At 69.9% G+C, this 41,671-nt stretch carries 45 protein-coding genes and 1 pseudogene; 24 read left to right on the top strand and 22 right to left on the bottom strand.

The window, feature by feature from the left end:
• The 5 genes and pseudogenes from J0695_RS02410 to J0695_RS02390 form a co-directional block, all read right to left on the bottom strand.
• Positions 1-210, bottom strand: a pseudogene (locus J0695_RS02410) (hypothetical protein); the annotation flags it as partial.
• Positions 210-884, bottom strand: a complete 675-nt coding sequence (locus tag J0695_RS02405) for an RNA polymerase sigma factor (protein ID WP_206959665.1) — start codon at positions 882-884, stop codon at positions 210-212. The gene J0695_RS02405 and the pseudogene J0695_RS02410, both read right to left, overlap by 1 nt.
• Positions 885-1,108: 224 nt before the next feature.
• Positions 1,109-1,960, bottom strand: a complete 852-nt coding sequence (locus J0695_RS02400; RefSeq protein ID WP_206959664.1) for a helix-turn-helix domain-containing protein — start codon at positions 1,958-1,960, stop codon at positions 1,109-1,111.
• Between the two features lie 23 nt (positions 1,961-1,983).
• Positions 1,984-2,511, bottom strand: coding sequence for a DUF6879 family protein (locus J0695_RS02395; protein WP_206959663.1), 528 nt, complete (start codon positions 2,509-2,511; stop codon positions 1,984-1,986).
• Positions 2,483-2,743, bottom strand: coding sequence for a hypothetical protein (locus J0695_RS02390; protein ID WP_206959662.1), 261 nt, complete (start codon positions 2,741-2,743; stop codon positions 2,483-2,485). The genes J0695_RS02395 and J0695_RS02390 overlap by 29 nt, the downstream gene beginning before the upstream one ends.
• Before the next feature lie 198 nt (positions 2,744-2,941).
• On the opposite strand from J0695_RS02390, the gene J0695_RS02385 reads away from it, so the two are divergent.
• Positions 2,942-3,445 (top strand): hypothetical protein, encoded by a 504-nt coding sequence (locus J0695_RS02385; RefSeq protein ID WP_206959661.1) that lies wholly within the window; start codon positions 2,942-2,944, stop codon positions 3,443-3,445.
• Positions 3,446-3,457: 12 nt separating this feature from the next.
• On the opposite strand, the gene J0695_RS02380 is transcribed toward J0695_RS02385, so the two are convergent.
• The gene (locus J0695_RS02380; RefSeq protein ID WP_206959660.1) at positions 3,458-4,783 is read right to left on the bottom strand and encodes a UDP-glucose dehydrogenase family protein; all 1,326 of its coding nucleotides are present in this window, start codon (positions 4,781-4,783) and stop codon (positions 3,458-3,460) included.
• Between the two features lie 201 nt (positions 4,784-4,984).
• Here J0695_RS02380 and J0695_RS02375 point away from each other — a divergent pair, with 201 nt between their 5' ends.
• A complete protein-coding gene (locus tag J0695_RS02375) occupies positions 4,985-6,382 on the top strand; it encodes an NsdA family TPR-like regulatory protein (RefSeq protein ID WP_206959658.1) in 1,398 nt (465 codons plus the stop codon).
• Here J0695_RS02375 and J0695_RS02370 read toward each other — a convergent pair whose 3' ends face one another.
• The 5 genes from J0695_RS02370 to J0695_RS02350 form a co-directional block, all read right to left on the bottom strand.
• Positions 6,383-7,888 carry an MFS transporter gene (locus J0695_RS02370; RefSeq protein ID WP_242552105.1) on the bottom strand — a complete coding sequence of 502 codons (1,506 nt, stop codon included), beginning with the start codon at positions 7,886-7,888 and terminating at the stop codon, positions 6,383-6,385.
• Between the two features lie 63 nt (positions 7,889-7,951).
• On the bottom strand, positions 7,952-8,467 hold the full coding sequence (locus tag J0695_RS02365) for a hypothetical protein (protein ID WP_206959655.1): 516 nt from the start codon (positions 8,465-8,467) through the stop codon (positions 7,952-7,954).
• Between the two features lie 47 nt (positions 8,468-8,514).
• Positions 8,515-9,216 carry a DUF4328 domain-containing protein gene (locus J0695_RS02360; protein ID WP_206959653.1) on the bottom strand — a complete coding sequence of 234 codons (702 nt, stop codon included), beginning with the start codon at positions 9,214-9,216 and terminating at the stop codon, positions 8,515-8,517.
• Between the two features lie 85 nt (positions 9,217-9,301).
• Complete coding sequence (locus J0695_RS02355) at positions 9,302-9,988, bottom strand: DUF4328 domain-containing protein (protein ID WP_206959651.1); 687 nt, start codon at positions 9,986-9,988, stop codon at positions 9,302-9,304.
• An 84-nt stretch (positions 9,989-10,072) separates the two neighbouring features.
• On the bottom strand, positions 10,073-11,698 hold the full coding sequence (locus tag J0695_RS02350; RefSeq protein WP_206959649.1) for a beta-N-acetylhexosaminidase: 1,626 nt from the start codon (positions 11,696-11,698) through the stop codon (positions 10,073-10,075).
• A gap of 224 nt (positions 11,699-11,922) precedes the next feature.
• Between J0695_RS02350 and J0695_RS02345 the strand changes: the two genes are divergently transcribed.
• The 6 genes from J0695_RS02345 to J0695_RS02320 all read left to right on the top strand — a co-directional run bounded on the left by J0695_RS02345 (position 11,923) and on the right by J0695_RS02320 (position 16,816).
• Positions 11,923-12,471, top strand: coding sequence for a 2-oxo-4-hydroxy-4-carboxy-5-ureidoimidazoline decarboxylase (locus J0695_RS02345; RefSeq protein WP_206959667.1), 549 nt, complete (start codon positions 11,923-11,925; stop codon positions 12,469-12,471).
• Positions 12,472-12,605: 134 nt separating this feature from the next.
• Positions 12,606-12,986 carry a succinate dehydrogenase, cytochrome b556 subunit gene (gene sdhC / locus J0695_RS02340; RefSeq protein ID WP_206959647.1) on the top strand — a complete coding sequence of 127 codons (381 nt, stop codon included), beginning with the start codon at positions 12,606-12,608 and terminating at the stop codon, positions 12,984-12,986.
• A gap of 7 nt (positions 12,987-12,993) precedes the next feature.
• Entirely contained in the window at positions 12,994-13,470 is a 477-nt protein-coding gene (locus tag J0695_RS02335; RefSeq protein WP_206959645.1) for a succinate dehydrogenase hydrophobic membrane anchor subunit, read from the top strand.
• 20 nt (positions 13,471-13,490) lie between these two features.
• Positions 13,491-15,245: a succinate dehydrogenase flavoprotein subunit gene (gene sdhA, locus J0695_RS02330; RefSeq protein ID WP_206959643.1), complete on the top strand. Its 1,755-nt coding sequence runs from the start codon at positions 13,491-13,493 to the stop codon at positions 15,243-15,245.
• The gene (locus J0695_RS02325) at positions 15,245-16,021 is read left to right on the top strand and encodes a succinate dehydrogenase iron-sulfur subunit (RefSeq protein ID WP_206959641.1); all 777 of its coding nucleotides are present in this window, start codon (positions 15,245-15,247) and stop codon (positions 16,019-16,021) included. The genes sdhA and J0695_RS02325 overlap by 1 nt, the downstream gene beginning before the upstream one ends.
• 138 nt (positions 16,022-16,159) lie before the next feature.
• Positions 16,160-16,816, top strand: coding sequence for a hypothetical protein (locus J0695_RS02320; RefSeq protein WP_206959640.1), 657 nt, complete (start codon positions 16,160-16,162; stop codon positions 16,814-16,816).
• A 245-nt stretch (positions 16,817-17,061) separates the two neighbouring features.
• Here the strand turns inward: J0695_RS02320 and J0695_RS02315 are convergent, their stop codons facing one another.
• The gene (locus J0695_RS02315; protein WP_206959638.1) at positions 17,062-17,505 is read right to left on the bottom strand and encodes an Lrp/AsnC family transcriptional regulator; all 444 of its coding nucleotides are present in this window, start codon (positions 17,503-17,505) and stop codon (positions 17,062-17,064) included.
• An 82-nt stretch (positions 17,506-17,587) separates the two neighbouring features.
• Here J0695_RS02315 and J0695_RS02310 point away from each other — a divergent pair, with 82 nt between their 5' ends.
• On the top strand, positions 17,588-18,511 hold the full coding sequence (locus J0695_RS02310; RefSeq protein ID WP_307798369.1) for an SMP-30/gluconolactonase/LRE family protein: 924 nt from the start codon (positions 17,588-17,590) through the stop codon (positions 18,509-18,511).
• 102 nt (positions 18,512-18,613) lie between these two features.
• On the opposite strand, the gene J0695_RS02305 is transcribed toward J0695_RS02310, so the two are convergent.
• Positions 18,614-19,129, bottom strand: a complete 516-nt coding sequence (locus J0695_RS02305) for a MarR family winged helix-turn-helix transcriptional regulator (protein ID WP_206959634.1) — start codon at positions 19,127-19,129, stop codon at positions 18,614-18,616.
• Positions 19,130-19,216: 87 nt separating this feature from the next.
• On the opposite strand from J0695_RS02305, the gene J0695_RS02300 reads away from it, so the two are divergent.
• The 4 genes from J0695_RS02300 to J0695_RS02285 are packed head-to-tail and all read left to right on the top strand — an operon-like array spanning position 19,217 to position 21,986.
• The gene (locus tag J0695_RS02300; protein WP_206959632.1) at positions 19,217-20,431 is read left to right on the top strand and encodes an MFS transporter; all 1,215 of its coding nucleotides are present in this window, start codon (positions 19,217-19,219) and stop codon (positions 20,429-20,431) included.
• A 38-nt stretch (positions 20,432-20,469) separates the two neighbouring features.
• Positions 20,470-20,877 carry a hypothetical protein gene (locus tag J0695_RS02295; RefSeq protein WP_206959631.1) on the top strand — a complete coding sequence of 136 codons (408 nt, stop codon included), beginning with the start codon at positions 20,470-20,472 and terminating at the stop codon, positions 20,875-20,877.
• A 6-nt stretch (positions 20,878-20,883) separates the two neighbouring features.
• Positions 20,884-21,273, top strand: coding sequence for a thiol-disulfide oxidoreductase DCC family protein (locus J0695_RS02290; protein ID WP_206959629.1), 390 nt, complete (start codon positions 20,884-20,886; stop codon positions 21,271-21,273).
• 11 nt (positions 21,274-21,284) lie between these two features.
• Positions 21,285-21,986: a TetR/AcrR family transcriptional regulator gene (locus J0695_RS02285; protein WP_206959627.1), complete on the top strand. Its 702-nt coding sequence runs from the start codon at positions 21,285-21,287 to the stop codon at positions 21,984-21,986.
• Positions 21,987-22,059: 73 nt separating this feature from the next.
• Here J0695_RS02285 and J0695_RS02280 read toward each other — a convergent pair whose 3' ends face one another.
• The gene (locus J0695_RS02280) at positions 22,060-24,423 is read right to left on the bottom strand and encodes an MMPL family transporter (RefSeq protein WP_206959666.1); all 2,364 of its coding nucleotides are present in this window, start codon (positions 24,421-24,423) and stop codon (positions 22,060-22,062) included.
• A 163-nt stretch (positions 24,424-24,586) separates the two neighbouring features.
• On the opposite strand from J0695_RS02280, the gene J0695_RS02275 reads away from it, so the two are divergent.
• Both J0695_RS02275 and J0695_RS02270 read left to right on the top strand, forming a co-directional pair.
• The gene (locus J0695_RS02275; protein ID WP_206959625.1) at positions 24,587-25,303 is read left to right on the top strand and encodes a response regulator transcription factor; all 717 of its coding nucleotides are present in this window, start codon (positions 24,587-24,589) and stop codon (positions 25,301-25,303) included.
• Positions 25,300-26,775, top strand: coding sequence for a sensor histidine kinase (locus J0695_RS02270; protein ID WP_206959623.1), 1,476 nt, complete (start codon positions 25,300-25,302; stop codon positions 26,773-26,775). The genes J0695_RS02275 and J0695_RS02270 overlap by 4 nt, the downstream gene beginning before the upstream one ends.
• Before the next feature lie 45 nt (positions 26,776-26,820).
• Here J0695_RS02270 and J0695_RS02265 read toward each other — a convergent pair whose 3' ends face one another.
• Both J0695_RS02265 and J0695_RS43625 read right to left on the bottom strand, forming a co-directional pair.
• Positions 26,821-28,377, bottom strand: coding sequence for an ABC transporter substrate-binding protein (locus J0695_RS02265; RefSeq protein WP_206959621.1), 1,557 nt, complete (start codon positions 28,375-28,377; stop codon positions 26,821-26,823).
• A 99-nt stretch (positions 28,378-28,476) separates the two neighbouring features.
• Positions 28,477-28,719 (bottom strand): SCO4848 family membrane protein, encoded by a 243-nt coding sequence (locus tag J0695_RS43625; RefSeq protein WP_242552104.1) that lies wholly within the window; start codon positions 28,717-28,719, stop codon positions 28,477-28,479.
• A gap of 121 nt (positions 28,720-28,840) precedes the next feature.
• On the opposite strand from J0695_RS43625, the gene J0695_RS02260 reads away from it, so the two are divergent.
• Positions 28,841-30,070: a D-alanyl-D-alanine carboxypeptidase family protein gene (locus J0695_RS02260; protein WP_344104676.1), complete on the top strand. Its 1,230-nt coding sequence runs from the start codon at positions 28,841-28,843 to the stop codon at positions 30,068-30,070.
• Here J0695_RS02260 and J0695_RS02255 read toward each other — a convergent pair.
• The 4 genes from J0695_RS02255 to J0695_RS02240 are packed head-to-tail and all read right to left on the bottom strand — an operon-like array spanning position 30,018 to position 32,833.
• Positions 30,018-30,944, bottom strand: coding sequence for a YihY/virulence factor BrkB family protein (locus J0695_RS02255; protein ID WP_206959618.1), 927 nt, complete (start codon positions 30,942-30,944; stop codon positions 30,018-30,020). The two genes, J0695_RS02260 and J0695_RS02255, sit on opposite strands and share 53 nt — an antisense overlap.
• Positions 30,932-31,363: a GtrA family protein gene (locus J0695_RS02250; RefSeq protein ID WP_206959616.1), complete on the bottom strand. Its 432-nt coding sequence runs from the start codon at positions 31,361-31,363 to the stop codon at positions 30,932-30,934. Before J0695_RS02250 ends, J0695_RS02255 begins: the two co-directional genes overlap by 13 nt.
• Positions 31,360-32,316 carry a decaprenyl-phosphate phosphoribosyltransferase gene (locus J0695_RS02245; protein ID WP_206959614.1) on the bottom strand — a complete coding sequence of 319 codons (957 nt, stop codon included), beginning with the start codon at positions 32,314-32,316 and terminating at the stop codon, positions 31,360-31,362. Before J0695_RS02245 ends, J0695_RS02250 begins: the two co-directional genes overlap by 4 nt.
• Positions 32,309-32,833, bottom strand: coding sequence for a phosphatase PAP2 family protein (locus J0695_RS02240; protein ID WP_206959612.1), 525 nt, complete (start codon positions 32,831-32,833; stop codon positions 32,309-32,311). The genes J0695_RS02245 and J0695_RS02240 overlap by 8 nt, the downstream gene beginning before the upstream one ends.
• 151 nt (positions 32,834-32,984) lie before the next feature.
• Here J0695_RS02240 and dprE1 point away from each other — a divergent pair, with 151 nt between their 5' ends.
• From dprE1 to J0695_RS02205, 7 genes are all read left to right on the top strand, one after another.
• Positions 32,985-34,346, top strand: coding sequence for a decaprenylphosphoryl-beta-D-ribose oxidase (gene dprE1 / locus J0695_RS02235; protein WP_206959611.1), 1,362 nt, complete (start codon positions 32,985-32,987; stop codon positions 34,344-34,346).
• A 27-nt stretch (positions 34,347-34,373) separates the two neighbouring features.
• Positions 34,374-35,129 carry a decaprenylphospho-beta-D-erythro-pentofuranosid-2-ulose 2-reductase gene (gene dprE2 / locus J0695_RS02230; protein WP_206959609.1) on the top strand — a complete coding sequence of 252 codons (756 nt, stop codon included), beginning with the start codon at positions 34,374-34,376 and terminating at the stop codon, positions 35,127-35,129.
• Positions 35,130-35,235: 106 nt separating this feature from the next.
• Positions 35,236-35,520, top strand: a complete 285-nt coding sequence (locus J0695_RS02225) for a PIN domain-containing protein (protein WP_206959607.1) — start codon at positions 35,236-35,238, stop codon at positions 35,518-35,520.
• Positions 35,521-35,867: 347 nt separating this feature from the next.
• Complete coding sequence (locus tag J0695_RS02220) at positions 35,868-36,839, top strand: ABC transporter substrate-binding protein (RefSeq protein WP_206959605.1); 972 nt, start codon at positions 35,868-35,870, stop codon at positions 36,837-36,839.
• The gene (locus tag J0695_RS02215) at positions 36,836-37,639 is read left to right on the top strand and encodes an ABC transporter permease (RefSeq protein WP_206959603.1); all 804 of its coding nucleotides are present in this window, start codon (positions 36,836-36,838) and stop codon (positions 37,637-37,639) included. The genes J0695_RS02220 and J0695_RS02215 overlap by 4 nt, the downstream gene beginning before the upstream one ends.
• Positions 37,636-38,415, top strand: coding sequence for an ABC transporter permease (locus J0695_RS02210; RefSeq protein ID WP_206959601.1), 780 nt, complete (start codon positions 37,636-37,638; stop codon positions 38,413-38,415). Before J0695_RS02215 ends, J0695_RS02210 begins: the two co-directional genes overlap by 4 nt.
• A 25-nt stretch (positions 38,416-38,440) precedes the next feature.
• Positions 38,441-39,238 carry an ABC transporter ATP-binding protein gene (locus tag J0695_RS02205; protein ID WP_206959599.1) on the top strand — a complete coding sequence of 266 codons (798 nt, stop codon included), beginning with the start codon at positions 38,441-38,443 and terminating at the stop codon, positions 39,236-39,238.
• Between the two features lie 18 nt (positions 39,239-39,256).
• Here the strand turns inward: J0695_RS02205 and J0695_RS02200 are convergent, their stop codons facing one another.
• Both J0695_RS02200 and trpS read right to left on the bottom strand, forming a co-directional pair.
• Positions 39,257-39,835: a 2'-5' RNA ligase family protein gene (locus J0695_RS02200; RefSeq protein ID WP_206959597.1), complete on the bottom strand. Its 579-nt coding sequence runs from the start codon at positions 39,833-39,835 to the stop codon at positions 39,257-39,259.
• A 129-nt stretch (positions 39,836-39,964) separates the two neighbouring features.
• Positions 39,965-40,999 (bottom strand): tryptophan--tRNA ligase, encoded by a 1,035-nt coding sequence (gene trpS, locus J0695_RS02195; protein ID WP_206959595.1) that lies wholly within the window; start codon positions 40,997-40,999, stop codon positions 39,965-39,967.
• A gap of 46 nt (positions 41,000-41,045) precedes the next feature.
• Between trpS and J0695_RS02190 the strand changes: the two genes are divergently transcribed.
• A partial coding sequence (locus J0695_RS02190) for an RNA polymerase sigma factor (protein ID WP_242552106.1) occupies positions 41,046-41,671 on the top strand: 626 nt, incomplete at its 3' end.

Raw genomic sequence — 41,671 nt, 5'->3', positions numbered from 1 at the left:
CTCCCTGAAAGCCGCCAACGCGGCTTGCTCGCCCGGCAGTTGGCGATCCGTACGTCCGCTCGCACCGTACTGCGCCGACACATCGCCCAGCGCGGCGCGCAGCCGCGCGGCCTGTGCGCGGGCGTGATCGTCGACGGGCCCGACCGGCTCGCCGCGGAACATCCGCTCCGCCGCGTCCTTGTCAAGCCACTCGTACCGCTCGTCGGCCATCACATGTCCTTCTGCGTCCAGGCACGCGAATGCGTCACACCACCGGACGCCACCGCATCCCGCTGCGGTGTCCGCTGAGGTGTCCGCTGTGCCGGTACGGCCTCCAGTTCGCGGGGGTCCGCGCCCTCGGCCCCGAGCAGCTCGGCCAGCCGCTTCAGGCCCCGGTGCGCCGCGGTCCGTACGGCCCCTGGCCGCTTCCCCAGCGCCTGCGCCGCGCTCTTCGCGTCGAGCCCGACCACCACCCTCAGCACCACGGCCTCGGCCTGGTCCTGCGGGAGCTGCGCTATCAGCCGCATGGTGCGCCCGGTGCCCAGTGCCTCCAGGGCCTCGCCCGCGGTGTCGGAGTCGCCCGCCTCGCCGGCGAGCTCGGACTCGTCGCCGCCTATCGCGGGGCGCCTGCCCCGCATCCGTATGTGATCGAGTGCGCGGTTACGGGCAATCCGCGCGGCCCATCCCCTGAACCGGTCCGCGTCCCCGCTGAACCGCTGGATGTCGCGCGCGATCTGGAGCCAGGCCTCGGAGGCCACGTCCTCCGCGTCCGCCTCACCGACCAGCGTCCGGACGTACCCGAGCAGCCGCGGGTGCACAGCGCGGTACACAGTCCGGAAAGCGTCCTCGCCCCCGCCCTGTGCCGCAAGCACCGCGGCGGTCAGCTCCGCGTCGTCCCCCAGCACTACCTCTACCTGTCCTGCTGCACTTGACGCTGCCCTGCGCGCGTTCGAACAGTCACGCTACGACGCCGACCCGCTCCCCGTCCACGACTTGTACAACACGCAACAATCTGCGACAACCCGCTGACAGAGCGGGGTGTGACAGAAAACGCACTCTTGACGCTGTACAGAATGAGACGACCGGGGCCTCTCCTGTGGGGGGTGGCGGCTCCGGTCGTCACATTGATCTACCCCAGCGCGTCGATCGCCCCGACGATCAGCGCCCGCGCCTCCCTGCCGTACACGGCCATGGAGCGCAGCTGCTCGAACGCCTTCAGATAGAGGGCCACCTCCGAGGGCTGGGTGATCCGCACCCGTGCCGACATCAGCTCCACCGACACGAGCATGTCGTCGTACACATGGAACAGCTCCTGCGGCCACAGCGTCCGCTCGGTCTCGGACCTCGGGATGATGCCGAGCGACACCGCGGGCAGCGCGCCCGCCGTCAGCAGACAGCCGAGCTGGGCGGCCATCGCGTCCGCCTTGCCGAGCCGGTAGTGGAGAACGCTCTCCTCCATCAGCAGGACAAATCTGTGCCCCGGCTGATGGATCACCTTCGACCGCTCGAGACGCGCCTCCGCCGCCTCCTCGGCGTCGTCGGGAATGCCGAGCAGGCGGGCGTTGGCGCTGAGTACGGCGCGCGCGTAACCCTCGGTCTGCAGCAGGCCTGGCACGAGCGTCGGGGAGTACACCCGGAAGAGGTTCGTCGACTGGAACATCTCCACATAGCTGTCCTGCAGCCGACGCAGCCCGGACCGCACCGTGCGCTGCCACTCGACGTACTGGGTCTCCGCATGGTGCGACTGGGCGATGACGTCCTGCGCCTGGCCCTCGGCCTCGCAGGCACGGCACCACCGGCGGATGTCCTCCGGCGAAGGCGGGGTGCGGGCGTTCTCGATCCGGGAGGTCTTCGAGTGGGTCCAGCCGCAGCGCACCGCCAGCTCACCACCGGTGAGTCCGGCGTCGGAGCGCAGTTCGGACAGCCGCTGCGCCACGAGTGCGCGCGCGGCCTGGGCCGAGGACGACGGGGATACGGGCATGAGCCAGCCGACTGCCTTTCGCGTCAGATGATCTTGTATTCCTCGTGGGGTACGGCCCGGGCCCACACCGCCTCGAAGGCCCGCGCGCAGAGACCGGCCGCGACCGGGTCGTCGCTCATCTCCCCGCCGCAGGACGCCCCTTCACCGGTGAAGTGGTTCCATCTGATCAGCGCCGAGTCGATCAGCCAGAAGTCGTTGCCGGGCAGCGGCACATCGGAGACCCGGCGTCTGGCGAGCCAGCGCACCTGCTCGCCCGCGGACACGTTGACGGTCGTGCCCGCGTGTTCGTACCGGATGTAGTCGCTCACCGGCTCCGAGACGATACGGGCCCTCCGCACGCTCACACCCCGCCCCACCGTGCGCCGGATCAGCGCCACCCAGGGCGTCCAGTACGCGGATCCGGGGTCCGCATCACGCTCCCCCGTCGCCTTCCAGAGCGCGAAGTCGTCGGCCTCGTCGCCCACTCCGTACGCATCGCGCATCTCCAGATGTACGGCCGTGTGCCGCGCGCCGTCGAGCAGTTCAGCGAAGTTCGGTGCGTTCCGCGGCATCGCACGCCTTCCTCAGCAGAGGCACCATGCGGGCCGGGACACGGACGACCGCCTCGTTCCCCGGGATCCCCCTCGCGTGCCCCGGGATCTCCGTCCCGGCGCACATGGCCTCAAGTTCGGGGCCGGCCTTCCATCCCTGGATGACCAGCTCGCGCGTCTCCTCGTCGACCCAGACGGTCGGGCTCTCGCCCGTGCCCGTACTGGGGTCGATCCCGATGAACCGTAGTGCCATCGCGGCCTCCGGGGCGCAGGGTGTGCACAGATGTACATCACGGTTGCGTTTCCTGGCCAGGGCGTCAAGAGCGCATGGTCGGCACACCTTCACCGGCACATTCCCGTGAACATCCGTGCACATGGATGGCAGACGCGGCCCCCACTTCCTTACCGTCGTGATCAGCAACAGGCGGGTCACTTCACCGGAGGTTCGCGGATGGCCACGAAACACGCCGGCTCGCTGACTGCGGTCGAGGACTGGCTCGTCCGCGCGCACCCCGACCCGTCACGCGCGCAGACCGAGTGGTGGCTCCAGGACATCGCGATGATCCCCACCGGCCGACGCTTCGACGCCCTGCGGATCCCGGCGCCGCTCGTCCACGCTGCGGCGCGCGGCAACGACCGGTTCCAGGTCACCGCTTTCCTGTCCGAGTTCTTCGACCGCGCGGGCATCATCCACGACGGATACATGACCGGGGTCTCGTACTACGCCCTCATCCCGCCCGGCACCGCGGCGGCGTGGCAGTCCACGGAAGCGGTGTGCCTGGAACCCGGCACCTGGCTCGGCATCCCCCGCACCAACTGCCTGGAGCCGCCGGGCCCTTACTGGGTCCTGCCCCCGCGGTTCGCGGGCGACCTCTGCGCACCGCACACCGTCTCCGCCCTGCTGGCGGCCGGCCGCGCCCTGCTCCCCCGGGAGCCTCTCCTGGAGGAGCCGTGAACCCCTGCCGGCTCAAAACCGACCGAGGGACCGGAACGTCCAGCCGGCCTCCCGCCAGCGAGCCGGATCGAGCGTGCCGCGTCCGTCGACGACATACGGCCGGCCGGCTCGCGCCCGCAGCCCGGACGGATCGATGCCGCCGAACTCCGGCCACTCCGTGAGGTGCAGCAGCAGATCCGCGCCCTCGGCAGCGGTGACGGGGTCGTCGACGTAGGTCAGTTCGGGGTGGAGTTTGCGGGCGTTGTCCAGGGACTTGGGGTCCGTGACGGTGACCGTGGCGCCGAGCTCGTGCAGCCTGCGGGCGACGGCCAGGGCGGGTGAGTCGCGGATGTCGTCGGTGTCCGGCTTGAACGCGGCGCCCCAGACGGTGATCTGCCGGCCGGCGAGCGTCCCCTCGCACTGTTCGCGGACGAGATCGACCATGCGCTCACGGCGGCTGTTGTTGATCGCGTCGGCCTCGCCGAGGAGGGCGACCGTCCGGTCCGCTCCGAGTTCACCGGCCCTGGCCATGAACCCGCGGAGGTCCTTGGGGAGGCAGCCGCCGCCGAACCCGAGGCCTGGCCCCAGTCCGGCCCGGCCGATACGGATGTCGTGGCCCAGCGCGTCGGCGAGTTGGTGGACGTCGGCCCCTGACGCCTCGCAGACCTCGGCCATCGCGTTGATGAACGAGATCTTCAGGGCGAGGAAGGCGTTCGCGGAGGCCTTGACCAGCTCGGCGGTCGCCCAGTCGGTGACGATCGCGGGCGTCCCGGCTTCGAAGATCTTCGCGTAGCACTGCCTCAGGAGAGTCTCGGCCCAGGAGCGTTCCGCGGGGAACCCGAGGACGATCCGGTCGGGGCGGAGCGTGTCGTCGACGGCGTTCCCCTCCCGCAGGAACTCGGGGTTCCAGGCGACCTCGGTCCTGCCGCCCGCCCCCGCGGGGGCGAAGTCCCGCAGGATCTCCGCGACGCGCGGCGCCGTGCCGACCGGGACGGTGGACTTGACCGCGACCACGCCCGGCCGCCGCAGAGACACTGCGAGTTGGCGTACGGCGGCGAAGAGGTGCGTCAGGTCGTACGCGTTCTCCCCGGCCCGCTGCGGAGTGCCCACGCCGACGAAGTGCAGGTCCGCGAAGTCGGCCGCCTCGGCGTAGGAGGCGGTGAACCTCAGCCGCCCCGACGCGGTGTGCCCGGCCAGCAGAGCGTCCACGCCGCGCTCGAAGAACGGCGCCCGGCCGGAGTTGAGCAACGCGACCTTGTCCTGGTCGGTGTCCAGTCCCAGGACGTCGTGGCCGAGTTCGGCCATACAGGCGGCGTGGGTGGCGCCGAGATAGCCGCAGCCGATGACGGTGAGCTTCACAGGCGATCGTTCCTTCCAGAGGGGACCGGCCGCCGACCGGCAGCGGCCCGGATCCTCATCCCAGCCGCCGTGGGGACCGCCCGGGAGGGCTCGCAGGGGGGCTCACAACTCGCGTACGCGGTCCGCGGGGCAGTGGGAGGCCCTACCCTCGGTGGCTTCGGCAACTGATCGACAACTGATCACCGATCGAGGGGTGACACCATGGCGTCGACCGCCCGCCGCACGCGTCCGCCCAACGCGGACCTGGCCAGGCTCGTCGAGGCCTGCGGTGCGAGCCGCAAGTCCCTTGCCCTGCGCATCAACCAGCTCGCCCGCCGCACAGGGACGGAGACGGGCTACTCGCACACCTCCGTCGCCAACTGGTGCCGACGCGGAATGGTGCCGAAGTGGCCGGTCCCCGAGCTGCTGGCGCAGGCCATCGGCGAGCGGCTCGGCCGGCCCGTCGGCCTCGCCGAGATCGGTATGGGCGAGGCCGGGACACCGGACGCGAACATGGGGTTGGCTTTCCCTCGCGACCCCGCCGACGCCGTACGCGTCGCCACCTCGTTCTGGAGCTCCGTGAACCGCCGCGACTTCCTCACCACAGGCGTCTCCGGTTTCGCCGTGTCCGCGTTCGCCACCCCCGTCACCCGCTGGCTGGTCACCCCCGCCGACGAGACCGCCGACCATGCCGGCGGGCGGCAGGTCGGCCGCACCGACCTCGACGAACTGCGCGAGGCCGCCGACGACGCCCGCCGCTGGGACTCCAAGTACGGCGGCGGGAGCTGGAAGGCCGACTCCGTCACCACCTGTCTGCAGGAGCGGGCGGCGCCGCTGCTGCAGGGCTCCTTCTCCGACGAGGTGGGCCGGGAGCTCTACTCCGTAACGGCCGAGCTGTCGCGGCTGGCCGGATGGACGGCGTTCGACACCGGCCGGCACGAGGCCGCACAGCGCCATTTCATCCAGGCGCTCCGGCTGGCGCGCGCGGGCGGCGACGTGCCACTGGGCTGCTACGTCCTGACCACCATGGCGATGCAGTCGCTCCTGCGCGGATTCGCGAGCGAGGCCGTGGACATGACGCAGGGCGCCTTCGAACGGGCCGAACGCCGGGCAGCACCAAGGGTGTTGGCCTTCACCAAGCTGATCGAGGCCCGCGCGCACGCCCGCGAAGGCGATCCCAGAGCGGTCACCCGCGCTCTCACCGCGTCCGAGAACCTGCTGGGCCTGGCAGCCGGGAACAGCGGCGACGAACCCGCGTGGATCGACTTCTACGACCACGCCCGCCTCTCAGCGGACGCCGCCGAGATCTTCCGCGACCTGAAGAACCCCAAGGCCGCCCTCGCCTGGAACCGGCGCGCCGCCGCCATGCCGACCGGGGCCTTCACCCGCTCCGTCGGCATGCGGCTCGCCATCGTCGGGACCGCGCACCTCCAGGCCCGCGACCTCGACCAGGGCCTGGAACTCGGCAACCGGTCCGTCGACATCCTCACCCGCGTCCGCTCCAGCCGCGCCAAGGACTACGTCAGCGAGTTCACCACCGCGCTCGCCCCCTGGAGGAACGAGCCGGCCGTCCGGGACTTCGTCCGCAGGACCCGCAAGGAACTCGCCGTGGCCGTCTGATCAACGGGCGGACTCCGTCGACTCCGCGGCATCCCGCGACGGCGGTACGGGCGGCGGACCTGGCGGAGCCCCCATCGCCCGTACCGCCGAAGCAGGCGCGTTGACCACGACCCCCGCCACCACCGCGCCGAGCAGCAGCGAGCCCACCGCCCAGTAGCCGGCGACGTTGAAGCCGTGCACCGAGGCCTCGTCGATGAGGGACTTCACCGGCGGACCCGGGTGGTGCAGCAGATAGCGCGCGGAGACGCTCGCCGCGATCGTGTTGAGGAGCGCCGTTCCGATCGAACCGCCCACCTGCTGAGCCGTGTTGAGCGAAGCCGACGCGGCGCCCGCGTCCTGCGGCGCCACCCCGGCGGTCGCCGTCGAGATGGACGTCATGAAGACCACGCCCATCCCCAGGCCGAGCAGGATGATCCCGGGCAGGACATGGCTGAGGTACTGCGGCCGGGTCTCCAGCTGCGCCATCCACAGCAGCCCGGCCGCCGCGACCACCATCCCCGGCACCAGCAGCGTCCGCGGGCTGAGCCGCCCGAGCAGCCGGGCGGCGATCTGTGTCGAGCCGGTGATCATGGCGACGGTCATCGGGAGGTACGAGAGCCCGGTGCGCACCGGCGAGTACCCCTGCACGCGCTGCAGGTAGTACGTCAGGAAGAGGAACATCCCGAACATCCCGATGGTGGCCAGCATCATCGTCAGCATCGCCCCGGCCCGCTGCCGGTCACGCACCACATGCAGCGGGAGCAGCGGCACCCTCGCCCTGGTCTGCCAGTACGCGAAGACCGCGAGCAGCACAACTCCCGCTGCCAGCAGGGAAATCACCCGGGCATCGCCCCAGCCCCTGGACTCCGCCTCGCTGAATCCGTACACGATGGCGAGCAGCCCGCCGGAGCCGAGGATCGCGCCGGGCACGTCGAGGCGCGCCTGGGGGTGGCGCGACTGGTCGTGCAGCAGGACGACGGCCCCGGCGACCGCGGCGGCGGCGATCGGGATGTTCACGTACAGGCACCAGCGCCAGTCCAGGTACGAGGTGAGCACGCCGCCGAGGATCAGTCCGATCGCCGCCCCGCCGCCCGCGATCGCCCCGAACACCCCGAAAGCCTTCCCGCGCTCCTTCGGATCGGTGAACGTCGTGGTCAGCAGCGACAGCGCCGACGGTGCCAGCAGTGCCGCGAAGACACCCTGCAGGGCGCGCGCGGCGAAGAGCAGCCCCGGGCCTCCGGCGGCGCCGCCGAGCCCGGAGGCGGCGGCGAAGCCGATGAGTCCGATGATGAAGGTGCGCTTGCGTCCGACGAGGTCGGCGATCCGGCCGCCGAGCAGCAGCAGTCCGCCGAAGGCGAGCGTGTACGCGGTGACCACCCACTGCCGGTTGCCGTCCGTCATCCCCAAGTCGGCCTGGGCGGACGGAAGCGCGATGTTCACGATGGTCATGTCGAGGACGACCATCAGCTGTGCGACGCCGATGACGACGAGACCCCACCAGCGGCGCGGGTCGGGCGGTGTGTCCATGGGACCCCCCTGGTCCTGCGCCATGATTCCCCCTCGCCCCGGAGATGGCGAGAGTCCGTACTGTCAAAGCCTGGCAAGCCCCAGCCGGTCCAGGAACGTGTCCAGCAACTCCGTTGCCGACAGCCCCACTTGTTCCTCCAGTACGGCCAGGAGCGCCGCCTCCTGCGCGACGGTCCCGGCCTCGCAGGCCCACTCCACGGCCCGTGCGGCGGCGTCGCGCGCACCCAGGAACAGGTCCTCGACGACCAGCCCGTCGGCGCCCAGGTACCTGGCCATCGCCTCGCGCCCCAGACACCCGAACCACGACCCGCCGACCGGTGCGGCAGCCTCGACGACCACGCACTCCCCGCCCATCACAAAGGCGAAGAGCGCCGGCAGCCCGGTCTCCTCGGTGACCCCGCGCGCGAGCGCCCCCATGTCCCCGGCCTCCGCATCCGGATCACTGGGCCGCCGCCACACCTGCCAGCCGTCCCTGCGCTCCTCGTGCAGGACGAGCCCGTCCCGTACGTCGGCCAGTGCGTCGAGCGCGTCGAGCGACCCGTCGCTCCGGCCCACGACGTAGTACCCCCAGAACCCCATGCCTCATTCTGCGCACGGCGCCCGCAAATGCCACACCTGTGCGACAACTAGGCGGCTGCGCGCGGGCCTTGGGTCGCCTTGATGTGCTGCAGGCGGGTCAGTTTCCGTACGAAGAGGATCGCGAGGACCGCCGCCACGATGTCGACGGCGTCCGTGACCATCGCGATCCCCATCGAGTCGCGGGACACACCGGTGACGTCCGACCTGTCGACCAGCATCGTGAGTCTGCCGAGGAGCAACGACGACACCCACGCCGTCCACCAGACCGTCACCGGCAACTGCGAGACCTTGCGCCAGGACCCGTCGGGGGCCGTCTGCGTGCTGGCGTCCCAGACCTCCCCGGCGACCTGGCGCGGGATCCAGAGGTTCCCGATGGGGACGAACCAGCCGCCGATCGCCCACCCCACGCCCTTGTGCACGCGGTCGGGGGCGAAGACCCCGGCGTTCACCCGCACCCGGCGGAACCAGATGATGAAGACGACGGCCGTGCAGACGAGGGCCTGCCCGCGAAACGTGTTGGCCAGCCCGATCCGGTCGTCCGCCCGCCTCCCCTCCTCCACGGTGTAGGTCCCGATGCGGCCCAGCAGCCTGTACCCATGGGCCTCCGCCACAATCGAGAGGACATCGGTCGCGGCGCACAGCACGAGCAGCACGGTGACAGCGACCGACAGTCCCTTGGGCGACTTGAGCACCGGCAGCCCCGCCGCCCGGAGCTCGCGCGGCGGTATGAAGGCAGGAGTGTTGGACATGACGTGCTGGACCCCCCACGGGTACACAAAGAACAAGGCGCGCAGCGTAAGCCGCACGCCCGGTCCCCGTCCACGCGCTTAACGATCAAGCCGCGGCGACCACGGGCCCTGTCCGCACCAACACATCCTGCCTGCGGGTCAGTTGACGTACGAAACAGGCCGCCGCCACCGCGGACGCGATATCGGCAACGGAGCTGAAGCCCACCCATCCGTCGGGCGCCCCGCCGTTGGAGGAGTAGAAGGCGACATTCGACAGCAGCCAGCAGATCCACCAGATGTTGATGAGCTGGTACGAAGCCGGGGGCGCCGACCCGTCCGGCAGGCGCCGCGCGCTCGCCACCCAGGTGTCGATGGCGATGCGCCGGGGGTACCAGAGGTTCACGACCGGGACGATCCAGCCCCAGTACGCCCAGGTACGGCTCTTCCTGTGCCCGTCGGGCGCGAAGACCTCGGCGTTCACCCTGACCCGGTGGAACCAGACCATGAAGGTGATGGCACAGGCGAAGAAGACCGGGCCCTGGACCTGAACAGCGAGGTCGTGGACGCGATCCGACCCCCAGCGGCCTGTGGCGATCATGGCGAGGTCACCCACGGTCCACACACCCAGAAGCGCCAGCACGGCGTACGAAAGACCGACCGGCGACCTCAGCGCGGCCGGCGGTCCGGGCGCGGGCCGGGGCTGTGGCCGGGGCTGGGATATCCGTATGACAGGTTCGGCATCGAGCGCGGCGCACTCATCGCAGAGCCCGTCCTTGGTGACCGCCGTATGCATCCCACAACGCGTACAGAGCATGACCGGAAACCCCCCACAGGTTCGCGGCCGCCGCTCGGCGTCCGCCAGCGGAAGATACCGGAATCAGCCGAGCCGCTTCGCCAGCGCCCCGAAGTCCTTCCAGCCCAGCACCGGTTTCCGCGGATCCCACAGCTTCTGGGCCGTCGCCCGCAGCGGCATCCGGATCCCGGCCGCCACCTGCGCCGGGGTCTGCGCGTTCGCGTAGTCGCACCAGACCGCGAACCGCCCGCCCAGGATCTGGCCCGAGTAGCGCGCGGGGACGGCGCTGGTCCCGCGCAGCACCCTCGGCGTCCACTCCTCGTAGATGCGGCGCCCGGTCGGATAGCGGAAGTCGTTCGGCTCGCCCAGCACGTAGTACAGGTACTCGTCGTTGAGGTTCACCAGCCGGCGGCCCTCCTTCAGGTACTCCACCGGCTCCCGCGCCCCGTACTCCTTGCCCGTCCAGTACTCGACCTCGCGGCTCGGGTCGGGCGCCACCGTCCCGCCCCGGAAGTACCCGTCGTTCCAGGCCTTCAGCTTCTTCCCGTACGGACGGAGCACCGCGCCCCGGGCGTTGAGCCAGGCCGTCGCCAGGTCCTGCACGGTGGCCCGGGAACCGAGGCTGCGGCGCGCGGCCGTGGCCAACTGCGGGTAGGAGGCCTCCGGGTCGTCGGCCATCAGCGCGCGGTACTCGTCGCCGCCCAGATGCCAGTACGTGCCGGGGCTGTGCTTGCTGCTGAACAGCCCCGCGTACTCCTTCAGCAGCTCGTCCACGATCTGCGCCGCCCGCGGCTTGGAGATGTCCACCGCGCCGCGCGCGGCCACGCCCTTCGCGTTCCGCAGCTCCAGCTCCGGATGGGTGCGCAGCACCGCGCCGAGGTGTCCGGGCGAGTCGATCTCCGGGACGACCTCGATGTGCAGCCGCCCCGCCAGCGCGACGATCGACCTGACCTGCGCCTTGGTCAGATGCTCGCGCGAGACGACCTCCGGATGCGAGTCGGAGGCGATCCGGAAGCCCTGGTCGTCGGAGAAGTGGAGCCCCAGCTGGTTGAGCTTGAGGTCGGCCATCTCGCGCAGCCGGTCCTCGATCCACCCGGCGGTGAAGTTCTTGCGCGCGATGTCCAGGTTGAGCCCGCGCTGCGGCCGGTCGGGCCGGTCGCGGACGACGCCCTCGGGCATGGTGCGGTCCGCGAGGAACGACTGCTTGAGCGTGCGGGTGCCGTAGAAGACCCCGGCCTCGTCGGGTCCTGTGATCCTCACCTGCCGGTCGCGGGTGTCGAGCGTGTACGACTCGGGGGCGGCCTTCCGCCCCTGCGCCAGGGCGAGTTCGACATCGCCGGGGCGCGCCGTGGCCCCGTACGCGTAGGGGATCTTCAGCTCGCTCGCGAGGAGCTGCCCCTCGTCCGCGAGTCCTTTGCTGCCGGCCGCGACCAGCACCCGGCTCCCCGCTTCCGGCTGCCAGCCGGGGCCGCGGGCCGCCTCGTGTTCCCGTACGGAAGGAATCGTGCGCGGCGCGCGGGAGAGCGGATAGTTCCGTGAGGGAGTGGGTGAGGGTGAGTAGGTCGCGGAGGCCGGTGCCCGGTCGTCGTCGCCCGGCGGGCCGTGCCCGCCCCAGGTGTCGTCCTCGGGCCAGACGACGACGGCTGCCGTCACCGCCGCGCCGGCCACGAGTACCGCCACTGCGGCCAGAGCGCCGTGAACTTGCCTCATCGGTGTGAAACCTCCCATTCACGGTGAAGGTTGGACGAACTATCCGTGAAAAAGTCCATCACGCGCGCCGAAACTCTCCCTTCCGGGTGAAATTCGCGCATCCGTCGGACGCTTCCCGCGCCACATCGATAGCGTTGCGGCACACCCGCCACGTCCTACTGTGCCGCCATCCTGTCGTGTCCGAGGAGCCCACGCTGTCCAGCGAGTCCCCCGCAGGCCCCACGATGCGACCGTCGACACTCCACCACACCCGTGCGGCCATACCGGCACAGCGCCACCCCTCACCAGGTCTCCAGCGTTTCAACACCGCGTCCGCCGACACCGCCGAAGCCGCCCTGCTCGCCTGCTGCGGCAGTCACCGCTGGGCCCGGCGCGTCGCCGCACACCGCCCCTACCCCGATCTGGACTCCCTGCTCGCCGCGGCCGACGAGGCCAGTTACGACCTCTCCCCCGCCGAGCTCTCCGAAGCCCTCGCCGACGAAACGCCGCCAGGTCTGCATCCGGGCGCGCCCGCCGCCGCGCACACCGCGCTGCGGGCCGCCCAGGGAGCGTACGAGAGCCGCTTCGGCCACGCCTTCGTGATCTGCCTCGACCGCGTCCGCCCCGCCGAGCACCTCGACCATGTCCTCGCCGGCATCCGCTCGCGCCTCGCGCACGACCCCGACGAGGAGCGCGCGGTCGCCGCCGACGAGCTGCGCAGCCTCGCGCGCGGACGAATCGCCCACCTCATGGCCGCCAGCGGCCCTTCGGATAGCCCATCCGTGCCTGTTTGATCACACCGGAGGACCCCGGGCGAAGGAACCGACAAGTCGTCGCTACGATGGCCGGGGCCGGTGGACCGTACCCGGCCGGGCCAGACCGACAACCCGCCGGCAGGCTCCAATCCCCGCTCCCGGAGGGTTCTTCCGTGTCGGCTGGAACGCTGTACCGCGGCCGGGAAGGAATGTGGTCATGGGTGGCTCATCGAGTCACCGGCGTCCTCATCTTCTTCTTCCTGTTCGTACACGTCCTGGACACCGCTCTCGTGCGTGTCTCCCCCGAGGACTACGACAAGGTCGTGGCCACGTACAAGACGCCCATCGTGGCGCTTCTTGAATACGGCCTCGTCGCCGCAATTCTTTTCCACGCCCTCAACGGCCTGCGCATCATCGCCGTGGACTTCTGGTCCAAGGGCCCGCGCTACCAGAAGCAGATGCTCTGGTCGGTCGTGGGTGTGTGGGTCGTGCTGATGGTCGGGGCGCTCTACCCCGTGCTCGGCCACGCCGTACGCGAACTGTTCGGGAGCTGAGGACTGCATGTCTACTGACACTTCCGCCGCGATCGGCCCCGTCGAGGGCGGGTCTCTGTTCGACGCCGACAACCCGGCGCCGTTCATCGAGGCCCCTCGTGCGCGCACCAAGAAGACCCCGAAGTCCACTCGGGGCAATTTCGAGATGTACGCCTGGCTCTTCATGCGCCTCTCCGGCGTCGTCCTGGTCGTCCTGGTCCTGGGCCACCTGCTGATCCAGCTGGTCCTCGACGGCGGCGTCTCCAAGATCGGCTTCGCCTTCGTGGCCGGCCGCTGGGCCTCGCCGTTCTGGCAGGTCTGGGACCTGCTGATGCTGTGGCTGGCGATGCTCCATGGTGCAAACGGTCTTCGTACGGTCATCAACGACTACGCGGAGCGCGCCAACACGCGCCTGTGGCTCAAGGGCCTGCTGTACACCGCCACGGTGTTCACCATCCTTCTCGGCACGCTGGTGATCTTCACCTTCGACCCGAACATCCGCTAGAGCCCGGGGCAAAGAGACTTATGAAGATCCACAAGTACGACACCGTCATCGTCGGCGCCGGCGGCGCCGGCATGCGCGCGGCCATCGAGTCGACGAAGCGCAGCCGCACCGCCGTGCTCACGAAGCTCTACCCGACCCGCTCCCACACCGGCGCGGCGCAGGGCGGCATGGCTGCCGCCCTCGCCAACGTCGAGGAGGACAACTGGGAGTGGCACACCTTCGACACGATCAAGGGCGGCGACTACCTGGTCGACCAGGACGCCGCCGAGATCCTGGCGAAGGAGGCCATCGACGCGGTCCTCGACCTCGAGAAGATGGGCCTGCCGTTCAACCGCACGCCCGCCGGCGAGATCGACCAGCGCCGCTTCGGCGGTCACAGCCGTAACCACGGCGAGGCCCCGGTCCGCCGTGCGTGCTACGCCGCCGACCGCACCGGTCACATGATCCTCCAGACCCTCTACCAGAACTGCGTCAAGGAGGGTGTGGAGTTCTTCAACGAGTTCTACGTCCTGGACCAGCTTCTGGTCGAGGAGGACGGCGTCAAGAAGTCCGCAGGCGTGGTCGCCTACGAACTCGCCACCGGCGAGATCCACGTCTTCCAGTCGAAGTCGGTCATCTACGCCTCCGGCGGCACCGGCAAGTTCTTCAAGGTGACGTCGAACGCGCACACCCTGACCGGTGACGGCCAGGCGGCCTGCTACCGCCGCGGGCTCCCGCTGGAGGACATGGAGTTCTTCCAGTTCCACCCGACGGGCATCTGGCGCATGGGCATCCTGCTGACGGAGGGCGCCCGCGGTGAGGGCGGCATCCTCCGCAACAAGGACGGCGAGCGCTTCATGGAGAAGTACGCGCCGGTCATGAAGGACCTCGCGTCCCGTGACGTCGTGTCCCGCTCCATCTACACGGAGATCCGTGAGGGCCGCGGCTGCGGTCCCGAGGGCGACCACGTCTACCTCGACCTCACGCACCTCCCGCCGGAGCAGCTGGACGCGAAGCTCCCGGACATCACGGAGTTCGCGCGTACGTACCTCGGCATCGAGCCCTACACGGACCCGATCCCGATCCAGCCGACCGCGCACTACGCCATGGGCGGCATCCCGACGAACGTCCAGGGCGAGGTCCTCTCGGACAACACCACGGTCGTCCCGGGTCTGTACGCCGCCGGTGAGGTCGCCTGCGTGTCGGTGCACGGCGCCAACCGCCTGGGCACCAACTCGCTCCTCGACATCAACGTGTTCGGCAAGCGCTCGGGCATCGCCGCCGCCGAGTACGCGCACAAGACCGAGTACATCGAGCTGCCGGAGAACCCGGCCGCAATGGTCGAGGCCCAGATCGAGCGCCTGCGCAACTCCACGGGCACCGAGCGGGTCGCCACGATCCGCCTGGAACTCCAGGAGTGCATGGACGCCAACGTGATGGTCTTCCGTACGGAACAGACCATCAAGACGGCCGTCGAGAAGATCGCCGAGCTGCGCGAGCGTTACCTCAACGTCTCGATCCAGGACAAGGGCAGGCGATTCAACACCGACCTCCTCGAGGCCGTCGAGCTGGGCAACCTGCTCGACCTCGCCGAGGTCATGGCGACGTCCGCCCTGGCGCGCAAGGAGTCCCGCGGCGGTCACTACCGCGAGGACTACCCGAACCGCGACGACGTCAACTTCATGCGCCACACCATGGCGTACCGCGAGGTCGCCGACGACGGCACGGAGTCGATCCGGCTCGACTACAAGCCGGTCGTCCAGACCCGCTACCAGCCGATGGAGCGTAAGTACTGATGGCTACCCCGACCATGGACAAGGCCGAAGCGGCCGGCACACCCGAGCCGGGCTTCGCCGACACCCCGTACATCACGGCCACCTTCCGGATCCGCCGGTTCAACCCGGAGGTCTCCGACCAGTCGGAGTGGGAGGACTTCGAGGTCCTCATCGACCCGAAGGAGCGTGTGCTCGACGCTCTCCACAAGATCAAGTGGGAGCTCGACGGCACGCTGACCTTCCGCCGCTCGTGCGCCCACGGCGTCTGCGGCTCGGACGCGATGCGGATCAACGGCAAGAACCGCCTCGCGTGCAAGACGCTGATCAAGGACCTCAACCCGGACAAGCCGATCACGATCGAGGCCATCAAGGGCCTCACGGTCCTCAAGGACCTCGTGGTCGACATGGACCCGTTCTTCCAGGCGTACCGCGACGTGATGCCCTTCCTCATCACCAAGGGCAACGAGCCGACGCGCGAGCGTCTGCAGTCGGCGGAGGACCGCGAGCGGTTCGACGACACGACGAAGTGCATCCTGTGCGCCGCGTGCACGTCCTCGTGCCCGGTGTTCTGGAACGACGGCCAGTACTTCGGCCCGGCCGCGATCGTCAACGCGCACCGCTTCATCTTCGACTCGCGTGACGAGGGCGGCGAGCAGCGGCTCGAGATCCTCAACGACAAGGACGGGGTGTGGCGCTGCCGCACGACGTTCAACTGCACGGACGCATGCCCGCGCGGTATCGAGGTCACGAAGGCGATCCAGGAAGTGAAGCGCGCACTGATCACACGCCGCTTCTGATTTCTTGACCGATTTCTTGACCGAGGGCCCCGCACGCCGCAAGCGTGCGGGGCCCTCGTCACATGCTCATTTAGCAGGACTTAGCCGGGCTTAGCCGTACGCAAGCGCCCCATTAGCGGTGGCTGCGAGGCTTCCCCCATGAGCGTGAGCAGCAACCCAACACCGGCGCAGGTACTGGCGGAGGTCGTGCCCAAGCTGCTGCTTGGCGGCCCGACCGGCCTGACGTACCACCAGGTGGGCGAGGTCGTGGTGGTGAGCGACGTGGTGGAGTGCACCGGCCCCGGCTGCCGCGAGTGGGTCTCCGCGGACCGCCTGCCGCCGGGCCGCTACCCGGTGTGGGCCGGTTACCGCGTGGACTGCGGCCCGCTCGACTACCCGTACGACTACGCGCAGGACGGCGGCGAGGACGAGCCCTGGCGTTCCCCGGTGGCCGCGATCGTCGTGCTCGCCCCGGGGACGGACCCCTCCACCCTGCCCGTGCTGACCTTCGACCGCTTCCCCGAGCTGACGTACTTCGGCCCCGAGATCGCCTTCGTCCGGGACGCATCGGCGACCGGACTGCTGGCCTGGGGACCGGGCCCCCACCCCGCACTCAACGCCCTCACGGAGCGCACCACCCTCGCCCTGCGCGACGCGGACCGCGCGGGCACCGTACCCAACGTGGTGGTCGCCGAGCTCAGCCCGGCGACGGGGGTCAATGTGATCGCGCTGCCGGTCGACGAGACGGTGGGCGAGATGTACGACTGCTACGGCGTGGACGAGGAGTTCATCTGCGCGATCTGGACGGTCGGTTGAGGCGGTCCGCTCCGCGGCGCCGGGGAGCGGACCGCCGGTTGCCCGGCCAGGGGAGCCTGATCGTACGGACGAGAGGCATCGCCTCGTACAGGTCAGGCAGCGCGGTCACCACCGGACAGTCGTCCGGCGTTCGAGGGGCTCATCGCCGCCTCGGAGCACGAGTTCAGCACCCGGAACCAACTGCCGCCGTCGTGGAACTTCGCCGGACGGCAGAACCCGCGCCCCTAGACCGCGCACGCCACTGGTCAGCCGCCCAGCGGTGACGCCGGGCGCTCGAAGAAGGTCTCCAGGGAGACCGTCGCCTGCGTGCCGCTTACGCCCTCGATCTCGTACAACCTCCGCAGTACGTACTGGAGTTGCTCCGTCGTGGACGTGCGCACCTTCACCAGCACCGACGCGGTCCCCGCGATCACGTGCGCCTCCTGGATCTCCGCGATCGCGGCGAAGGCGGCGGCCGAATCGCCCATCCAGACCGACGACTCCACCATCACGAAGGCCAGTACGCCACGGCCCAGCGCGGCCGGGTCCACCTCGATCGTGGTGCGCCGGATGACGCCGCGTTCGCGCAGTTTCCGTACGCGTTCGTGCGCGGCGCCCGCCGAGAGGCCGACCGCCTTGCCGAGGGCGGCGTACGCCTGGGTGGCGTCCTCCTGGAGGAGGGCTACGAGTTCGCGGTCAGTGGCATCCATGGTTGCCACCATACCGGATTCTGCGATATTCATGATTCAGCGAACGAGGTTCGGTTCGATCGTTGATCTGAAGGAGACCGTCGTGTCCACTTCCCCCCGCCCCGAGATATACGAAGTCCTGGACGACCGCTTCCGTACCGGGAAGTGCGCCAACGGCGACCAGCAGCTGGAGAAGCTGGCCGGGGGCTGCCGTTGGGCCGAGGGGCCGGTCTATCTCCCCGCGTGGCGGCAGCTGATCTGGAGCGACATCCCCAACGACCGGATGCTCAGGTGGGACGAGCAGACGGGCGCGGTCTCCCTCTTCCGTTCGCCGGCCGGGCACAGCAACGGCAACACCCTTGATCTGCAAGGCCGGTTGATCAGCTGCGAGCAGGGCGGTCGACGCGTCAGCCGCACCGAGCACGACGGGTCCGTCACCGTCGTCGCCGACCGTTTCGAGGGCAAGCGGTTCAACAGTCCGAACGACTCGACCGTGCGGTCGGACGGCTCGATCTGGTTCTCCGACCCGGACTTCGGCATCACCAGCGACTACGAGGGCCATCGCGCGGAGCCGGAGATCGGTGGCTGCAACGTCTACCGGGTGGACCCGGCCACGGGTGAGGTCCGTCTCGTCGCGGACGGTTTCGGCGGGCCGAACGGGCTCGTCTTCTCGCCCGACGAGAGCCAGTTGTACGTGTCCGACACCCGCGCAGGCCACATCCGCGTCTTCGACGTCCGCGAGAACGGCACGCTCTCCGACGGCAAGGTCTTCACCGAGGCCCGCCAGGGCGCCCGGTTCGACAACATCCGCTTCGACGACGGCGGCCGGCTGTGGGCGGCCGCCCTCGACGACGGGGTGCACTGCTACGACCCGGACGGGACGCTGCTCGGGCGGATCGTGATGCCCGAAACAGTCTCCAACATCGCCTTCGGCGGCCCGAAGAACAACCGCATGTTCATCACGGCGAACACCTCGCTGTACTCGCTGGTGATGGCCGTGACGGGCGTCCCGAGGATCCGCCGCTGAGCGGTCAGTGCTCGGCGACCGCCGTGTTCTGGCAGGCGGTCGGCAGCCACCGGCCGTTCTCCTCGGTCATGACGTGGAGCGGCCTCCTGGCCCTGGCCGGCCCTATCGCCAGGCCGCGCCGCCGTCCGCCTCCGCGGTCAGCATGATGCGGCGGAGCATGTCGTTGAGCTGGGTGCGTTCGGTCGAGGAGAGTACGTCCAGCAGGCGGTACTCCTCGTGGCCGACCGCCTCCATCGCGACCAGCCAGGTCGCACGGCCCGCGTCCGTGAGCTCCACGTCCACCCGGCGGCGGTCCGTCGGGGACGGCGTACGGAGGATGAAGCCGCGGCGCTCCAGGGCGTCCAGGCGGCCGGTGACCGATGCCGGGGCCAGGTCCAGGTCTCTGGCGAGGTCGGAGGGGGCCGACTTGCCACCGCGGCCCGCCAGCTTGTGGAGGGTGTCGAACTCCGGGCGGTCCAGCGCGAGTTCCACCAGGGACTGCTCGCGGACACGGCGCAGGTGGACCGAGAGTTTCGACATGCGCGTCACCGCGCCCTCGATCACGGGGTCGAGGTCGGGGAGCACGGGCCGCCAGCGCGCCACATGCTCGTCGGTCCAGTCCTGGTCCTGGGGCTCCATGGGTCGATGGTAGGCGGAACCCGGCGGTTCGTTCGGCAGGAGATATTTCGTTGACGAATAGTTCGGCAACGAAATACCTTGACGGCCATGGATCCGCATCCCCTGCGCAACCGCTCCTTCCGGCTGCTCTTCCTCGGCCGCACCCTGTCCATGACCGGGGACGCCGTCATCCCCGCCGCCCTGACTCTCGCCGTCCAGGAGGCAACCGACTCGGCCGGTGCCATCGCACTCGTCCTCGCCTGCGCGCTGATCCCGAAGCTCCTCCTGCTGCCGCTCGGCGGCGTCGTCGGCGACCGCTTCAACGCACGGACCGTCGCGCTCACCACGGATCTCGTACGGTGCGGGACCCAGCTGTTCGTCGCCGTCCAGCTCATCGGCGGTGAGCCGCATCTGGGCCTCCTCGCCGCCGCCGAGGCCGTGGGCGGCGCGGCCGGCGCCTTCGCCATGCCGACCGTCTCTCCGCTGGTGCGCGGCACCGTCGAGGACAGCGGCCTGCTCCGCGCCAACGCCCTCATGGGCGTCGTCTCCAGCTCGACCCGCCTCGGCGGGCCCGCGCTCGCCGCCCTGCTCATCGCCACCGCCGGTCCCGGCTGGGCGTTCGTGCTGGACGGGATCAGTTTCGCGGTGAGCGCCGCCCTGCTGGCCGTCATCACGGTCAAGCACGTACCGATGGAACGCAGTTCCGTACTCACCGACCTCAAGGAGGGCTGGCACGAGGTGCGGTCGCGCGACTGGTACTGGACCAGCCTCATCGGCCACTCCTGCTGGAACGGGGCCGCCGCCGTCCTGATGACCCTGGGCCCGGGCCTGGCCGTTCACGACCTCGGCGGCAAGTGGGTGTGGGTCTGGACCCTGCAGACCGGCGCCGTCGGACTGCTGCTCGGCTCGCTGCTCGCCGGCCGCGCCAGGCCCCGGCGCCCCGTACTGGTCGCCAACATGGGCCTCGCCCTGTACGCCGTCCCGCTCGGACTGCTGGCCGCGCACGCCCCCGTACCGCTGACCATCGGTGCGTACGGAGTCGCCCAGGCCGGGCTCGGTTTCCTCAGCCCCGTCTGGGAGACCGCCGTCATCTCCGCGATACCGCCCCACACGCTGGCCCGCGTCACCTCCTACGACTGGCTGCTCTCACTCGCCGCGATGCCGCTCGGCTATGCGCTCGCCCCGCTCGCCGCCGACGCCTGGGGTCCCGAAGTGCCGCTCACGGTCGCGGCGTTCGCGGTCCTCGTGAGCTGTCTGGGGACGGTGGCCGTGCCCGGGGTCCGGCGGCTTGAACATGTTCAAAAGGAGGTCTACAGTCACTGACGACAGCATTTTTGAACGTGTTCAGGGGAGTGTGGGTCATGGACCTCACCGTTGTCTCGTACGTCGTCTATCTCGTCATCAGCGTTGCTCTCACCATCTGGGTCGCCCGCACCCTCAGCCAGAACGGCAGGGTCTTCCTCGGCGACGTACTGCACGGGAACGAAAAGCTCGCCGACGCCGTCAACCACCTGCTCGTGGTCGGCTTCTACCTGGTCAACCTGGGCTTCGTCGCCCTCTACCTGCAGGACGACACCACCATCTCCGACGCCCGGGGGGTCTTCGAGGCGCTCTCGAAGAAGCTCGGTGTGGTGCTGCTCGTGCTCGGCGTGATGCACCTCGGCAACGTCTACGCACTCAACAAGTTCCGCCGCCGCGGCATCATGGAGCGCGAGCAGACGCCGCCGGTCGGACCGCAGGGCTGGGTCGCACCCACCGCCGGGGCGTGACGGGCCATGGGCATGCCGGTCAAGGGCCTCACCGTGCTGTACGACGCCCAGTGCCCGCTCTGCGTACATCTGCGGCAGTGGCTGGTGGGGCAGCGACAGCTGGTGCCGCTGACCCTGGTCCCCGCCGGTTCGGAGTCGGCGCGCAAGCGCTTCCCCGGCCTCGATCACCGCGCCACTGTCGAGGAGATCACCGTCATCGGTGACCGGGGCCAGATCTACCGCGGCCCCGCCGCCTGGATCGTCTGCCTCTGGGCGCTGGCCGACCACCGGGCCAAGTCCCACTGGCTGGCCACCCCCGCCGGAGCGCCTTTCGTACGCGTCGCGATGCTCTCGGCGGCCAAGTACCGCGACCTCACCGCACAGCCCTGCGCCGAGCGGTGCGAGATCCCCGGTTAGGCTCGGTTCCCGTGACAGACGCAAAGGCCCCCAAGAGCGAGCAGACCCGCACGCTCATCCTCGAAACCGCGCTCCGGCTCTTCCAGGAGCGCGGTTACGACAAGACGACCATGCGGGCCATCGCCCAGGAGGCCGGGGTGTCCACCGGCAACGCGTACTACTACTTCTCCTCCAAGGAACACCTGGTCCAGGGGTTCTACGACCGGATCGCCGCCGAACACCAGGCGGCGGTCCGTCCCGTACTGGACAAGGAGACCGACCTCCAGGCCCGGCTGGCCGGTGTACTGAAGGCCTGGCTGGACATCGCGGCCCCGTACCACGAGTTCGCCGCGCAGTTCTTCAAGAACGCCGCCGACCCCGAGAGCCCGCTCAGCCCCTTCTCCCCCGAGTCCGAGCACGCCCGCGAGGCGGCCATCGACGTCCACCGGGAGGTCCTGGCCGGCTCGAAGTCGAAGGTCGCCCCCGAACTGGTCGACATACTCCCCGAGTTGATGTGGCTCTCACAGATGGGCCTCGTCCTCTACTGGGTCTTCGACCGCTCCGACGGCCGCGAGCGCAGCCACCGCCTCGCGGAGCGCGGTGCACATCTGACCACCCGCGGGGTGTCGCTCGCACGCTTCCGGGTACTGCGTCCGCTGGTCCTGGAAGTGCACGAGCTCTTCACGGACTTCCTCCCGGGAATGGCGCAGACCGCGACGGCGCGCAAGCGCTAGAGCGAGAGCGAGAGCGAGAGCGAGAGCGAGAGCGAGAGCGAGAGCGAGAGCTGACTGAGCGAGACCAGGGGATTCACTGCACGGCTGCTCCACTGAGCACCAGGTCATGGACCAACGGCTCCTCGCCGACCCGGACATGGCGGGCCTGCGGCTCGTACAGTCCCGTCGTCGCCGCCAGCAGGTAGGCGCCCGGTGACGGTACGGCCAGGATGTACGAGCCGTCCGCGAGCGACGTGACCCGGTCCAGCTGACGCCCGCCGGGTGAAAGCAGCGTGAGCACCGCTTCGGCGACCGGGGCGCCTTCCTCTGTGCGTACGAAACCGTGTATGACCTGCACGGGAGTCCCCTCCGTTGTCGGCTGTTCCTCGTGCGGCTCGACCGCCAGGTGCGGCAGTCGCTTCTCCAGGCCGGCCGGGAGCCACCAGTTGGACCGGCCGAGCAGGTGCATCGCCGCCGGCACCAGTGCCGTACGGAGAATGAAGGCGTCCAGCGCCACTGCCGCAGCGAGGCCGATGCCGGCCATCGCGCCCTCCACGTCGCCGCTCAGGACGAACGCGCTGAAGACGCAGATCATGATCAGGGCGGCACAGTTGATGACCCGGCTCGTCTCGGCGAGGCCGATGCGGACCGCGCGGGCGTTGTCGCGGGTGTGCACCCACTCCTCGTGCATACGGCTGACCAGGAAGACCTGATAGTCCATCGAGAGGCCGAAGAGGAGCGAGAGCATGATGACGGGGAGGAAGGCCGTGATGGGGCCCGCCTTCGCGTCCAGGAGATTCGCCCCCCAGCCCCACTGGAAGATCGCCACCAGGACCCCGAAGGACGCTGCCGCCGCCACCAGGTTCATGACCGCCGCCATCAGCGGGACCACCAGCGAGCGGAAGGCCACCAGCAGGAGCAGGAAGCCGAGGCCGATGATCGTGGCCACGAAGTACGGGAGGCGCGATCCCGTCACCGCGGCGAAGTCCTTGAAAGTCGCCGTCACCCCGCCGACATGGGCGGGGACGTGTGAGGCCGGGATGACGTCGTTGCGGAGGCGGTCGATGAGCTGGGCTGTCTCCTTCGATTGCGGTGACGTCTCGGGGACCACCTGGATCACGGAGACGCCGTGCGACGGCGGGGTCGCCGCCACCTTGTGCACGCCCTCGGTCGCGTTGATCCGCTGGACCAGATCGCCCGTGTCCGCCTGCGGGGAGACCACCAGGAGCGGGCCGTTGAATCCGGGGCCGAAGCCCTCGGCGAGCATGTCGTACGCCTGGCGGGTGGTCGTCGACTTGGGCTGGTTGCCCTGGTCGGACGCACCGAGGCGGAGCGAGAAGACGGGGATCGCCAGGATGCCCATCACCACCAGCGCCATCAGCGCCACCGAGCGCGGGCGCTTCTGTACGTAACCGGACCAGCGCGCCGCCGCGCCCTGCGCGTCCCCCTTCAGCGGGCCGTCGGCCGCCAGCTTCCTGCGCTGCCTGCGACTCAGTACACGCGGGCCCAGCAGGCCGAAGAGGGCGGGCAGCAGGGTCGTCGCGGCGAGCACCGAGAGGATCACCGTGACGGACGTCGCGATGACGACCCCATTGAGGAAGGACAGGCGCATCACCAGCATCCCGGCCAGCGCGATGACCACCGTGCCACCCGCGAACAGCACCGCCCGGCCCGAGGTGTTGAGGGCGGTGACCGCCGACTCCTCCGGTTCGAGGCCGCGCAGGATGCCCTTGCGGTGGCGGGTGACGATGAAGAGCGCGTAGTCGATGCCGACGCCCAGTCCGATCAACGAGCCGAGCAGCGGGGCGAATTCAGGGATGTCGGTGGCGTGGCTGAGGAGCGTCGTCGACATCGCACCCATGCCCACACCGAAGATCGCGATGGTGATCGGCAGCAGCATCGAGAAGAACGCACCGAAGGCGAGGAAGAGAACGACCGCGGCCGCGAGGATGCCGACGCCCTCGGACAGCCCCTGGGGCGACTGCTGGATCCGCTGGATCGCCTGTCCGCCGAGCTCCACCTTCAGCCCCTCGCGGGCCGCGTGGTGCGCGGTGTCGACGACGTTCTGGACGAGGTTCTTCGGTACGGAGTCTCCGCGCTCCGTGAAGGTGATCTGCGCGTACGCCGTACGCCCGTTGTCGCTGGCCGTCGGCGCGCTGACCTGGCCGACGCCCTTCATCGCCGCGATGGACTTCAGCGCGGGGTCGATCCTGCCCCGTACCGCCGCGTCGGACACCGAGCCCGCCGACGTACGCCAGACGACCGTGTCCGTGTCGCCCGACGCCTGCGGGAAGGCCTTGTTCATCAGGTCGTACGCCCGAGTGGAGTCAGTGTCCGGCAGGCTGAAGACGTTCGAGTAGTTGGTTCCCGCGACCGTGCCCCCCGCTCCCAGGCCGACCAGCGCGCCCACCCACAGCAACAGGACCACCAGCCGGTGCCGGTAGCACCACCTTGCCAATGCCGCCACGATTCATGCCCCTTCCCTTGTCTTCTGCGTACCCCCCGGGCCGTTCCCAGCATCGGGCCCGGACCCCTCGCACCAGGGAGTGCGGCCATGACTCTCAGGGAACTCCAAGACAGCGACCGCTGTTCAGTACAACGGCCGGACGGATACTGGGGACATGAGCCAATCTCCGGCGGCAGTCCCGGCAGGCCCGGCCGCCCCGGCGACCGTCCTCGTCGTCGAGGACGAGCCGAGCATCGCGGACGTCCTCACGATCGCCCTGCGCTACCACCGCTTCGAGGTGGTGACCGCGGGTTCCGTACGGCAGGCGGCCGCCCTGCTGCGCGAGCTGCGGCCCGATGTGGCGCTGCTCGACGTGATGCTCCCCGACGGCGACGGGCGGCTCCTGGGACGGGAGTTGAGAGATCTCCACCCGGAGACGGCGATCGTCTTCCTCACCGCGCGCGACGCCCCCGCCGAGATCGTCGGCGGTCTGGCGCTGGGCGACGACTACATCACCAAGCCCTTCAACATCGACGAGGTGATCGCCCGCGTGCGCGCCGTCCTGCGCCGCACCCGGCCCGCTGACTTCCTGCCCGCGCGCCCGCCGCTGCGCCACGGCGACCTGGAGCTGGACGAGTCGACGTACACCGTGCGCAGGGCGGGCGGTGCGGTGGAGCTCACCCCCACCGAGTACGCGCTGCTGCGCTTCCTCGTACGGAACGCGGGCACCGTCGTCACCAAGGAGCAGCTCCTGCGCCATGTCTGGCGCTTCGAGCACGCGGCGGAGTCCACCGTCGTCGAGACCTACATCAGCTATCTGCGCCGCAAACTCGACCCGCTCGGGCCGCCGCTGATCACCACCCGGCGCGGCATCGGATACGGGCTGGCATGACGCACATACGACCGCGCCGCCGCCATCTGCAGTCCCTGCGCGGCAAGTTGACCGTCGCAACCGTGCTGCTGCTCGCCATCGGCATCATCACCGCGACCGCCATCAGCCTCATGGGCATGCGCCACTATCTCCTCGACGCCTCCGACACGAATCTGCACAACTCCCGCAACAGCCTGCAGAACATGAATCTCACCCTGCAGCAGATCGAGTCGCTCACGGCGCTCGCCGTAGTACGCGACCAGTTCACCGGAGCCAACAGCAAGGCAGGCATCCTGCCCCGCCCGGAGTCCCTCTTCGTCCCCCTGGACAACGACGGCCGCGCCCTCTCCGTCGGCACCGTCACCCCCACCGCCCGCCAGCAGAGCCTCGCCGACGCGGTGCGCGACCCGGCGGCCGTCGCCGCCTCCAACTCGATCCACGACATCAGGCTGGACGGCGACCCGTACCGGATGACGGGGGTGCGCCTCAAGGACGGCACCATCGTGATCCTGGCGACCTCCACCAAGGCCGTCCACGACAGCATCAAGAAGGCGCTCAAGCTCGATCTCGCGGTGGGGACAGGGCTGTTGGTGCTGCTCGCCGTCTTCACGATGTGGGGTGCGCGCAGACGGCTGCGCCCACTGGAGGACATGGTCGAGACGGCGTCCGCCATCGCGGACGGCGATCTGACCCGGCGCGTACCGCCCCGCCCCGGCATGGTCACGGAGGTCGATCAGCTGAGGGTCGCGCTCAACACCATGCTCCAGCAGGTCGAGGCGGCGTACGGCACCCGCGAGCGCTCGGCGGCCCAGCTGCGCCGCTTCGTCGCGGACGCCTCGCACGAGCTGCGGACCCCGCTCTCGGCGATCCGCGGCTATCTCCAGCTGTACGACAAGGGGATGCTGCGCGAGCCCGCCGACCGCACCCGCGCCCTGCGCAGGATGAACGCCGAGGCCGACCGGATGGGACGCCTCGTCGAGGAACTCCTCACCCTGGCCCGCCTCGACCAGCGGCCCGAACTGCGGCTGCGGGAGGTCGACCTGAGCCTGCTGGTCAGGGACGCGGCCGACGACCTGCGCGCCCAGCAGCCCGAGCGGCCGGTGGAGGTGGCGGCGGACGGGGCGATGTTCGTGCACGCGGACGAGTCGGGGCTGCGTCAGCTCGTCGGCAATCTGCTGGCCAACATCCGTGCGCACACGCCCCCGCAGGCGGCGGTTCGGGTGGCGCTGGAACGGGCGGACGGGGTGGTACGGCTGCGGATCGCCGACCAGGGGCCCGGGATGGATCCGCGGGACGCGGACCGGATCTTCGACCGGTTCTTCCGGGCGGGCGGCGGCGCGGGCAGCGGGCTCGGCATGGCGATCGTGCTGGCGGTGACGGACGCGCACGGGGGCGGCGTCGCGGTGGAGACGGCGCCCGGGGCGGGGCTCGCGGTGACCGTGAGCCTGCCGGCCGGGGCACCGGCCGAGGCACCGGCCGGCGTCTCCGCGTAACCCCCGCGTCCGGTGGCCGGCAGACCGCCGGCCACCGGACTGCTCCTAGATCCAGCCCAGTTCCCACAGGCGCCAGACGCCCGTGCCGTCCGACAGGTACTGGCCGCCGGTGACGTCCTTGTTGGTCAGTACGTAGTCGGTGCGCTGCCAGAGCGGGATCAGCGGTACATCCTTGGCGACCAGGTCCTGGAGGGTCCGGAAGTCCTGGGCGGTGCGCGCCCGGTCGTTGAACTCCTGGGTATGCGTGATCAGCCGGTCGATCTCCGGGTCGGTGAAGCCGTTGGAGAGGCTGTTGTCGGTACCGACGAGCGGCTGGGCGTAGTTGTCCGCGTCCGGGTAGTCGGCGATCCAGCCGAGCGCGTACGCGTCGTACTTACCGGCCGCGTATCCGTCCTGGAACGCCTGCCACTTGGCCACGCCGGTCAGCTTGACCTTGAACAGGCCGCCGGTCTCCAGCTGCTTCTTCAGCAGCGCCGCCTCGGCGTCGGTGGTGCTGGTCGAGGAGTAGGCGAAGTTCATCTCCACCGGGGTCTGCACCCCGGCGCGCTCAAGCACCTTCCGCGCCGCGCTCACGTCGACGCTCGGGTAGCTGTCGAAGAACGAGGTGCTGTGTCCGACGAGGCCCTGCGGGATCACCGAGTAGAGCGGCTCGACCGTGCCGCTGTAGACCTGGTCGGCGAGCTGTGCGCGGTCCACGAGCCAGGCGGCGGCCCTGCGCAGGGCGACATTGGCGAACGGCGCGTTCTTGTGCACGTTGAAGACGAGGTTGCGGATCTCGCTGCCGCTGACCTCGTTCACGTGGATGTCGGCCGCGCCCGGGGAGAGCTTGGAGAGCACCGACGGCGGCAGCTCGCGGTGGGTCACGTCGACCAGCCCGGACTTCCAGGCCGCGTTGAGCTGCTCGGGCTGCTTGAAGTAGCTGATCGCGATGGCCGTGCCGGACTTCTTGATGGCGCCCTTGTACTGGGGGTTCGGCTCCAGCGTGGCGCTGACACCGTCCTTGTACTCCTTGAGCACATACGGACCCGAGCCGTCCACAGTGCCGCCCTCGCGCGCCTTCGTCGCCGGGTAGGCGGTGTGGTCGAGGATCGCGCCCGCGCCGGTGGCGATCTTCGACGCGAAGGTCGCGTCACGGGTCTTGAGGTGGAAGGTGATCTTGTCGCCCGCCGAGTCGACCGTGTCGAGGGTGGCGAGGAGCGGTCCGGGGCCGTTGTCGTTGTGGATCTTCAGGACACGGCGGAAGGAGAACACGACGTCCTCGGGTGTGACCTTGTGCCCGTTGGAGAAGTGCAGGTCGTCGCGGAGCCGGCAGCTGAAGGTGCGCAGCGAGGAGTCCTCGAACCGGCAGCTGGTGGCGGCATCGGGCACCGGGGTCGCCGAACCTCGGTCGAACGTCATCAGCGACTGGTACACCTCGCTGTAGAGCGCCCATGAACCGGCGTCGTAGGCGACCGCGGGGTCCAGCGAGGAGACGACGTCCGTGGTGCCGACCCTGATCGGCGTCTTCTTCACCCCGCTGTCGGGCAACAGCTGCCAGGCGCCCACGCCGACGATCGCCAATACGACACAGAACATCAGAATCCGAAGACGGATCGACCGCATTGCCGCGCTCTCCTCAAAAACCCCACCCGCATATTGGCGTTCACCCAATCACACCGGTTTCTTCACGGGAAGAGGCGGTCTTGACAGCATCCCAAATCGTTAGCTAACGCCCCTCAGGGCACGCAGTCCACGGAACCCGATCACGCCCACGGCCGTCCCCAGAAGAAAGGACGTAATGGCGAGCAGCAGATGGACCCAGAAGTACGTGGTCGGGTCACCCGCGTCGTCGAAGGCGAGTCCGCTGCCGTCCTTCACAAGATTCTTGACGAAAGTGATCCAGATGAACCAGGACCACACCCCGAAGGCGAGCAGGAACCAGGAGACGGGGCGACTGAGCTTCATCCCTCCAGTATTGCTTTCGTACCCCGCACGGCTGCGCCGGGGTGGGCCGGCGGTGGGCCCCGGGCGGCGGGTCACCCCCGTGGTGTGGGCCGAAGGGCCTGGGCCCTGTACGTTCTCGTCCGTGTCTGCCGTGAAAAAGACCGCCCTGACGGTCCTCGCCGCCGCGTTGCTGCCCGCCCTGTCCGCCGCGCCCGCCGCGGCGTCCGGTTCGGCCGACGACCCGAAGCCGCCCGCCCGTATGTCCCGAGTCGGCGGCGACGCGCTCGCCCTGGCGGGTACGCAGGTGAAGCTGGGCGCCGGTGCGCCCGTCCTGCCGAAGGATCTCTCCGGGCGGTCGTGGATCGTCGCGGACGCCGAGTCGGGTGATGTCCTCGCCGCGCACAACGCGCACTGGCGTCTCGCGCCCGCCTCCACGCTGAAGATGCTCTTCGCGGACACGGTCCTGCCGAAGTTCCCGAAGACCCAGACCCATAAGGTCGCCCCGTCCGACCTGGCCGGCATGGGGGACGGCTCCAGCCTCGTCGGCATCAAGGAGAACCTCACCTACTCGGTGCACGACCTGTGGCTCGGGGTCTTCCTGCGCTCGGGCAACGACGCGGTGCATGTGCTCTCCGCCATGAACGGCGGCGTCGCCAAGACGGTGGCGGACATGCAGCAGCACGCCGACGAACTGCAGGCGCTGGACACCCGGGTCGTCTCCCCGGACGGTTACGACGCCCCGCTGCAGCTGTCCAGCGCGTACGACCTCACCCTCTTCGCCCGCAACGGTCTGCAGAAGAAGGACTTCCGCGAGTACTGCGCCACGGCGGACGCCCAGTACCCCGGTGTCCAGAAGAAGGGCAAGAAGCGCGAGACCTTCGGCATCCAGAACACCAACCGTCTGCTGACCGGGGCCAACGGCGTCACCCAGTACCCGGGGATCGCCGGCGTCAAGAACGGCAACACCACGCACGCGGGCGCGACCTTCACCGGGGTCGCCGAGCGCAACGGCCGGGTCCTGCTCGTCACGGTCATGAACCCGAGTTCAAGCGAGAGCCAGGCGGTCTACAAGGAGGCGGCCAGGCTGCTCGACTGGGGCTTCGCCTCGGCCGGGAAGGTCACTCCGGTCGGCGACCTGGTCGCGCCGAAGTCGGCGACGACGGGCGGCGCGACACCCCCGGCGACGCAGGACGGCAAGGGCAAGAAGGGGCCCGCGACGGCCGCGGCCGTCGCGGGCAAGGAGGGCTCCAGCGGCATCGGCATCGCGCTCGCCGTCACCGGCGGGCTGCTGATCGTGCTGGCGGCCGGAGTGTTCCTGGTCAACCGGAAGTGGCCGCTTCCGGAGCTGGTTCGGCGTCTTCCCCGTCGCTGACGGGTTCCTCGCCGACAGCTTCCTCGCCGGAGTGCCCTGTCGCCGTCCAGGCGGCGCAGAACAGCATCAGTTTCACACTGAAGTTGATCCACAGCAGCAGGGCGATGGGCACTCCGAAGGCGCCGTACATGCTCTTGGAGGCGACGCCCTTCATATAGCTGCTGAGCAGGAGTTTCAGCAGCTCGAAGCCGACCGCGCCGATCAGTGCGGCGGTCAGCAGCCGGCGGCGCGGCGGGGTGACCCCGGGCAGCAGGGTCAGTACGTACAGCAGGACCAGGAAATCGGCGGCGGCCGCCACGGCAAGGGCGGCGATCTGGAGCACGACGCTGCCCACGCCGTTCTCGTCGATCCCGGTCCTGTCGGCGGTCCAGCCGATGGCGGTGGAGCCGATCGCGGAGGCGGCGAAGGAGGCGAGGACCGCGCCGCCGAGGCCGAGCAGCACCCCGCCGTCCTTGAGCTTGCGCAGGAACGGATTGCCTTCCTCGTCCTCCAGCTCCCATACGGCGCGCAGGCATTCCCTTATCGAACCGACCCAGCCGATACCGGTGAAGAGCAGCAGCGCTCCGGCGACCAGACCGATGGTGCCGGCATTGGAAACGAGCGCCTGCAGGTCCAATTGGTCGGAGATTCCCGGCACTTGCTCGGCGAGCTTGTTCTCCATGGAATGCAGCTTCTCGTCCGGGAGCAGGGCCGCGCCGATAGCCGCGGCGACCGTGATCAGGGGGAAGAGGGCCAGAAAGGAGATGAATGTGATCGCCGCGGCCAGCCGTGACCAGTGGACCCGGTCGAGGGTCTCGTAACTGCGCCAGGCGTGCGTGCCCATCAGCCGGGTCAGCGGCGGCCCGACGACGGGTAGGTTTTTCAGCCAGTCCATGAGGTGCGGGTACCCTCCGCCGGTCGGCTGAACACCAGGGTGCGCGTGCCCCAGAAGCGCAGGCAGGTGGCGAGGGCCATGCCGATGACCGCGCCGGAGAAGGTGTCGGCGCGGGGCGAGGTGAGGCCGAGGCCGTAGTGCGAAACCGCGAGGCAGAGGAGCTGGACGAGCGCACCGGCGATGTTCACGCCGAAGAAGACGGCGTACTCGCGCAGCCCGACCTTGCGGCCCCGGTACGTACCGAAGGCGTTGCCGAGGTACGCGACCGTGCAACCGGCCAGGAACGAGACGGATTTGGCGGTGATCGGGTCCCAGGAGAGCGAGGAGCGCAGCCAGACGAAGAGTCCGAGATCGGCGGCGTACGCGAAGATCCCGGCCAGCGCGAAACCCGCCACCTCTTTGCGGCTGATGCCCGTCACAGGTCGGCCACGGCGAGGGCGTACAGGGCGATCCAGACGAGTCCGATGACGGCGAGCGCCCGGTCGTGCAGGACGACGTCCTCGGGGGCCCCGGCGGTGCCCCGGTCGGCGAAGACCGCGTAACGCAGGATCGCGAGGATGAAGGCGGCCATGGAGAGCTGGCGCCAGGGCAGCAGGGATCCGTTGGAGGTGCCGCCGCTCTCCATCGCCCAGAGGCAGTACGCGAGGACGGCCACGCCCGCCGCCAACTGCCAGACGAAGCGCAGGTATCCGGTCGTGTACTGGTCGAGCAGGGCCCGCGTCGCCCCGCCCTTGCCCTCCATCTGGACGGCTTCGGAGTAGCGCTTGGCGGAGACCATGAAGAGCGCGCCGAAGCCCGCGGTGATCAGGAACCAGCGGGAGAGCGGGATGCCGAGGGCGACTCCGCCGATCATCGCGCGCATCAGGAAGCCGGTGGTGACGACGGTGAGGTCGACGACCAGGACGTGCTTGAGCCAGACGCAGTAGGCGAGTTGCATCGCGATGTAGCCGGAGAGGAGGGCTGCCGTCAGCTCGTTGCACCAGGCGACGGCGGCCGCGGTCGTGAGGACCGCGAGGATGCCGCCCGCGGCGTAGGCGACGGGGACGGGGACCTGGCCCGCGGCGACCGGGCGGCGGCACTTGGTGGGGTGGGCGCGGTCGGCGTCGGCGTCGCGCGCGTCGTTGATCAGATAGACGGCCGAGGCGGCGGCGGTGAACAGGACGAAGACCAGGACGAGTTGGAGAAACGTTCCCTTGGTGAGCAGTTCGCCTGCTGCGGCGGGTGCGGCGACCACCAGGATGTTCTTGATCCACTGGCGGGGGCGTGCGGTCCTGAGGAGTCCGAGCGGCAGACCCATGGCCTTGCGCCCGACCGAGGGTTCCGGCGGCTGGAGCTGGGGTGTGTCGAGGACTACGGCGCCGGGCTCAGACATGCGCCACGCCCCTCTTCATCCACTGCGCGCCGAACCCTGCGGTCAGCCCTCCGAGCAGGGCGCCGGCGGCCACGTCCGAGGGGTAGTGGACGCCGACGACCAGCCGCGAGACGCACATCATGGCGGCGAGCGGCGGCACCACATGGCGCCCCGCGGGCCGCAGCGCGCCGAAGGCGACAGCGGCCGCGGCGGCGGACGTGGCGTGCGAGGACGGGAAGGAGTGGCGGCCCGCTGTCTTCACCAGGGGCTGCAGGAAAGGGAGTTGGGGCCGCGGGCGCCGTACCAGCCGCTTGACCCCCATGCTCGCGAGGTGCGCGGCGCCGATCAGCGCGGTGCCCCGCAGCCAGGCCCCCCGCCGTTCGCGGTCGAGCGCCGCACCGGCCGCACCCGCGGCCAGCCACAGCGCGCCGTGCTCGCCGCTCCAGGAGAGCGCGCGGGCGGCAGCCGCGATACGCGGGTCGGCACCGCAGTCACGCATCGCCGACAGGAGTCTGTGGTCGGCGTCAATGGCGTGCATGTCGTCACCCCTTCTCCGTACCAGGCGTCCGGCCAGTTGGCCGCACACCCACGTCACACTTCTAGGGCAAAGCCCAATAATCACGGCCATCTCGGGTGACACTCCCTTAATCACCCGTTTCGGTGCGTGTAGGAGCGATACGGTCACCTGCATGCCTGCCGAAACCACCACATCCGTGACGTCCGTGACCGGTTGGGGCCGCACCGCCCCGACGACCTCGCTGCTGGTCCGCCCGCGTACGTACGAAGAAGCGGCGACCGCGGTACGTGAATGCGGGGAGCGCGGCGGGATCGCCCGCGGCCTGGGGCGCGCCTACGGGGACGCCGCCCAGAACGCCGGCGGCGCGGTGCTCGACATGACCGGGCTCGACCGGATCCGCGGCATCGACGCGGTCGCCGGGGTGGTGGTGTGCGACGCCGGGGTGAGCCTGCACCGGCTGATGGAGGTGCTGCTGCCGCTGGGCTGGTTCGTACCGGTGACCCCCGGGACCCGTTACGTCACAGTGGGCGGCGCGATCGGGGCCGACATCCACGGCAAGAACCACCATGTGTCGGGCTCCTTCTCGCGCCATGTGCAGTCGATGGACGTACTGATCGCGGACGGCACGGTCCAGACCGCGCTCCCCGGCTCCGACCTCTTCGACGCGACGGCGGGCGGGATGGGTCTGACCGGCGTCATCCTCTCTGCGACGGTCGAACTCCACCCCGTGGAAACGTCGTTGATGTCGGTGGACACCGAACGGGCCACGGATCTCGACGACTTGATGTCCCGGCTGACGGCCACCGACGACCGGTACCGCTACTCGGTCGCCTGGATCGACCTCCTCGCCAGGGGGGCGGCGACGGGCCGCGCGGTGCTGACGCGCGGCGACCACGCACCGCTGGACGCGCTTCCGGTACGGGCCAGGCGCGAGCCTCTCGCCTTCCGCCCCGGCCGGCTGCCGGCGGCCCCCGCCTTCTTCCCCGAAGGCCTGCTCGGCCGTACCTCGGTCTCTCTCTTCAACGAGCTCTGGTACCGCAGGGCGCCCAAGTCCCGTACGGGCGAACTCCAGAAGATGTCCACCTTCTTCCACCCCCTGGACGGAGTCCCGCACTGGAACCGGGTGTACGGCCGCGGCGGGTTCGTCCAGTACCAGTTCGTGGTCGGTTACGGACAGGAGGAGACCCTGCGCCGCATCGTCAGCCGGATCTCGCGCCGCGGCTGCCCGTCCTTCCTCGCCGTACTGAAGCGCTTCGGCGAGGGCGACCCCGGCTGGCTGTCCTTCCCGATGCCCGGCTGGACCCTGGCCCTGGACATCCCCGCGAACCTCACCGGCCTCGGCGCCTTCCTCGACGAACTGGACGAGGAGGTGACGGGGGCGGGCGGCCGCGTCTACCTGGCGAAGGACTCGCGCCTGCGCCCGGAGTCGCTGGCCGGGATGTACCCGAAGCTGCCCGCGTTCCGCGCCCTGCGCGCCGAGCTGGACCCCACCTCCGTCTTCACCTCGGACCTCTCCCGCCGCCTCTCCCTTTAGCCCCTTAGCCCCTTTAGGAGCCCCGCCATGAAGGACGCCTTCGGCACCCCGCAGTCCCTGCTCGTCCTCGGCGGTACGTCCGAGATCGCGCTGGCCACCGCCCGCCGCCTGGTGGCCCGCCGCACCCGAACGGTCTGGCTGGCAGGACGCCCGTCCCCCGCCCTGGAGGAGGCCGCGGTACAGCTCCGCTCACTGGGTGCCGACGTGCACACCGTCGCCTTCGACGCGCTCGACTCGGCCTCGCACGAGGTCGCGCTCGGAAAGGTCTTCGCGGAAGGCGACATCGACATGGTGCTGCTCGCCTTCGGCATCCTGGGCGACCAGTCGCGCGACGAGAGCGAACCGCTGTCGGCGGTACGGGTCGCGCAGACCAACTACACGGGCGCGGTCTCGGCCGGCCTGATCTGCGCGAAGGCACTCCAGGGCCAGGGCCACGGCTCGCTGGTGGTGCTGTCGTCGGTGGCGGGCGAGCGGGCGCGGCGGGCGAACTTCATCTACGGGTCCAGCAAGGCGGGCCTGGACGCGTTCGCGCAGGGTCTCGGCGACGCGCTGCACGGGACGGGGGTGCACGTGATGGTGGTCAGGCCCGGCTTCGTACGATCGAAGATGACGGCGGGCCTTGAGGAGGCGCCGATGGCCACGACGCCGGAGGCGGTCGCGGCCGCCATCGAGACGGGGCTGCGGAGGCGCTCGGAGACGGTGTGGGTGCCGGGGGCGCTGCGGGTGGTGATGTCGGCGCTGCGGCACGTGCCGCGACCGCTGTTCCGCAGGCTGCCGGTCTGAGGCCGGGCCGTACGGGCACGTGCGTCGCCCCGCCTCCTCCGATCCAGGGGCGGGCCGACGTCGCAGACCAGCGTGGCCCCCGCCCTCTGCGACGTGGACGTCATCCTTGAGCGCAGCGACGCCGAGAACCTCGTACTTCATCGCCCAGCAGACCGAAGCCAGCCGGTTCGAGATCCCGGAAACGTCGTCACACCTCAGAAGCGGCATGGCCGTCATGCGCGGCTACAAAGGCGCTGCGGGAGGAAAGGGCGTCGGACTCGCGGACGCGATGAACGTGGTCCTCGCCGCCACCTTCCAGACAACAGACGTGTTCACCTCCGACGCGCACTTCCGCATGATGCGCCCGCTCACAGCCCACGACTCATTCCGGCTCCTGCCCGACGACCTCTGACGGGCATCGGAAGCTCACCGGGTTGCAGCGGGCCCGGCCCGGGCGACGGAGACACCGTTCGCAGTCACACCGCGCCGCCGTGGCGCACGGTCAACACCCCCTGCAGATCTCCACCAACCGCTCCTACCTCGCCGCCCTCGGGCTCGGGCTCGACCTCGCCCTGGATCGCGTGCCTGCCGGCTGACGGCGGAGCCTATTTCGGTAACTGTCAACAATGTTGTCGCCAGATGCATTGACCCCGCCCGATGGCGGGCTCTACCGTCCGCTGAACGCCATCGCACGCACGCCGTGACACATGAACTACGTGCACAACCTGTCGCAACACTGACGTCTGCACAGGAGGAGCCATGCGTCGCCTGTTCGCCGGTCTCACGGTCGGAGCCCTGCTGGTCGCCGCGTCGGCCTGTGGCTCGTCCGGCGGCTCCGGGAAGTCGGGCAAGAGCCCGTCGTCCGGCAGCCCCACCACGGTCAAGGTCGGGATCATCCCCATCCTCGATGTCGCCCCCCTCTATCTGGGCCAGGAGAAGGGCTTCTTCAGCAGGAACGGGCTGAAACTGTCCCTCACCCCCGCGCAGGGCGGCGCCGCGATCGTGCCGGGCGTGGTCAGCGGGCAGTTCCAGTTCGGGTTCAGCAACGTCACCTCGCTGATGATCGCCCAGACCAACGGCGTTCCCGTACAGGCCATCGCCAACGGGGTTGCCTCGACCGGCGAACCCGGCGCCGACTTCGGCGGGCTCGCGGTGAAGAAGGGCAGCCCGATCAAGTCCGCCAAGGATCTGGTGGGCAAGACCGTCGCCACCAACACGCTCAAGAACATCAACGACACGGCGGTACGCGAGTCGGTGCGCAAGGCGGGCGGCGACGCCTCCAAGGTGAAGTTCGTCGAACTCGCCTTCGACCAGATGCCCGCCGCGCTCGCCAAGGGCCAGATCGACGCCGCCATGGCCGTCGAGCCCGCGCTCACCACCATCAAGAGCCAGGGCGGCACCGAGATCGCCTGGCCGTACGTCGACGTCGCCGAGCACCTCACCATCGCGATGTACTTCAGCTCGACGCAGTACGCGCAAGCCAACCCGGCCGTGGTGAAGGCCTTCCAGGCGGCGACGGCCGAGTCCCTCGCCTACGCCAACACGCACCCGGACGAGGTCCGCAAGGCCCTCACCACGTACACGAAGATCCCCGCGAACCTGCTCTCCGAGCTGACGCTCCCGCAGTGGCCCGCCGAGGCCGACCGCCCCGCGATCGAGACCCTGGAGAAACTGGGCGAGCAGGACGGGCTCTTCAAGAAGACGCCCGACCTCGACAAGCTGCTGCCGTGAGCGGTAGCCGTGACCACAGCCGCAGCCGCAGCCGTACGAACGCGGCACTCGGCGCCGCCGGGCTCGCGGGATTCCTCGCCCTCGGCGAGGCGGTCCCGCGGCTCGGCCTCGTCTCCGAGGACTACTTTCCGCCAACGAGCCGTATCGCCACGGCACTTGGGACCGAGCTCGGCGACCACGCCTTCTGGACCGCACTCGGCGACACCCTCACCGGCTGGGCGATCGGCCTGGCCATCGCGGTCGGCGCGGGCATCGTCGCCGGGGTGGTCGTCTCCGTCGTCCCGTATCTCCGGCGGGCCACCGCGTCGACGATCGAGTTCCTCCGCCCGATACCCTCCGTCGCCCTGATCCCCCTCGTCGTGCTCCTCTACGGCGCCGAACTGCGCTCCGTCCTCCTCCTCGTCGTCTACGCCTCCTTCTGGCAGGTCCTCGTCCAGGTCCTGTACGGGATCCAGGACGTCGACCCGGTGGCTGAGGAGACAGCGCGCTCGTACGGGCTCGGGACGTGGGCGCGGGTCCGTCATGTGCTCTGGCCCACCGCCCTCCCGTACGTCATGACGGGTGTGCGGCTGGCCGCCGCGGTCGCCCTCGTCCTGGCCGTGACCGCTGAACTCGTTATCGGCGCACCGGGGTTGGGCGCACGGATCGCCGTCGCCCAGACCTCGCAGGCCGTACCGGACATGTACGCGCTGGTGGTGGCCACCGGGCTGCTCGGGCTGCTGATCAATGTGGGCGCCCGCACCGTGGAGCGGCGGGCGCTGGTCTGGCATCAGTCGGTGCGCGGGGAGGTCGCGCTGTGAAACGCGCACTCGCCCGGCTGCTGTTCGTACTCGGCCTGCCCGCACTGCTCTTCACGCTCTGGTGGGTGGCGTCGGAGGGCAGCACCAATGTGTACTGGCCGTCCCTGCGCACGATCCTGAGGACCTTCCCGGACGTCTGGACGGGTGAACGGCTGCGCGGTGACGTGCTTCCCAGCGTGCTGCGGCTGCTCGGCGGGTACACGGCGGCGGCCGTCGTGGGTGTGGCGCTGGGCGCGGTCATCGGTTCGTATCGGAGCGTGCGTGCCGTCTGCGAACCGGTCCTGGAATTCCTGCGCGCACTGCCCCCGCCGGTCCTGATCCCGGTCATCATGCTCTTCGCGGGCATCGGCGACACGATGAGGATCGTGGTGATCGCGAGCGGGTGCGTCTGGCCGATCCTGCTCAACACGGCCGAGGGCGTACGGGCGTTGGACTCCGTGATGTCCGAGACGGCGCGCTCGTACGGCATCACGGGCACCGCCCGGCTGCGGCGCGTGGTGCTGCGCTCGGCGAGTCCGCAGATCTTCGCGGGGCTGCGCCAGGCGCTGTCCATCGGCATCATCCTGATGGTCATCAGCGAGATGTTCGCGGCCGGCAACGGGCTGGGTTTCACCATCGTGCAGTTCCAGCGCGGGTTCGCGATCCCCGACATGTGGACGGGGATTCTCCTTCTGGGGCTGCTCGGCTTTCTGCTCTCGGTGCTCTTCCAGCTGGTCGAGCGCCGGGTACTCGGCTGGTACCACGGGCGGCGCGCGGTCACCCGGCGGTCTCCGTGAGCCTCGGCTCCTGAAAGGGCGGTCCATGCACGCGCTTCTTGAGATATCAGGTCTGCGGAAGGCCTACGAAGGGTCCGGGCGCCGCACCGAGGCGATACGGGACCTCACCTTCTCCGTGGACGCCGGCGAACTCGTCTGCCTGGTGGGCCCGTCGGGCTGCGGCAAGACGACGCTGCTGAAGTGCGTGGGCGGGCTGCTGGCGCCGACCGGGGGCGATGTCCTGCTGGACGGGCGGCGGGTCGGCGGGCCGCCGCCGGGGATGGCGTTCGTGTTCCAGGAGTACGGACGCAGCCTCTTCCCCTGGATGCGGGTGGGCGAGAACGTCGAACTCCCGCTCAGACAGAAGAAGTTGAGCAAGCCGCGACGGCGCGAGCTGGTATCCGACGCGCTGGAGTCGGTCGGTCTCGCCGATGCCGCGAAGGCCTATCCGTGGCAGCTGTCCGGCGGGATGCAGCAGCGGGTCGCCATCGCCCGCGCACTGGCGTACGAACCCGAAGTGCTGCTGATGGACGAGCCGTTCGCGGCGGTCGACGCGCAGACGCGCGCCGATCTGGAGGATCTGGTGCGCGGGCTGTGGCAGCAGCGCGGGATCACGATCCTCTTCGTGACGCACGACATCGACGAGGCCGTGTACCTCGGGGAGCGGGTGCTGATCCTCTCCGCCTCCCCCACCGTCGTACAGGAGCAGCTGAAGATCGATCTGCCGGGCGAGCGGGACCAGCTGCACACGCGGGCCGCTCCGCGCTTCACCGAGCTGCGGACCCACGTCTATGAGCAGATCCAGGCGGCGAAGCGCGAGGCGCGGCCAGGGGGTGCCGGCTGACCATCTCCTGACCGTCCGCTACGGGACGGCCGGGACGCCCTGCGTGGCGCTCTGCGGGGGCACCACTCCGCCGCCCCCGCCGAAGACGAACTCGCGGAGCTTGCGCCAGACGCCGTCCTGACCCTGTTCGTACAGGGCGAAGGAACCGCAGAGCCAGGCCGCCTCGAAGTCGGCCAGGGCCTCGTACGCCACGTCCATGGCCTCTTCGGCGATGCCGTGCGCGACCGTCACATGCGGGTGGTACGGGAACTGCAGCTCCCGGACGAGCGGGCCCGCGGGGTCCCTGACCTGCTGCTGGAGCCAGGAGCAGGCCGAGCCGCCCTCGACGACCTGGATGAAGACGACCGGGGACAGGGGGCGGAAGGTCCCTGTCCCGTACAGCCGCATCGGGAAGGAGCGGCCTGCCGCCGCGACCCCCGCGAGGTGCACCTCGATCGCGGGGAGGGCGGCGGCGTCCACCTCGGTGGGCGGCAGGAGCGTGACGTGCGTGGGGATGCCGTGCGCGGCGGGGTCGCCGAAGCCGGCGCGGCGCTCCTGGAGCAGGCTGCCGTACGGCTCCGGGACCGCGATCGAAACGCCGAGCGTTACGGTCCCCACGTCGTTCTCCTCCGCTGTCGGTGCGCCTGGCGGGGCGCTGTCGGGTTCTTGCCCTCTGCGTGCAGTGTGGCGGGCAGGCTGCCCCTGTGGCCAGAGTCCTTGGTCAGGGCATTGGTCCCGCTGATCGGGTCAGTGCTTGGCGGGCAGGAAACCCACGCGTTCGTACGCCTGGGAAAGCGTCTCCGCCGCCACCGCACGGGCCTTCTCGGCGCCCTTCGCCAGGATGGAGTCCAGCGTCTCGGGGTCGTCGAGATATTCCTGGGTGCGCGTGCGGAAGGGGGTGGCGAAGTCGGTGACGGCCTCGGCCACGTCGCCCTTCAATGCACCGTACATCTTTCCCTCGTAACCGGTCACCAGCTCCTCGACGGTGGCGCCCGTGAGGGTGGAGAGGATGGTGAGGAGGTTGGAGACGCCCGGCTTGTTCGCCGCGTCGAAGGTGATCACGGTGTCGGTGTCGGTGACCGCGCTCTTGATCTTCTTCGCCGAGACCTTGGGGTCGTCGAGGAGGTTGATCAGGCCCTTGGGGGTCGCCGCCGACTTGCTCATCTTGGCGGTCGGTTCCTGCAGGTCGTAGATCTTCGCCGTCTCCTTGAGGATGTACGGCGCCGGGAGCGTGAAGGTGTCGCCGAACCGGCCGTTGAAGCGGGTCGCGAGGTCGCGGGTCAGCTCGACGTGCTGGCGCTGGTCCTCGCCGACCGGGACCTGGTCGGCCTGGTAGAGCAGGATGTCGGCGACCTGGAGGATCGGGTACGTGAAGAGGCCGACGGTGGCGTTGCCCGTGCCCTGCTTGGCGGACTTGTCCTTGAACTGGGTCATGCGCGAGGCCTCGCCGAAGCCGGTGAGGCAGTTCATGACCCAGGCGAGCTGGGCGTGCTCGGGGACATGGCTCTGGACGAAGAGCGTGCAGCGCTCGGGGTCGAGCCCGGCGGCCAGCAGCTGGGCGGCGGCGAGGCGCGTATTGGCGCGCAGCTCGGCCGGGTCCTGCGGAACGGTGATCGCATGCAGGTCCACGACCATGTAGAAGGCGTCGTGGGACTCCTGCAGGGCCACCCACTGGCGGACCGCGCCGAGGTAGTTGCCGAGGTGGAACGAGCCTGCGGTGGGCTGGATTCCGGAGAGCACACGGGGACGCACGCTGCGCACGCTGGGACGTTCAGAGGCCATGCACATCATTCTCTCAGGTGTGGAACCGATCCCCGTCGCCCGGTGTATGAAAGGTGTGAGGACGCGGGAGGGGACCCGGGGGCTTGCTCGGGAGGGGGGCCTGATCGGCGCTGTCGACGAGGCCGCAGTGATCGCGCGCGTACGGGCCGGGGAGCCGGAGGCGTACGCGGAGCTGGTGCGCGCCCATACGGGGATCGCGATCCGGGCGGCGGTGGCCTTCGGGGCGGGCTCGGACGCCGAGGACGTGGTGCAGTCGGCCTTCTTCAAGGCGTACCGGTCACTGGCGACCTTCCGGGACGGCGCGGCCTTCCGGCCGTGGCTGCTGCGGATCGTCGTGAATGAGACGAGAAACACAGTGCGCTCGGCGGTCCGGCTGCGGTCAGCGACGGGGCGCGAGGCGGCGCTGCTCGAGGCGGAGCCGCTGATACCGGACTCGGCGGACCCTGCGGTGGCGGCGCTGGAGACGGAGCGCAGGGCGCTGCTGAGGGCTGCGCTGGGGCAGCTGGGCGAGGAGCAGCGGCTCGTCGTCACGTACCGCTATCTGCTGGACATGGACGAGGCGGAGACCGCCGAGGCGCTGGGCTGGCCCCGGGGGACCGTGAAATCGCGGCTGAACAGGGGGCTGAAGAAGCTGGGGCGGCTGCTGCCGCCCCCGGACGGCGGGGGCGGGGG

Origin of the sequence: Streptomyces beijiangensis (genome assembly GCF_017315755.1) — a bacterium.
GTDB classification, from domain to species: domain Bacteria; phylum Actinomycetota; class Actinomycetes; order Streptomycetales; family Streptomycetaceae; genus Streptomyces; species Streptomyces beijiangensis.
This window is presented reverse-complemented; position numbering and strand designations above follow the sequence as displayed.

What these genes read in the sequence shown, in the direction of transcription:
- J0695_RS02400 (WP_206959664.1), bottom strand. Translation starts at nt 1,960, where the DNA reads ATGCCCGTATCCCCGTCGTCCTCGGCCCAGGCCGCGCGCGCACTCGTG.
- J0695_RS02395 (WP_206959663.1), bottom strand. Translation starts at nt 2,511, where the DNA reads ATGCCGCGGAACGCACCGAACTTCGCTGAACTGCTCGACGGCGCGCGG.
- J0695_RS02390 (WP_206959662.1), bottom strand. Translation starts at nt 2,743, where the DNA reads ATGGCACTACGGTTCATCGGGATCGACCCCAGTACGGGCACGGGCGAG.
- J0695_RS02385 (WP_206959661.1), top strand. Translation starts at nt 2,942, where the DNA reads ATGGCCACGAAACACGCCGGCTCGCTGACTGCGGTCGAGGACTGGCTC.
- J0695_RS02375 (WP_206959658.1), top strand. Translation starts at nt 4,985, where the DNA reads ATGGCGTCGACCGCCCGCCGCACGCGTCCGCCCAACGCGGACCTGGCC.
- J0695_RS02370 (WP_242552105.1), bottom strand. Translation starts at nt 7,888, where the DNA reads ATGGACACACCGCCCGACCCGCGCCGCTGGTGGGGTCTCGTCGTCATC.
- J0695_RS02365 (WP_206959655.1), bottom strand. Translation starts at nt 8,467, where the DNA reads ATGGGGTTCTGGGGGTACTACGTCGTGGGCCGGAGCGACGGGTCGCTC.
- J0695_RS02360 (WP_206959653.1), bottom strand. Translation starts at nt 9,216, where the DNA reads ATGTCCAACACTCCTGCCTTCATACCGCCGCGCGAGCTCCGGGCGGCG.
- J0695_RS02355 (WP_206959651.1), bottom strand. Translation starts at nt 9,988, where the DNA reads ATGCATACGGCGGTCACCAAGGACGGGCTCTGCGATGAGTGCGCCGCG.
- J0695_RS02350 (WP_206959649.1), bottom strand. Translation starts at nt 11,698, where the DNA reads ATGAGGCAAGTTCACGGCGCTCTGGCCGCAGTGGCGGTACTCGTGGCC.
- J0695_RS02345 (WP_206959667.1), top strand. Translation starts at nt 11,923, where the DNA reads ATGCGACCGTCGACACTCCACCACACCCGTGCGGCCATACCGGCACAG.
- J0695_RS02335 (WP_206959645.1), top strand. Translation starts at nt 12,994, where the DNA reads ATGTCTACTGACACTTCCGCCGCGATCGGCCCCGTCGAGGGCGGGTCT.
- sdhA (WP_206959643.1), top strand. Translation starts at nt 13,491, where the DNA reads ATGAAGATCCACAAGTACGACACCGTCATCGTCGGCGCCGGCGGCGCC.
- J0695_RS02325 (WP_206959641.1), top strand. Translation starts at nt 15,245, where the DNA reads ATGGCTACCCCGACCATGGACAAGGCCGAAGCGGCCGGCACACCCGAG.
- J0695_RS02320 (WP_206959640.1), top strand. Translation starts at nt 16,160, where the DNA reads ATGAGCGTGAGCAGCAACCCAACACCGGCGCAGGTACTGGCGGAGGTC.
- J0695_RS02315 (WP_206959638.1), bottom strand. Translation starts at nt 17,505, where the DNA reads ATGGATGCCACTGACCGCGAACTCGTAGCCCTCCTCCAGGAGGACGCC.
- J0695_RS02305 (WP_206959634.1), bottom strand. Translation starts at nt 19,129, where the DNA reads ATGGAGCCCCAGGACCAGGACTGGACCGACGAGCATGTGGCGCGCTGG.
- J0695_RS02300 (WP_206959632.1), top strand. Translation starts at nt 19,217, where the DNA reads ATGGATCCGCATCCCCTGCGCAACCGCTCCTTCCGGCTGCTCTTCCTC.
- J0695_RS02295 (WP_206959631.1), top strand. Translation starts at nt 20,470, where the DNA reads ATGGACCTCACCGTTGTCTCGTACGTCGTCTATCTCGTCATCAGCGTT.
- J0695_RS02290 (WP_206959629.1), top strand. Translation starts at nt 20,884, where the DNA reads ATGGGCATGCCGGTCAAGGGCCTCACCGTGCTGTACGACGCCCAGTGC.
- J0695_RS02275 (WP_206959625.1), top strand. Translation starts at nt 24,587, where the DNA reads ATGAGCCAATCTCCGGCGGCAGTCCCGGCAGGCCCGGCCGCCCCGGCG.
- J0695_RS02270 (WP_206959623.1), top strand. Translation starts at nt 25,300, where the DNA reads ATGACGCACATACGACCGCGCCGCCGCCATCTGCAGTCCCTGCGCGGC.
- J0695_RS02265 (WP_206959621.1), bottom strand. Translation starts at nt 28,377, where the DNA reads ATGCGGTCGATCCGTCTTCGGATTCTGATGTTCTGTGTCGTATTGGCG.
- J0695_RS43625 (WP_242552104.1), bottom strand. Translation starts at nt 28,719, where the DNA reads ATGAAGCTCAGTCGCCCCGTCTCCTGGTTCCTGCTCGCCTTCGGGGTG.
- J0695_RS02255 (WP_206959618.1), bottom strand. Translation starts at nt 30,944, where the DNA reads ATGGACTGGCTGAAAAACCTACCCGTCGTCGGGCCGCCGCTGACCCGG.
- J0695_RS02245 (WP_206959614.1), bottom strand. Translation starts at nt 32,316, where the DNA reads ATGTCTGAGCCCGGCGCCGTAGTCCTCGACACACCCCAGCTCCAGCCG.
- J0695_RS02240 (WP_206959612.1), bottom strand. Translation starts at nt 32,833, where the DNA reads ATGCACGCCATTGACGCCGACCACAGACTCCTGTCGGCGATGCGTGAC.
- dprE1 (WP_206959611.1), top strand. Translation starts at nt 32,985, where the DNA reads ATGCCTGCCGAAACCACCACATCCGTGACGTCCGTGACCGGTTGGGGC.
- dprE2 (WP_206959609.1), top strand. Translation starts at nt 34,374, where the DNA reads ATGAAGGACGCCTTCGGCACCCCGCAGTCCCTGCTCGTCCTCGGCGGT.
- J0695_RS02220 (WP_206959605.1), top strand. Translation starts at nt 35,868, where the DNA reads ATGCGTCGCCTGTTCGCCGGTCTCACGGTCGGAGCCCTGCTGGTCGCC.
- J0695_RS02205 (WP_206959599.1), top strand. Translation starts at nt 38,441, where the DNA reads ATGCACGCGCTTCTTGAGATATCAGGTCTGCGGAAGGCCTACGAAGGG.
- trpS (WP_206959595.1), bottom strand. Translation starts at nt 40,999, where the DNA reads ATGGCCTCTGAACGTCCCAGCGTGCGCAGCGTGCGTCCCCGTGTGCTC.